The organism is Bacillus cereus group sp. MYBK139-1, from assembly GCF_051916915.1.
Classification (GTDB): domain Bacteria; phylum Bacillota; class Bacilli; order Bacillales; family Bacillaceae_G; genus Bacillus_A; species Bacillus_A pacificus.
In genome coordinates, this window is the sequence record NZ_JBQAHO010000005.1 from 173015 (window position 1) to 217547 (window position 44533).

Genomic DNA, 44533 nt, shown 5'->3' on the forward strand with positions numbered 1-44533 from the left:
GAAATTTTAGTGTTGATAAATGGGATGTATATCAGAATGATCCGAACGTTGTTGGGGTGAAAAAAGGGATAGAAAGTGACACACATAAAAGTCTTATTATTAATGGACATATGGATGTAGCTGAAGTGACAGCAGATGAGGAGTGGGAGACGAATCCGTTTGAGCCATTTATAAAAGATGGTTGGTTAGTTGGACGTGGTGCGGCTGATATGAAAGGGGGATTAGCTGGAGCGCTATTTGCTATTCAGCTTTTACAAGAAGCTGGCATTGAATTACCTGGAGATTTAATCTTTCAATCCGTAATTGGGGAAGAAGTTGGAGAGGCAGGAACACTTCAATGCTGTAAAAGAGGTTATGATGCTGATTTTGCAGTCGTAGTGGATACGAGTGATTTACATATGCAAGGACAGGGCGGCGTAATTACTGGATGGATTACTGTGAAAAGCCCCCAAACGTTTCATGATGCAACACGCAGGCAAATGATTCATGCTGGAGGACGTTTATTCGGAGCGAGTGCGATTGAAAAAATGATGAAAATTGTGCAAAGTTTACAAGAATTAGAGCGTCATTGGGCAGTCATGAAAACATATGAAGGCTATCCATCTGGAACAACAACAATTAATCCAGCTGTTATTGAGGGCGGAAGACATGCAGCGTTTATTGCGGATGAGTGCCGGTTATGGATAACAGTACACTTTTATCCGAATGAAACATATGAACAAATAATAAAAGAAATTGAAGAGTATATTGGGAAAGTAGCAGCTGCCGATCCATGGTTAAGTGAAAATCCACCAAAATTTAAGTGGGGCGGAGAATCAATGATTGTGGATCGTGGTGAAATTTTCCCTTCTTTAGAAATAGATAGTGAACATGCAGCTGTAAAAACGCTTAGCTCAGTACATGAATTAATTTTATCTAAAAATGCAATTTTAGATATGTCTGCAACGGTAACGGATGGTGGTTGGTTTAGTGAATTTCATATTCCAGCTGTTATTTACGGACCAGGTACATTAGAAGAGGCTCATTCAATAAATGAGAAAGTTGAAGTGGAACAGTTAATCGAATTTACAAAAGTAATAACAGCATTTATATATGAATGGTGTCATACGAAAAAATAGATTAGTATGTTGAAATCGTACAGGTATGTATACTTGTACGATTTTTTAGTGAACTATTTCAGAGTTGAATAGAAACAACTGAAATAGTTCTTTATCCCGCTTTAATGGGCAGTAAGACCCCCACCTCAAAATTCAGCGAAAGCAAAGAAGTTAGGTGGGGGGACGGGCTGCCCATTAAAGTCCGATTGGTGAGGGTTAATAATCAGTGGGGGATGAAGAACCCCCTCACTGATTAAAGTTTCACTTTATTTTTCTATGTCTTTCGTTTTAGTTCGATTAATTTCTCTTTTGCTAATTCAACAGCAATTGCATCATCTAAATAGCCAATTGGAAAGAGATAGTCAGGAATAATATCTGTCGATAAAATGAAATACAGTAATGCCCCCCCAAGAACTGCACGCTCTTCTTTTGGAATCGTTTCATTGCAAAATTGTTGATACATATCCGTTAATTGTTCAATGAAAGGACCAGCACTATCAATTTGTTCTAGCTTACTTGCAAAACTGTCATGAATACGTTTTTCTCCTTCTGTTGTTTGAGCATATCGTTCATAGTTCTCAAGTTCTTGTTTCACACGGGTTGTTGTGTAGTCGAAATCGAATAAGTTAGAGGATTGCAGCGTTTGCTGAATGGTATCAAGAGATGTGTACATATCCGTCTTTTCTTTATTAATGTGTGGAGAATCAGGATACATTTCATCAAATAACAATTGGGGTGGAACTTGCAAACATTCTGCAAATTTTTGTAGATGTTTTTGTTTTGGCGGTTGTTTACCATTCATAATTCTTGAGATTGTTGCGGGATCAATATTTGTAAGCATTCCGAGTTGGCGCATAGATAAGGCACGTTCTTTTAAAAGTTTTTTTATTAATGTACTAAGCCGCTCATTTGGATTTTCTTTAGGCATAGCGAAGGCACTCCTTTTTGTTGTTGAAAAAATGTTGAGCATTTATTACATGTATATGAAACAGACAGGCACAGTTGCTCAACATTTTCATAAGATGCATGGAAAAGTGAGAAAAAGGGGTGGCTGTTTATGAGTACGGCAGGTCTATTTTCAATTCTTTTAATTGGGATTGCTTCTAATTTAGATAATGCAGGTGTTGGGATTGCATATGGCATTCGTAAAATTAGAATTTCGTGGTTCAACAATTTTATCATCGCATTTTTTGGGTTTTTATTTACTTTATTAGCTGGCTTTTTTGGGAGTTGGATCGCATTATTTATTTCAGATTTCACGGCAAATTTGATAGGGGCAATTGTTTTAGGAATAATTGGAGTGTTTATTTTATGTCAGCCTTTCTTGAGTAAAAAAGAGACCGTAGACTCTAAAGATGATAGTGTACTTATGGGGATTTTACGTGATCCGGAAAAAGCAGATTTTGATGGTTCTAAAACAATTAGTTTTTCAGAAGCAATTGTTTTGGGCGTTGCATTATCAATTAATAATATTGCAGGTGGATTTGATGCTGGGGTAACAAATTTAAACCTTTGGCTTACAGCGATTATTTCTGGTGTGTTTAGTTTTATTTGTATAAGTGGTTTTTCGTATGTAGGAAAACGATACTTAGCAGAATACTTAGGGAAATGGGCTACGGTTATTGCGGGAGTGTTATTAATTCTTATTGGGATCGATCAGTTGTTGTAAGGAGAACAAAAAACAACGTTCGAGTATTTCCTTGGAAATATGGCAAAGGATTGCATATATCGACGTACTTTTCTCCATACTAATACGGATTTCTTTTAAAGAAAGGGGGATCCGTATGGGACGCGGAAAAGCATTTGATCATAAGAAAAAAGGGCATGACCATCAACCACCTAAAGGAGCATTCATTCATAAAGATGTAAATGAACATACTTTAGAAGAGGAAGAGCTACCAGTAAATATTGAAACGTATAAAAATAGTTTAAAAAAACATTAAAAGCACCTACATAGGTGCTTTTTTAACGTATATCTTCAATTAATTGTTCCGATTCTTCATGCATACTGTACTCACTTAATACTTGGATACAAAGCCACTTTAATTCTTCAATCGTATGCTCAAATTCTTCGGGAAGCACATGATGAATGTCTTCAAGTCCCATTCCGAAATGAATAAGTTCAAGTACTTGATCATCGATGTTCCGATCCATTAATAGTTCAAGTACTTCTAAATTGAATATGTATCGGTGAGCTTCATCGAGTGAAACCACTTTTAACTTTAAGCTTTCTACAATACTCAATATAAAGAGAAGAATTGTTTTTTCAAGAACAGGCTGTTTTTCCATCTGAAATATTAGTTTCATCCTTCACACCTCCACATATAGCGCTAGGTTGTACTATACTATTCAGGTTGGGGGAGCAAATATGCATGATATAGAGAAACTTTCAGTACTGTTTTTGTAGGGGATTGGTAGCTGATAAAGTTAAGGTTTTTATGGAATAAAAAAATCCTGCTAGTATAGCAGGATGGCTCTGAATTAAAAAATGCTCCAACCTTCTTGAGCAGAAAGAAGTTCAAGGATTTTAAAACCAGCGATGCTATTTCCGTTTGCATCTAAAGCTGGTCCGAAAATACCAATTCCCATTTCTCCTTTTACGCAGCCGAAAATGCCACCAGCTACACCACTTTTTGCGGGGATACCAACACGAATCGCAAATTCACCAGACTCGTTATACATACCGCATGTAACCATAAATGTTTTACAAATCTTTGTAATATGCTTAGGGATAATTTGTTTTTTCTTATATGGATCATATCCATCCATCGCAAAAATTAAGCCGATACGTGCTAAATCGATACAGTTTACCTCAACTGCACATTGACGAGTGTATAAATCCATCAGCTCTTCAATGTCACAATCGATAATTCCGTTTTGTTTCATATAGTAACAAAGTGAGCGATTTAAGTAAGCTGTCTCTAATTCTGAATTAGCAACTTTAGAAGAATAATTAATAGTAGGATTATCTGTTATTTCACGTACGAAATGAAGAATGCGCTCCATTTTTTCTTCATTATCTTTACCTGCTAACATGCTTGTAATGGCTAGTGCCCCTGCATTAATCATTGGATTAAGTGGTTTAGAAGGACTTGTCGTTTCTAACTTAATAATAGAATTAAATGGATCACCAGTTGGTTCCATTCCAACTTTAGAAAATACATATTCTTCACCACGATCTAAAAGGGCAAGTGCAAGTGTAATTACTTTTGAAATACTTTGAAGAGTGAATAGTGTTTGTGAGTTGCCAGCATGGATGTATTCTGTTTCTTTATGGAAAATGGCAATCCCTAAATCATCTGGATTGGCATTTCCTAGTTCGGGGATATAAGTAGCAAGCTTTCCTTTTTTCGTATATGGTTTTACTTGTTCTAACAACTGTTGTAAGTTGTTTGTTTCAATGCACTGCATAGTACCAACGCTCCTATTTCGAATTAACTAAGTTTACTTTTCCCGATATGCTCGGAAATAAATAATAACATGAAAAAGTGGAATGATAAAACGAAAGTTGCATGTTCTATAGAGGGTCTTTCGTTTTGAATATTCTGTAGTAAAAAAGGAGAAATTTCCTTTTATATAACAGTTTGGAAATAGGAGATTTATCCATAAAAAATTCAAAAATAAAAACTACACATCTATACAACTATATGTTATTATGGTTATGTAAATAGAAAGCGTTTTCTAAGGCGTACTTATAATGATAACGATTTCATAAATTTGATAGGGGGAATTAAAATGTTGCAGTTTCTACAACGTATTGGTAAAGCGTTAATGCTTCCAATTGCCGTACTACCAGCAGCAGGATTATTGCTTCGTTTAGGACAAGAAGACGTATTTAACATTCCTGTTATGGCACAGGCCGGTGCAGCAATTTTTGATAATTTAGCACTTATTTTTGCAATTGGTGTTGCAATCGGTTTGTCTGTTGACGGTAGTGGAGCAGCTGGACTTGCCGGAGCAATCGGATATCTTGTTTTACAAAATACAACGAATGCTCTAAGTAAGACGTATTCAGCAGCAGAGTTAAATGATAAATTAAAAAGTGTTCAAGATTTAGTCGGTTCAGTAGATCCAACTAAATTAGCAGATACAATGACAAAGGTTTCAAAAGCAGCGGCGTTAACGCCGAAAATCAATATGGCCATACTCGGTGGTATTATTGCAGGGGTTGTTGCGGGATTACTATACAACAAATTCCATAAGATTAAACTGCCAGAATGGTTAGGGTTCTTTGCAGGAAAACGTTTCGTACCAATCATTACTTCAATCGTAATGTTACTTTTAGGATTAGTATTCGGTCAAATTTGGCCAACAATTCAAAGTGGTATTGATGCAGTAGCACATGGTATCGTAAACTTAGGTTCAATTGGTGCTGGTTTATTCGGATTATTAAACCGTTTATTAATTCCAATCGGTTTACACCACGTAATGAACACATACTTCTGGTTCGTACTTGGTGACTTTACAAATGCGGCTGGCGATATCGTTCATGGTGATATTGCACGCTTCTTTGCAAAAGATCCATCAGCAGGTATGTTTATGACTGGTTTCTTCCCGATCATGATGTTCGGTTTACCAGCAGCATGTTTCGCAATGATTGCAGCTGCTAAACCAGAAAAACGTAAAATGGTTACAGGTATGTTAGGTGGTCTAGCATTAACTTCATTCTTAACTGGTATTACAGAGCCAATTGAATTCTCATTCATGTTCTTATCACCAGTATTATATGGTATTCATGCTGTATTAACAGGTCTGTCTCTATTCATTACAACAACACTTGGCATTCACGATGGTTTCTCATTTAGTGCTGGGGCAATCGATTACTTCTTAAACTTCGGTATTGCAACAAAACCAGTATTATTAGCAGGAATTGGTTTAATTTACGCAGCAATTTACTTTGTAGTATTCTACTTCTTAATTAAGAAGTTCGACCTAAAAACTCCTGGTCGTGAAGATGAAGAGGAAGTAGCTGAAGGTGAAGAAGCTCCAGTTGCAGGTTCAATTGGTGAAACTTACGTAGCAGCTTTAGGTGGAAAAGAAAACTTAACAGTTATTGATAACTGTGCAACACGTCTACGCTTACAAGTGAAAGATGCTGGTCAAGTAAACGAGGCAGCATTAAAACGTGCTGGTGCAAAAGGTGTTATGAAATTAAGTAATACGAGTGTCCAAGTTATCGTAGGTACAAATGTTGAATCTGTTGCCGATGATATGAAAAAACACGTATAAATAATTAGATAAGAGGATATCCAAAAAAAATTGATAACATCAGTTTTTTAGAGGGTATCCTCTTTTTTTTATTAAAAATTTAACGGGAATCTTACTTTTGTAAATTTTCTTTTTCTTTTTTGTGCATATAGGTTGGTAATATGTGCAGTGCGTGATAAAGTAGGGATGACGTCGAATGGAATGTCGAAAATCTATGAAAAAGATCCGGAATGAATCTTGTGTAGTGGAATTAAATTATCGGTAAATAAGGGGAAAAAAGCAATCATGGATCACGAAAAAAACAATGCGAATGGGAAATCACGTCGGCCAATTGTATACATAAAAAGAACAATCATTCTCGTCTTACTATTTTCACTTATATATTTCATGTATACAAAAATTGTTGCGCATAGTAAGAAAGAAGAAACTTTAAAAGCTGCAGCAGAAATGAAGAAACAAGAAGAGCTAAAAAAGAAAGAAGAAAAAAAGAAGCAAGAAGCAAAAAAACAAAAAGAGCAGGAAGAACAAGTGAAGCAAGCACAAGCTGTGGAAAAGCCTGCTGAGGGACCACCTCAAGAAATTAATGAAAACGCTCAATTAGATCAATATTTGCAAAAAACAGGATTTAGCGGGACAGCGGTTATTGTGAAGAACGGAAAGGTTCTTTTGAATAAAGGATACGGTATGGCGAACAAAGAAAAACAAGTACCGAATAATTCAGAGACAACTTTTTATATTGGTTCTATTTCAAAGGCTTTTGTAGCGACTGCTATTATGCAATTAAAAGATCAAAATAAGTTAAATGTAGAGGATACGATTGCGAAGTATATTCCAGATTTCCCTCAAGGTAATGGTATTCAGTTAAAACATTTACTAACACATACGTCAGGAATTCCAGAGTATGAGCAGGGAACAGAGGATATCTCTCATGAAGAATTGATAAAACGAATAGGAAAGCAAAAGCGTATTGGAAGTCCAGGAGAGAAATGGAAGTATTCCGATTCTAACTATTCGATACTCGCCTATATTGCTGAAAAGGTAAGCGGACAACCGTTAGAAGAGTATATTAAACAACATATTTTTGCTACTGCTGGTATGAAACATTCTGGTTTTGGTAGAGAGCTAGAACAAACAAGATTTCCATCGACAGGTTATAAAATAGTAAATAACAATATGACAACACCTAATATTCCAAGTATGTCACAACTTTATGGTTGTGGTGATATATATACAAGTGCCCATGATTTATATTTATTTAATGAAGCGCTCTTCTCTGGAAAGTTAATTTCAAAAGAGAGCTATGATCAAATGTTTACGGCCGTGAAAAAGGATTACGGATTTGGTTGGTATGTAGACCCGGGAAGTTATTCGAATCACGGTGTAATGCCAGGCTGGAACTGTTTAAATGGATTTAGTAAAAATGGAAGTGTGTATGTTGTTTTATTATCTAACATTCAAAACAACATTAAATCATTTGGTAAAGTGAATAACGACATTTATACGATGTTGCGAAATATTGAAGTGTAAGAGACTATCCTTTTGGATAGTCTTTTTTATTGAGGAAGTGTATGTGCAATGGGATAATGAAATAAAGTGAAACTTTAATCAGTGGGGGGGCTTCATCCCACACTGATTATTAGTTGAACCAATCGGGCTTTTACGGGCAGTTGATTCCCTACCTAACTTCTTTGCTTTCAACGAATTTTGAGGTGGGGGTCTTACTGCCCGACAAATAGCGGGGTAAATGGAAAAGGGGGAGGGATATGAGTATACATAAGCATCACGCACGTAATGCGAAACGCATTTTTTTTGTATCTGTCATTGTATGGATTATCGTCGCAATTGGATTAGTGATGGAATATAAAAAAGGGATGCTATTCACTTCGGAGAAAGAAAATCTGAAATTAATAAGTGTTGTACTACCGGCATTTGGATTATTAATATATAGCTTTATAGAAAAACGAAGATCAAAAATGCTCAAACAGGAAAATTATAATATAGAGACTTCTGAATTATTGGAGCAACAAAAATTTGTTGTTCGCAAAGAGGTAGGAGTATTTCAAGTGATTACATACTTTGGATTAGATGGCAGTGCAGTAGGATTTTTAAAAGAAGAGTATGATTTTGTGATTCAAAGTATATGGCAAGCTGTACTCTCTTTTCTTTTTAAGGGACTACATAAGCAACAATTTTATTTATATAATGACTCGGGAGAAAGATTATTGCGTGTTCAAAAGAAGATGGGAGTACGCAACTTTTATATTTTTTCTAATGTAGATGGAAAGAAAATTGGAGAGTTGAAACAAGTACTAAGTTTAACAAAGTGGGAATGGATCTTTCTAGGGTTGGATGGTAAAGAATTTGGTAAAGTGACTGGGGATCTTTCAGCAACAATGCAGAAAATAGACTGGCGAGATGGAACACATATTGATGTGAAAGAAGATGGTATTCCGTTAGAAGCTGTTAAGTATTTTTCGGCAAGCGGTGGCTCTCTTGTTACAGCTTCTATAAGTGAACAGGCAGCATTACCGAGAGCGGTTTATTATGGTGTTTCTGCGATAGTTACAATTGAAAATTAAGATATAAAAAAAGATAGATGGGATACCATCTATCTTTTTTTGTGATTAGAACATATTGTTTCGTTGAAAAATGTATGTCTTACCTATCACAAAAAGAGTCTGCTTTGTATACATTAAGATGTATGGATATATTTTTATAATTTAAAAATAATAGGAGGAGAAGTGTATGTGTTTATTCGGTAAGTATTGGAAAAAGTTATCGAGATTGTTTAATAGACAATTAGATTATTTTTTAGATAATAAGTTATTACCTGCTGTGGAACGACTTTTATTTTCACAAAACTTCGCGAGATTTATTCAAAGAAACTCTAAGCAAGCTACGGAAGAATTTATTGAATCAAGTAGATTTCAATCTATTATTTGTAACATTTTAAAAGAATGTAATACATCACCTTTTAAAGAGATTGCAGAGCAGTATTTGGGTAAAAACGTAGAAATTACGGTGACAGTTGGACAGTTAACAGGTGTGATTGTAGCAGTTGGTGATGACTTTTTAACACTGCAAGAAGGAATAGGAACAGAAGTTTTATTACCATTTACAAGTATTATATCAATTAAAGAAGCGTAAGAAAGGAGACTTATATATGTTATTTACTGAAGAATTACGTAACCATGTTGGTGAGTTAGTGCAAGTTGTGACAGCGGCCGAAATTGTTGCAGGTATTCTGTTATCTGTGACAGACGGGGCAGTAAGTGTTCGTACTTCTCCTTCTTATGGACCACCGGAAGATGTAGTTGTACGTATTCCCATCATTTCTTATGTTCGCTTGGAAGGGTAAAAATATGAGGGTATCAGTTATTATTCCAGCGCATAATGAAGCGAGTACTTTATCACAAGTTTTAGTAGAAGTGGAGAAATTGAAACCATATGAAATTATCGTAGTAGATAATGGATCGACAGACGGAACAAAAGAAATAGCCTTACAACATCATTGCCATGTCATTTATTATAAATATTCTCTTGGTAATGATGTTGGACGGGCAATTGGTGCAAGAGAAGCGAAAGGCGACATTGTTTTGTTTTTAGATGGTGATATCGTCATTGATAATAAAGAGCTACAACGTTTTATAAAAGGCATTCAGCAAGGTCACCAAATTGTTGTGAATAATTTAACATGGTCTGTTTATTTAAAGATGAGACCGCATTATACGACAGTTGGAAAATTTATGTTGAATCGTTATTTGAATAAAAAAGAGCTTGTTGTTGGATCTTTAATCGCAATTCCGCATGCAATGAGTAGGGAAGTTATTCAAAAGTTTGGTTGGTGGAATTTAGCGGATCCAGCACTATTTCAAGCGATAGCGATGTCTAGAGGAGTAGATATTGTCGATATGGCTTCTGTGGATGTCATTCATACAAATAAAGTGCGTCCCGTTCATACTGGTACATCACCTGGCTCTCCTTATCCGAAAGCGACTAGTCGTATTATGGGGGATCATTTACGTGCTTTGCAATACGTAATCGAAATATATGGTAAGCGTGGTGGCTTTTCGGAAGGAAATAGGGATAGAGAGTTTATAGGAAAGTATAAACCAGTGTTATTACAAAAGAAAAAAGCGAAATATAGTGCGATTATCCCAGTATCAGAAGAAAAGACGACTATAAGATCTGTTATAAAAGAAGTGAAAAAATCAGGTGTAGATGAAATTATAGTTGTTGCGAATGGGGCGGATGTTGAGACAATTAAACAAGCGAAGCTAGAGAATGTCATTGTTATTGAATTTGAGGAAGCGCTTGGACATAATGTAGCCCGAGCGATAGGAGCTATGCATGCTACGGCCGATATTTGTTTATTTGTCGATGGTGATTTTGTTATTCCAGGAAAAAAACTAATTCCATTTTTACATGCTATTGAAGATGGAAATGATGTGGCATTAAATGATTTACAGTGTTTATTAGATATGTTTCATCCGGCAGACCCAATTAGCATGGGAAAATATTTTGTGAATTTAGTAGCGAAACGACCAGATTTATGGAATAACTCATTAACGGCAGTACCACATGCTATGCATAAAAAAGTAATAGAGAAAATCGGATATGATTCTCTTATCATTCCGCCACTCGCTCAAATGAAAGCTATTTTGGAGGGATTCTCTATTACAGCGGTAGAATTTGTAGATGTTATAAAAACAAATCGAGTACGCCCAGAGCAACATGGATTTGTAAATGGGCGTATTCCAGCATTCGATCGTATTTTCGGTGATCAACTCGAGGCGATTGCATATTTATTGCAATCCACAGACGAGCGCGGGAGTTTTACAGATGGAGAGCGGGATAGAAATATCATTCAACAATTGAGAAAGGAAGAAGAGAATACAGATGAATGTTAGTAGTACAGTTGCCATTATCGGATTAGGATATGTTGGTCTTCCTTTGGCAGTTCATTTTGCAGAGAGAGGACATACAGTACTTGGATTAGATAAAGATACTAGAAAAATAGAATCAATTATACAGGGAGAAAGTTATATTCCAGATGTTTCTTCTAAATTGTTACAAAGTTTATTGACTAGAAAAAAATTAATAGTAAATACACCGGATCAAGGTATTGCTGATTTTCAAAATAGTGATTACGTTATTGTCACTGTCCCAACTCCAATTAATGAACAAAGAGAACCAGACTTAAGTGCCCTCATTTCAGCTTCGCATTATATACAACAAAACCTTCAAAAAGGACAAACCTTCATTTTCGAAAGTTCCACATATCCAGGTACGCTCGAGGAAGTTATTATTCCGATTATTTCTCAAACAGGAAAAAAGGTAGGAGAAGATTTCTATATTGGATATTCTCCTGAGAGAATTGATCCAGCTAATAGTCAATATTCAGTTCAAACGATTCCAAAAGTCATTAGTGGACAAACAGAAATGTGTAAACAAAAAGTACAGGCTTTGTATAGCACTATATTTGATGTAGTTGTTCCAGTTAGCTCCCCAAAAGTAGCAGAAATGTGTAAGCTATTTGAAAATATTCAGCGCTTAGTCAATATTTCATTAGTAAATGAGTTAAATACACTATGTGAAAGTTTAGGAATTGATTTTTATGAGGCACTTGAAGCGGCATCTACAAAACCATTTGGATTTACGCCGTATTGGCCAGGACCAGGGATAGGGGGACACTGTATTCCGGTAGATCCTTTATATTTCCAGTGGAGAATAAAAAAGAATGGAGCAATGAGTCAATTAATTGAGGCGGCACATGTAATTAATGAGGAAATGCCAGAAAAAATGGTCCGGAAAGTAAAAGGTGTGGTGCAATCACCTGCAACGGTTTTAATTGTAGGGATTGCATATAAAAAAGATGTAAATGACTTAAGAGAATCACCGGCGTTACCAATTATTGAGTTGTTAATAAAAGAAGGATATGAGATAGAGTATCACGATCCATATATTTCTTCTGCAAAATTTGGAGATAAGGTGTATCAATCTGTTTCTTTGGATGAACAAGTCGTTAAACAAGCGGATTGTATTTTAATTTTAACAGACCACTCTAATATCGATTGGAAGGTTTTTAAAGGGATAAAGCAAGTCGTAGATACACGTGGAATTATAAAGAAGGTGAGTGTATGAGTAAGAAATGTTTAGTTACAGGTGGAGCAGGATTTATTGGATCACATTTAGCTGAAGAGCTAGTGACAAGAGGTTATGATGTCACTATCGTTGATAACTTCTATAAAGGAAAAAATAAATATCATGATGAGTTAATGAAAGAAATTCGGGTTATTCCAATAAGTGTTTTAGATCAAAATTCTATTTATGAATTAGTGAATCAACATGATGTAGTGTTTCATTTAGCAGCGATTTTAGGTGTGAAAACGACAATGGAAAAGAGTATAGAGCTTATTGAAACGAATTTTGATGGAACGAGAAACATTTTACAAGCAGCGCTAAAAGGAAAGAAGAAAGTTGTTTTTGCGTCTACTTCAGAAGTATATGGTAAGGCAAAGCCACCCTTTTCTGAAGAAGGAGATCGATTATATGGTGCAACTTCTAAAATACGTTGGAGTTATGCAGTTTGTAAAACGTTAGAAGAAACATTATGTTTAGGATACGCTTTAGAAGGCTTACCTGTAACGATTGTTCGTTATTTTAATATTTATGGTCCAAGAGCGAAAGATGGTCCGTATGCAGGGGTAATCCCACGATTTATTCGCGCAGCACTGCAAGGAAACGACATTCTCGTATATGGAGATGGAAAACAGACACGTTGTTTTACGTATGTAAGTGATGCGGTAGAGGCAACGATTCGAGCAATGGATGAGAAGGTAAATGGTGAGATTATTAATATAGGTTCTGAGAATGAAAAGAGTATAAAAGAAGTAGCAGAAGTAATTAAAAAACTAACGAAATCTTCTTCGAAAATTGTTCAAGTTCCTTTTGAAGAGGTGTACCCACATGGCTTTGAAGAAATTCCAAATAGAAGACCAGATGTAACGAAATTAAGAGAACTTGTTCAATTTCAAGCGAAAGTAACGTGGGAACAAGGGTTGAAAGAAACTATTAAATGGTTTCGTGAAGAAAACAATGGCTAAGTCACTATCGATTATTATACCTGTATGTAATGAAGCGGATACGATTTCAGACGTTATTCAATCGGCAAAAGGATTAAATCCAGTAGAAATTATTGTAGTAGCAAACGGTTGTAATGATGGTACAGAAGAGGTTGCTGATCGTTTAGGGTGTAAAGTAATCAAGTATACAGAGCTACTGGGGAATGATGTTGGCCGTGCAGTTGGCGCAAAACACGCGATAGGTGACGTATTACTATTTATAGATGGAGATTTTGCTATTCAAACTTCAAAGTTACAATTATTCCTAAATCCAATTTTACATGATCAGGCCGACATCGTTTTAAATAATTTGGATGCGTTATTTTTAAAGAAACAAAAACCGCACTCAGTGACAGTATGGCGCCAAATATTAAATGCAATGCTAGAGCGTGAAGAGTTAAAGATTGATTCTTTATTATCTGTACCTCACGCGTTGACGAAAGAAGTTGTTCAAAGCATTGGATATGAATGTTTTGTTAATCCTATTGTCGCTCATTTACGCCTTATTCAAAGCAAATGGAGAATTAGTCGACATTGTGCAATTGACGTTATTACACCAAATAAATTTCGGCCGACCGAGCATGCTGCGTATGGCACGGGGCTTTCTCATTCTGAAAAACGGATGATAGGTGACCACATAGAAGCTGTAGCGGAGCGAATAGTAGGTAGCGATGAGCGCGGAGGGTATTATGATGGAAATAGGAAAAGAGGTAGTGTCTATCATACTTTAGATTTTGAAGATTTTTATCAAGGATGGGGCGTTACATCGAATTTGTATAAGGGAAAGCAATTATCGGTCATTATTCCTGTACAAGATGAAGAGAAAACAATTGGAAACGTTATAGAAGAGCTTCGCAAAATTGAACCTTTTGAAATTATCGTTGTTGTAAATGGTTCGTCGGATCAAACAGCAACGATTGCAAAAGAAAAGGGAGCAACGACAATTGTATATAAAGAAGCACTCGGAAATGATGTGGGGCGCTCACTTGGAACGTATTTCGCAAAAGGAGAAATTGTGTTATTTATAGACGGCGATTTTGTTATTCCAGCGAGTGAGCTATATCCTTTTGCGAAAGCTATTGCAGATGGAACAGATGTTGCATTAAATGATCTAAATCATTATTTAGATTTAAGAGTACCGCTTCATCTTGTAACTGCATTTAAATACGCATTAAATTTAGCTTGTGATAGAAAAGATCTAGGCGTAGGCTCTCTTATCGCTGTACCGAATGCGTTTAGTCGTAAGTGTTTGGAGGGAATTGGATATAGATCTTTACTGGCACCGTGTGTAGCCCAAGCGAAAGCTATTCTTTCAGGATTTGAAGTTGCATGTGTAAGTCGTGTTGAAGTCGATAAGATGAACCGTATTCGACCCAGTGAACATTTTGCTAAAATAGGTCATCCACCAGCTGTACTTCGAATTATTGGTGATCATATAGAAGGGTTAGAGCAATTAATTGTATTAACAGGCAGTCGTGGTGGATTCCATGATGGAAATAGAAAAAGAGATATTTTATCCGACTTTAATGGGCAGTAAGACCCCCACTGATTAAAGTTTCATTTTATAGGTAACAAAAAAGTGTACAACATATGTACACTTTTTTGTTCTGCTATAAAAACTATAACAGATTAGGAGATAAGAGTATTACAGCTCTACAATGGGTATTGTTCTTATATTACAAAATAGGACTCGTATATAAGGATACCAAAAAAATACAATTAAGGAAAGGGTTAATTTTAAAGACTTTCAAATGAAGTTAACACTATGTATATAGTAGTTTGCTCAATATTTCACAAACATGTCACAACTATTTCGTTCACTTTCGTAAAAAAGTAGTATTCTAAGTGTGTAAGCTGTTATATAAAAAATCTTAGTCCTGTACTAATCAAAAATGGAGGAGATTAGGATGACTCAAGTATTAGAAAATGTTAAAAACGCATGGGAAAACTTTAAAGGTGAAAAATGGAAAGCAGAAATTGATGTTCGCGATTTCATTTTAAATAATGTAAACGTTTACGAGGGAGATGAATCTTTCTTAGAGGGAGCAACTGAAGCAACGAAACAACTTTGGGATCAAGTAATGGATTTAACAACGAAAGAACGTGAAAACGGTGGCGTTCTTGATATGGATACAAAAATTGTTTCTTCTATTACATCACATGAACCAGGATATTTAAATAAAGAGACTGAAAAAGTAGTCGGTTTCCAAACTGATAAACCATTTAAACGTTCTTTACAACCATATGGTGGTATTCGTATGGCGGAACAAGCTTGTGAATCTTATGGATACGAAATGGATAAAGAGCTTAGTCGTATTTTCAGAGATTGGAGAAAAACTCATAACCAAGGTGTATTTGATGCTTATACACCAGAAATGAGAGCTGCTCGTAAATCAGGTGTTATTACTGGTCTTCCGGATGCATACGGACGGGGACGTATTATCGGTGACTACCGCCGCGTAGCATTATATGGAGTAGATCATTTAATTGAAGCGAAGAAAGTAGATTTAAATTTAACTGGCGGTGTAATGAGTGAAGATACAATGCGTTTACGCGAAGAGTTATCTGAGCAAATACGTGCACTTCAAGAGTTAAAACAAATGGCTGCTTCTCATGGCTTTGATATTTCTAAGCCAGCAACAACTGCTCAAGAAGCATTCCAATGGTTATACTTCGCATATCTTGCAGCAATTAAAGAGCAAAACGGAGCTGCAATGAGTCTTGGACGTACTTCTACATTCTTAGATATTTATATTGAAAGAGATTTAGCAAATGGTACTTTAACAGAAGAAGACGTACAAGAAATTGTGGATCACTTCATTATGAAATTACGTCTTGTGAAATTTGCAAGAACACCTGATTATAATGAATTATTCTCTGGTGACCCAACTTGGGTAACTGAGTCTATCGGCGGTATGGCATTAGATGGCCGTCCATTAGTAACAAAGAACTCATTCCGTTTCTTGCATACACTAGATAATTTAGGACCAGCTCCAGAACCAAACTTAACAGTTCTTTGGTCTAAACAATTGCCACAGAACTTTAAAAACTACTGTGCGAAAATGTCTATTAAAACATCAGCAATTCAATATGAAAATGATGATATTATGCGTGCTGACTACGGCGATGATTACGGAATTGCTTGTTGTGTATCTGCAATGAGAATTGGTAAACAAATGCAGTTCTTCGGCGCACGTGCAAACTTAGCAAAAGCATTACTATATGCGATTAACGGTGGTAAAGATGAAAAATCTAAAGCACAAGTTGGTCCTGAGTACGCACCGATTACTTCTGAAGTATTAGATTATGAAGAAGTTATGCATAAGTTTGATATGACAATGGAATGGTTAGCGGGTCTATATTTAAACACATTAAATGTTATTCACTACATGCACGATAAATATAGCTACGAACGTATTGAAATGGCACTTCATGATACAAATGTTCTTCGTACAATGGCAACAGGTATCGCGGGTCTATCTGTAGTAGCAGACTCTTTAAGTGCAATTAAACATGCAAAAGTAAAACCAATTCGCGATGAAAACGGAATTGCAGTTGACTTTGAAATTGAAGGAGATTTCCCTAAATACGGTAACAATGATGACCGTGTAGATGAAATTGCTGTAAATCTTGTGAAAACATTTATGAATAAACTTCGTAAACACAAAACATATAGAAATTCTGTTCATACAATGTCAATCTTAACAATCACATCTAACGTTGTATACGGTAAGAAAACTGGTAACACTCCAGATGGTCGCCGTACTGGAGAACCATTTGCACCAGGTGCGAACCCAATGCATGGACGTGATACAAAAGGTGCGTTAGCTTCATTATTATCTGTAGCTAAATTACCATATGAAGATGCACAAGATGGCATTTCTAATACATTCTCTATTATTCCAAAAGCACTTGGTAAAGAGGATGAAGTACAAGTACGTAACTTAGTATCAATGCTTGATGGTTATGCAGTAAAAGAAGGCCATCACTTAAATATTAACGTATTTAACCGTGAAACATTAATGGATGCAATGGAACATCCTGAGAAATATCCACAATTAACAATTCGCGTATCTGGTTACGCTGTAAACTTTATTAAATTAACTCGTGAACAACAAATCGATGTAATTAACCGTACAATGCATGAAAGCATGTAAATGAAAAAAATGTCCCTCTGCATTTTATAAATAGCAGAGGGAGGCTGTTTCAATAAAGGAGGAAGTAACATGGTAAAAGGAAGAATTCATTCTGTAGAGTCTTGTGGTACTGTTGATGGCCCAGGAATTCGTTATGTCATATTTACACAAGGGTGTTTATTACGTTGTCAATATTGTCATAATGCTGATACGTGGGAGATCGGTAAAGGAAAAGAAATAACAGTCGAAGAAGTAATGCAGGATGTGACATGTTACCTTCCTTTTATTGAAGCTTCTGGAGGCGGTATAACAGTTAGTGGTGGGGAACCATTATTACAGTTAGATTTCTTAATTGAATTATTTAAGAAATGTAAGGAAATTGGAATTCATACAACAATTGATTCTTCAGGTGGTTGTTATTCTGAAGAACCAGAATTCCAAAATAAGCTAGATATTTTAATGGAGTACACAGATTTAGTTTTATTGGATTTGAAACATATTGATTCAAAGAAACATCGTAAGTTAACAGGAAAACCAAATGAACATATTTTACAATTTGCTCGTTATTTATCGGATAAAAATAAACCGATTTGGGTGCGACACGTATTAGTTCCTGGTATTACTGATAATGAAGAGGATCTACAAAAACTATCTAGTTTTATTCAAAGTCTGTCTAATGTTCAGAAAGTTGAAGTGCTACCATACCATAAGCTTGGTGTATATAAATGGGAGGCACTTGGGCATAAGTATCCACTCGCAAATGTAGAACCGCCTACTGAAAAAAATGTAGAAGAAGCAAGACATATTTTACAAGCAGTCTAATCCAAATATTGGGTTAGGCTTTTTGCTTTCTTTACAATAAAACCTAGAGTATATATGGAGAAAAGAGTATACTGAAAATAGAATATCCATATTTTTGTAAGGAATAAGTGGAGAAATTTACATAATTGTAAAGGGAAATCAAAATAGTAAAAAGAATTAAGAAGTAAAAGAGTGAGTATCATGGAATAGAGAACATTTGTAAGTTATTGCGAAAGCTCTTATAGGAAAGTATAATGTAAAGATATGAGCACAGATAGGATTAAGGGGTCAATCTTATATGCTTTGCATATCCACGACAGGTACATAGCTGAAAGAGAAATATTAGAGTCTGTTTATGTAATTTTTAAGGAAAATGTTTTTCCTATTGTCGTATATGCAATATGGAGAAACAATAAGCTAGGAGTGGATTTGTTTGATAAAAAACCCCAAGGTTTTAATATTAACTGCACATTACGGAAACGGTCATGTGCAAGTAGCGAAAACATTAGAACAAACATTTCGCCAAAAAGGAATTAAAGATGTAATTGTATGCGATTTGTTCGGAGAATCACATCCGGTTATAACCGATATTACAAAATATTTATATTTAAAAAGTTATACAATAGGAAAAGAATTGTACCGCTTGTTTTATTATGGCGTGGAAAAAATTTATGATAAAAAAATAGCATCTTGGTATGCGAATTTTGGAAGAAAACGTTTGAAATTACTTTTACAAGCGGAGAAACCGGATATTGTTATTAATACCTTTCCGATTATAGCTGTACCAGAATTAAAAAAGCAAACAGGTATTTCAATTCCTGTGTATAACGTATTAACGGATTTTTGTGTGCACAAAATATGGATTCATCGGGAAGTAGATCGTTATTTTGTAGCAACTGATCACGTAAAAAAAGTTATGGTTGATATTGGTGTACCTGCGGAGCAAATTGTTGAAACTGGAATTCCGATTCGTAGTAGTTTTGAGTTAAAGATTAATCCAGACATTATATATAATAAATATCAGTTATGTAAGAATAAAAAGATTTTACTAATTGTAGCAGGTGCTCATGGGGTATTAGGAAGTGTAAAAGAACTATGCCAATCATTTATGTCAGTACCTGATTTACAAGTAGTTGTCGTTTGTGGGAAAAATGAAGCGTTAAAACAGGATTTATTAGGGTTACAGGAAAAAAATCCTGATGCATTAAAAGTATTTGGTTATGTAGAAAATATTGATGAACTATTCCGTGTTACTTCTTGTATGATTACAAAGCCAGGCGGTATTACGTTAAGTGAAGCGGCAGCATTGCAAGTACCTGTCATTTTATATAAGCCTGTTCCAGGACAAGAAAATGAAAATGCGATGTACTTTGAAAGAAAAGGGGCTGCAGTTGTCATTCGTGATGATAGTGAGGTTTTTGCAAAAACAGAGGCGTTATTACAAGATGATATGAAGCTTCTTCAAATGAAAGAAGCGATGAAAAGCATTTATCGTCCAGAGCCAGCTGATCATATTGTGGATACAATTTTGGCAGAAAATCATGTAGAACCGAATCATATACCTATTAAATCACCTGCTCTTGCACAATCATTTACTTAATATGAAACCCTCTTTTGTATGTTTAAAGAGGGTTTTTTATTGTTTTCCAAGATAAAGACTTATCCACATGAAGATTACGCTTTCATTAAACAGTAAAATCGGAATATTAACAACTATATCCACATCATCCACAATTTTTAGAAAAATATCCACAATTCTAACATTTGATGTGCGTTACAACATACAAACTTGTGAAGGGTTTTTGTAATTCATTCACAATTCTATTAATTCTGTGGATAACGTTATCCACAGAAAAAAGGTTCCTTATTTATAAGGAACCTTTTTTCTACTCTACTCTATCACGTAGAAAAAATATGTAATGAGAATGAATAATTAGGGGGGAGAACTTCTAATTATTCATTCTCACTTTAAATACTTTTTGAGCGATAACCCGCTGCGCGATCTGCTTTACGAAATTCTCGTTGGTAGAGAACTTCTTGTGTACTAGATAATGCGTTTTTTGTTTTGTCACGTTTCTTTTTATCCATTACAAATCACCTCGTGTCCTAAAGTCACTATATATCGTTTCCAAAGACATGGGGTGATATACGTATATATCAAAATGTTAATGGTTAATTATTATTTCTGAAAATTTAGATTATGCTTCTTTTAAGTGATGAGAATCTTGGAACGTTGTATCTCGCATTGTAGCAAGTGTATATTGATCTTTTGGAATTTCATATAAGTTATATACTTCTTCATTCGCGTTAATTTCATCATAAACGGCTTTTCTTGTTTCGTTTGCTAGATTTACATATTGTAATTTTTCTGCAGCTTTAATAGAACGAATATTTATTTTGCGAATACGCATAAAGATCGTTTCAATATCTAACTCGTAGAAAAGTTCGCTAAAAAATGAATCTTTTGCCAATTTATTGTAGCCTTTTCCGTGATAAGGTTTGCCAAGCCATGTTCCAAGAAATCCGGCTTTTTCTTGCACATCAAATAAAGTAATTGTTCCGATAGGGTTACCCCATTCATCTAAAATTGTGCGTGAAATTAATTCCCCACGCTCTTCAGCTTCAATCGTTTGTTTCGTTAAAAATAAATATTCCTCATAAGAATAAGCCTTTTGACGCACAAAAGGGAAGACAGCTGGATCCACCATTAACTCGTATAGAACGTGGCTGTCGTGTAAGTCGCGTTTTTTCAACATACTAACTCCTCCTCACACGAGGGTAGCATGACGAAAAAACACCCCACCCTCGAAATTTTTATATCAATCTTTAAAAAATTTCGGGGTGGGAATCGAACCCACTAGAACCAGTTTCTAACGCTGGTGGCGCACCATTTGCCTTCCCCATTCATCAATTTGAAAATGATAATCACGACACAAATTGATTATGGTTTCATTCAGTTTATAATCGTATAATACTTTATCTAGTCAAAAAAATAAACTAGTTTTTTTTATTTTTTTTGTAAATTATTTTTCCATCAATCATAGTTAGTACAGGCTTGGCTAAATAATGGAAAGGATGATGGGTCCAGAGCACAAGATCAGCGTCTTTTCCAGCCTCAATACTTCCAATTCTATCCTCTAAACGTAAATTTCGCGCTGGAAATATAGTGATTCCTTCTAGTGCAGTTTTTTCGTCTAATCCTTCCCTTACTGCGACAGCAGCACAAACATTTAAATATTGAATGGGTGTATAGGGGTGATCTGTTGTGATGGAAACTTCCACTCCATTTTTTGATAATATATGGTAAGTATCCCATGTTTTATTTTTTAGTTCGATTTTAGAACGGCGTGTAAGCGTGGGGCCAACTGAAACCTTCAAATTGTGTTTCGAAAGTTCTTCAACAATAAAGTGTCCTTCTGTACAATGTTCAATACGTAAATCAAGATTGAACTCTGTTGCAAAGCGTAGAGCAGAAATAATATCATCTGCTCTGTGAGCGTGGATACGTACGGGTATTTCACGGCGTAATGCTTTTAAGATAGGAAGCATTCGAAAATCAGCTTCATGCCCGTAGTGCTGTGCTTCATAGAATGATTCCCGAAGTAATCCCATAATTCCCATACGCGTAATGGACTCTTTTGTGCCATTACTATGGACCTTTTTAGGATTTTCTCCAAAGGCAATCTTTAGACCAGCAGGTTCTTGAATAATCATATGATCAATACAAGTTCCAGCTGTTTTTATTACACAAGTAGTACCACCGATAATATTTTGACTTCCTGGCATAACGTGAACAGTTGTGATTCCATTTTGTACCGCATCTTGAAATGCAATATCAAAAGGGTGAATTCCGTCCAAAGAACGGATATGTGGTGTTGAAACTTCAGATGTTTCATTTGCATCATTGCCAGCCCAACCAGTACCTTCATCATAGAGACCAAGATGGGTATGGACATCAATAAATCCAGGTAAGAGATGAAGAGCACGTGCGTCTATAACTGTCATATCTTGAGTAGGTTGAATGGAAGGCTTGACCTCAGCAATTTTTTCTCCTATAACGAGTACATCCCCTTGAAATTTTTGGGATGTAATAGGATAGACAATGGCTTGTTTGAGCAATATTTTCATAGGTACCTCATTTCTGTTACTTTATAATGTTAATGGAATGTAAGGGAAAGTAACTGAAAGATTATTTGTGTAATAATGCTCCGGATGCTAGAAAATAAAAGTTTTGAAAGGGCCCTCTGTAAAACTGTGTTTTAGAAGTACTACATTGTATGCGAAAGTATATTTTGTAATGCATGGTCTATTGACGGAAATGTGTATTGATACCCATACTCAATTGCTTTACTAGGTAATACATGTTGCCCTTCTAGTACAAGTATGCTCATCTCGCCTAATAAAGCATGAAGCATAAATGAAGGGACAGGTAACCAATGAGGTTTTTTTATTATAGTTGCAATGATTTCTCCAAATTCCTTCATTCTTATAGGATCAGGAGCTGTAATGTTAAGAGGTCCATCAATTTCTTCTTTGTGTATGATGAAATCAATCATGCGAACGACATCGTCTATATGAATCCATGATAACCATTGATTTCCAGATCCAACTGTACCTCCGATATAGAATTGATAGGGAAGTAGCATTTTTGGAAGGGCTCCTCCGTCTGGACCTAATACGACTCCGAATCTTGCGTAGATTGTCCGTATTCCGAGAGCACGTGCTTTAGATGCTTCTTGTTCCCATGAATATACTGTATTTGCTAAAAAGTCATTTCCAGGAGTCACATGCTGTTCTGTAAAAGACTCGGTTTCAGACGTTCCATAGTATCCAATTGCACTTGCGTTAATAAATGTGTGTGGTTTTGTAGGGAGTGTCTGCAATTGTTTAATGAGTCCTTTTGTTGTTTGAATTCTACTGTTTAAAATGACTTTCTTTTGTTTCTTTGTCCATCTACTATTAATAGACTCTCCAGCTAGATTAATAACTACATCAATAGAAGAGAGGGGGAAGGTTTGTAAATCTGGTGTCCATTGTACATACTGAAGGTTAGGATCGGAAGTTTCAGTAGTTTTTTTTCGCGCGAGAATGTAAACAGTATATCCTTTTTGAATAAAAAAAGTAGAAAGGTATTTACCGATAAAGCCGGTACCACCAGAAATTGCGATTTTCATAATTATTTCCTCCTCATTATATATATTCTTGAAAAGCAAAAACGTTCCTTGACTATGGTAAAATAATAGAGAGGTGAGAGTATGGCTGTCATTACAAAAATAGAAGTGCAAAAACGATCGAAAGAACGGTTTAATATTTATATCGATAAAGGTCAAGGTGAAGAATACGGATTTAGTGTGAACGAAGTAATCTTAATAAAACACGGATTACAAAAGGGCTTAGAAATTGATGAAATAGCGTTAGGAAATATTTTGTACAATGAAGAGGTACAAAAAGCATATTTACAAGCAATCTCCTATTTATCCTATCAAATGAGAACGAAACTAGAAATAGAAGATTTTTTACGAAAAAAAGAAGTGGGACAAGCCATCATCTCTGAAGTCGTTTCGAAATTATTACATGACCGATATATTAATGATAAAGAGTATGCTATTTTATATACGAGAACGCAAAGTAATGTGAATCGAAAAGGTCCAACGGTTATTAAAAGAGAGTTGTTAAATAAAGGTGTTCAGGATCTAATTATTACGCATAGTTTACAAGAATATCCGAAGGAAAAGCAAATTGAGAATGCTTTAATTCTTATAGAAAAGAAAAAGAAATCTTATCAAAAGCATTCCTTTTTACAAATGAAGCTAAAGTTAGACGAAATGCTTGTTCGTAAAGGATATTCTAGAGATGTGATTCAAATTTGTTTGGAAGAATTGAAAGACGAAAAAGATGACGAAAAGCAACAAGAAGCGTTACACTATCATGGGAATAAATATTATGAGAAATATAAGAAGTATGATGGATGGACATTTGAAAATAAGATGAAACAAGCGTTATATCGTAAAGGATTCTCTATTGATGAGATAGAGATATTTTTACAAATGAAACGCGAAGAGGGATGAGGGAATAAAAATGAATACGCCAAAACGCTACAGTGAAATGACATCATATGAGCTAAGGGAAGAAATTGGGGTTTTGAAAGAGCAAGCAATAAAAGCTGAGCAACTTGGAATTGTAAATGAGTTCGATGTATTAATGCGAAAGATAGCAATGGCTCGCGCTTATATGACTGACATAAACAAATTCCATATCGGTGAGACATATGAATTAGTAGAAGAACCTGGTATATTATTTGAAATTACGTATTTCAATGGGGTATTTGCTTGGGGACATAAGCAAAATGATAATGAAGAGATTGGAATACCGATTTCTTTATTGCAAGAAAAATAAAAACCAGAGAGCGAATATCTCTCTGGTTTTCATCTTTGGTAGGCGTTACAGGAGATAGGAGATTCTAAAATTGGCGTTTTTTACATTCATTCGCCAATATAATGAGAGACTGGGTTTGTTGCGTCTGTCCGTTAACTTGCGCTTTTGCATGTTTCGGACGAGTCCACGTATGGTTAAATAATTCAGAACGACTATCTAAGCGATCACGGTAGCTCATCTTTATCACCTCGTGTAGGAAGTTAAGTTACTTTGTTACTACTCTTCCTGCTGATTTGCAGCACGCATACGTTCTTGTGGGTGCGTGTTAATTGTGCCGTTAGGTCGTTTCGAAGCGAAGCGTGATTTCGCTTTCGGTTGACCGTCGATTTTGCTGTTGTTTTTTGACTCAGACCAAAATTCGGCTTGTTTACCCATTGCGAACGCCCTCCTCATCATCAGTTGATACCTCTTGAAGAAGTATCAATTATAGAATGTGCAAAATAGAAGAAACTATCCTTTAGAAATGAAGGGATAATTAGGTAAAGGAGACTAGAACATGAATGATATTTATGAAGCATTAACGAAAGAACTATTAGACAAAAATGACAAGCTTTCTTACGCACAAGCGCGTGCTTGGGTTGAATTACTGTGGGAAGATTTTCAAACGACTTATGCGAAATCAGGTCGTTATCAAGGAGAAGAAATGACTGAACAAGTGGTACGATCATGGATTAATAATCATGGAGTACGCCTTCATGAAATGCGTACAAATAATCCGAAATATAGCCATCTAATCAATCAAGAAGATCATTTGAAACATTAAAAAAAGCGACTGAAGTCGCTTTTTTTAATGTGGAAGTAACTCCAGTTTTTTTCGAAGTTTTTCTTCACTAAAAATCCATCCTGTATAGGAACTAATAATATTTAAATTATGATCGAGTTGAACGATTGCAACGAATGGATAATAGTCTTTACTACGATATCGCAAATCAATGAATCGAACTTCATAATAATGATCATAATCGAAAATGTCCCAGCGATATACAGGGGAGAAAGATAAAAATGCTGAGATGTTTTCATCTTGTTTAGCTGCGCGCATAATAGCATTATCTGGGAACGGTACCCGATCGAACTTATCATAGATCATGATGTTACCACGATGCCATCTAGCAACGTAGTAATAATCGGTTGTAACGACTGCTAAATGATAATGATAAAATCGATAAGAAGGAGAAATGATTATCTTCTCAACATGTTTGAAACGTTTTTGTACAACGCTTCTTATATTTCTATGCATCATAATCCGTCCCATGTAGTAAACAATCATTAATATATACGCTGCTAAGGCAGTATATCCTTTATGGGAACCTACGAGCATACAAGCAATTGCGAGTATATGGATAAAGAAAATGACGGTATCAAATGTATTAATGATGCCGAGCGCTACCCATTTTTTGGTGAAGGGCCGTAATGCTTGTGTACCGTAGGCATTAAAAATATCTACAAAGACATGAAGAAAGACGGCAATAAAGGACCAAAGTAGTAGATGCAAATATGGAGCGTCTGAAAAGAAGGCGAAAGAGATGCCACTTATAAGGAAAGACCAAAGAATCACTGCAGGAATGGAATGAGTAATCCCACGATGATTTCTTATATATTTAGCGTTATTACGCAATTTTAAAACTGTATCGATGTCAGGAATATTGGAGCCGGCAATTGTAGCAAGCATAACTGCTTGTGGCCCAATATCACTTTGTGCTATGGCTGGATCTAACGTGGCCAAACTGCCTAGAGTAACGCCCATAACAAGGTGAGTGGCTGTGTCCATAGAAATCCACCTCCGTTTTTTATTAATGTAACTCTTTTTATTCGATACCTCAAGTCCTTTGCCTTCTATTTCCTATGTCATCTTACTTAAATTTTTTCCTAAAATCTTTATAATAGTACTTATATGCAAAAAAATGAGGGGGATCAAGTTTGACACTTGAAATATTAAATAATTTTAACATAGAGCAGTTTCAAAATGATTTAATTGGTTGGTTTGAAAAAGAGCAACGCGACTTACCGTGGCGTAAAAATAAAGATCCATACCGTGTTTGGGTTTCGGAAATTATGTTGCAGCAAACTAGGGTAGAAGCTGTAAAACCATATTACGCAAATTTCATGGGGAAGTTTCCTACTCTAGAAGCTTTGGCAAATGCTGATGATGAAGAAGTGTTAAAAGCATGGGAAGGTTTAGGGTATTATTCTAGAGCGCGAAATTTACATGCAGCCGTAAAAGAAGTAAAAGAAGTATATGGCGGGATTGTGCCAAGTGATGTAAAGAAGATTGAGAAATTAAAGGGAGTCGGTCCCTATACAAAAGGTGCTATTTTAAGTATCGCATATGGTATACCAGAGCCGGCAGTTGACGGAAATGTTATGCGTGTATTATCTCGCATTTTATCAGTATGGGATGACATTGCAAAACCGAAAACGAGAAAAGTGTTTGAAGAGATTGTGCGTGAAATTATTTCGGCTGAAAATCCATCTTATTTTAATCAAGGTTTGATGGAATTAGGAGCACTGATTTGTATTCCTAAAAATCCAGCATGCTTACTTTGTCCTGTACGTGAGCATTGCAGGGGATATGCTGAAGGTGTTCAAAAGGAATTACCAGTAAAAAGTAAAGCGAAAGCCCCTAAGATGGTACCGATTGTTGCGGGAGTACTTCAAACAGAAGATGGCCGTTACGTCATTAATAAACGTCCAAGTACTGGTTTATTAGCTAATATGTGGGAGTTTCCGAATATTGAACTTGGCGAAGGGATTCGTAATCAGAAGGAACAGCTTATAGATTATATGAAAGAAAAATTTGAGCTTTCGATTTCTATTGAAGAATACGCAATGAATGTACAACATACCTTTACACATCGCACTTGGGATATATTCGTATTTTACGGAAAAGTAACTGGTGACATTGTTGAAACAGATACATTGAAAATTGTATCGAAAGAAGCATTTGAGCAATTACCTTTCTCTAAATCGCATCGTACGATTTATGAGAGTTGTGTTGAGAAAATTACAATGCAATAAAGTGAAACTTTAATCAGTGGGGGGGTTCTTCATCTCTCACTGATTATTAGCCCTCACCAATCGGACTTTTATGGGCAGTAAGACCCCCACCTAACTTCTTTGCTTTCGCTGCATTTTGAGGTGGGGGTCTTACTGCCCATTAAAGCGGGATAAACAAAAAAGTGTTCCCTAGATTGGGAACACTTTTTTAATCGTAAGAAATTTTTGTCCCATGAGTCCAACTAGCATCACCTTCTTGTAAGCCGCCTCTTGATTCAATTTCTATTACAATTTCTTTGTAGATACTTTGACCTTCTGTATTTAAATACGGCAAAATCTGTTGTAATGAATGATGAAAATAAGCCAATTCATCTTCTTTCCACTCATTTTTTGAAATCATCGTTAGTTCAGTCATATCGCGTCCTATATACATATTTCCACCTCCATTTTCTATAGTTTGAATGAGTGACAAGAGATATATACGGAGATTAAAAAAAGAAAATCACGGATAGCTTCTAAGAGAATTGGTTACATTATTGGTTGTGGAGGTGAGAAAGATGAGTAAAAAACAACAAGGTTATAACAAGGCAACTTCTGGTGCTAGCATTCAAAGTACAAATGCTAGTTATGGTACAGAGTTTTCAACTGAAACAGATGTGCAAGCAGTAAAACAAGCAAACGCACAATCAGAAGCAAAGAAAGCACAAGCTTCTGGTGCACAAAGTGCAAACGCTAGTTATGGTACTGAATTTGCAACTGAAACAGACGTGCATGCTGTGAAAAAACAAAATGCACAATCAGCTGCAAAACAATCACAATCTTCTAGTTCAAATCAGTAATGAAAGAAAAACACTTCTCTAATTCGGGAGAAGTGTTTTCTTTGTGCTTTGGTCATGGTAATGAAAATAAAACGAACGACATAACTTCTAATAAGTCAACAAATGTAGTCAAAGGAGAAGGAAGTTAAAGATTAGAAATATGTAATGAGGAAATAATAACTGATAAATAAATCCAAAAGGGGGTAAGTAATGAACGATTTTGATAAGTTGGTAGGAGAGCAATTGGAAACGATGGATGAGTTGTTGAAGTTACAAGCTCACCTAGAGAAGTATCAGCAAATTGAAATAAGCGAAAAGGATACGTGCGATAAAAAGGAATTACATTTTATTCGCCAAGAAATATATAGAACAGAATTAGCACTTAAGTTATTACATGAGAAATTTGAAGAGCAAACAAATAGTGTGATTCAATCTTTTGAAACTGAAAAAATGATTTCAAATTTAGGATAAGATATATTGTTGCCTTTAGGTGAAAGGTCCTTCTGTACATGGAAATGAGGAAGGACTTTTTTTATCCCACTTTAATGGGCAGTAAGACCCCCACCTCAAAATGCAGCGAAAGCAAAGAAGTTAGGTGGGGGGCGGGCTGACCATAAAAGTCCGATTGGTGAGGGCTGATTAAAGTTTCACTTTATTCTCCTTTCCTCGTTTGGCCCCGTTCCCTAAGAAAGACTATGGATATGGTATTCATTGTGAAACATAGAGTCTTATCGCTTTAGTTTTAAAATTTCGACAAAAAAGTTATAATAGAAAAAAAGTGAATGCAGTTCAAAGGGCATTTGCAGTTGAAGGAAGGGAGCATATATGGGATTTCCCAAAGAAGGAGAAAAAGTACAAATACATAGTTATAAACATAATGGCTCCATTCATAGAATGTGGGAAGAGACAACGATTTTAAAAGGGACACAAAGTCTTGTGATCGGAGCAAATGATCGTACAGTAGTGACAGAATCAGATGGCCGAACATGGATTACTCGTGAACCAGCAATTTGTTATTTTCATGCAAACTACTGGTTTAATGTGATTGGAATGTTAAGGGAAGAGGGCGTATATTATTATTGTAATTTAAGCTCACCTTTTGCATATGATTCTGAAGCGTTAAAGTATATTGATTATGATTTAGATATTAAAGTGTATCCAGATATGACATATACGCTTTTAGATGAAGATGAATATGAAAAACATAGTCAAATTATGCAATATCCACCTGTGATTGATACGATTTTAAAACGAAATGTAGCACAATTAACACAATGGATTCATCAAAGAAAAGGGCCATTCGCACCAGACTTTGTAGATATGTGGTATGAGAGATATTTAATGTACAGAAATTAAAACAAACCTGCAGGGGATTCCCCCGCAGGTTTGTCCTATTAGAGGGGGGATTATGTGCAAGGTATAAAAAGATATTTGCAATTTGTTAAACCATATCGATGGCTTATTGCTATTACGATTATGATTGGTCTAGTTAAATTCGGCATCCCGCTCATTATGCCGTGGTTATTAAAGTATATTATTGATGATGTCATTCAGGGCGGAGGGTCACTTCAAGATAAGACGTCCCAACTAGTAACAGCGATTGGGATTGCTTTTTTTATTTTTGCAGTGTTAAGACCGCCGATTGAATATTATCGTCAATATTTTGCGCAGCGTATCGCAAATACAATACTATATGATTTGCGAAAACATATTTTTGGTCATTTACAAAATTTGAGTTTACGTTATTATTCGAATACAAAAACAGGGGAGATTATTTCACGTGTCATTCATGATGTAGAACAAACGAAGGATTTTGTAATTACTGGTTTGATGAATGTTTGGTTAGATACAGCAACAATTGCTATCGCTATTATTGTTATGTTTTCTATGAATATAAAATTGACATTTGTTGCGCTATTAATTTTACCTATTTATGTAGTGGCAGTGAAATATTTTTTCGGGCGTCTTCGAAAATTGACGAAAGAGCGTTCACAAGCGTTAGCAACGATGCAAGGGTATTTACATGAACGTATTCAAGGGATGCAAGTGACACGTAGCTTTGCATTAGAAGAGTATGAAGGGAAGCAATTTGAAAAAAGAAATAATGAATTTTTGACGAAAGCGTTAACGCATACGAGTTGGACGGCGAGAACATTTTCAGCAGTAAATACGTTAACAGATTTAGGGCCGTTACTCGTGATCGGTTTTGCAGCGTATGAAGTGATTCAGGGGCAGTTAACATTAGGAACTATGGTTGCCTTTGTTGGATATATGGATAGTTTGTATAGTCCACTTCGCCGCCTTGTTAATTCCTCTACGACATTAACACAGTCTTTCGCATCGATGGATCGGGTGTTTGAACTGTTAGACGAAAAATATGATATTGTGAATGTACCAGGTGCGGTACAAACGAAAAAATTAAATGGTGAAGTGATATTTGATAATGTATCTTTTCGTTACAATTCGGATGAAAAAGAGGTATTACATAACCTTTCGTTAACTATGTTGCCAGGAGAGAAGGTAGCACTTGTAGGAGCAAGTGGGGGAGGGAAGTCATCTCTTGCTAGTTTAATCCCGCGTTTCTATGATGTCTCTTCAGGCGCAGTTTATGTAGATGGGATAGATGTTAGAAAGTATGATATGAGAAATTTACGTAGTCATATTGGAATTGTACTGCAAGATAATTTGTTATTTAGCGATACAATCGGGGCAAATATTTTATATGGGAATCCGAAAGCGACAGAGGAAGAAGTAATTGCAGCTGCCAAAGCTGCGCAAATTCATGATTTTATTATTGAGTTACCTGATGGTTATAATACTGTCGTCGGGGAACGCGGTGTGAAGTTATCTGGTGGGCAAAGGCAACGTGTAGCGATTGCACGCGTGTTTTTAAAGAATCCATCGTTACTTATATTAGATGAAGCGACTTCCGCTTTGGATTTAGAAAATGAAAGATATATTCAAGAGGCGCTTCAGACGTTAGCTGCTGATCGAACGACGATCATAATTGCACATCGATTGGCGACGATTACGCATGTGGATACGATTATTTACATTGAAGATGGTGAAATTAAAGAAACAGGATCTCATGAAGAATTAATGAAAAAAAGAGGATATTACCACAATTTATATCAACTTCAACATATAACAGAAACAGCTCCTTTAGCGTAAAAGGAGCTGTTTTTTATTCGTCTTCTTTTTTATCATCGATTTTGAGTTCTGCTTCTGGTTTATGGTATGTGTAGAAGCTATCCACAAGTAAATCTAAATGCTCTACTTCTTCACTATAGTTAATAATAGCGGAAATAAGAGGGAAGAGATGTAGCCATGTTTTATATGCTTCTTCATCATCCTTGTTTTGATATTCCATAAAGATATCAATTAATTCCTGTTTACCTGTTTCAACTTCATCAAGCATTTCAACAGATTGTTGTTTTTTTGCTTTACCAATAAATTTTAATAAAACTTGTTCATGATAATGTGTTAATGAATCAAGTTCGTTCTGAATAGATTCCTGGAATTCTTCTGGCATATAGCGCAGTTCGTTTTCAGTACGATGTAATGATTTTAACGTACTTAAAGCACGACTTGTCGTCGCTAACATTTGTCTGAATAAAACAAGCTTACGAATTTTTGCGAACTTTACTTTTTTCGTATAGCTTCTTTCTTCTTTATACAGCAAATAGTAATGGTTTAGTTTGATCATTTTTTCTTTCATACGATCAATATCAGTTTTTAATGTTGTAAAATCAGAAGCTTGCCTGCTATTCATTCGAATCCATTTTACAATTTCTTCTGTATTATCAACGATGCGATGATATAACTTTGTTTCGTATTTTGGAGGCATAAACACTAAATTTACAAGTGAAGCCGCAATAATCCCAACCATAATCGTCGCAAATCGAAGTAAGGCAAAACTAAAGAAATCTTCACCTTGATACTCCATAATAGCGATAACTGTTACTAAAGCAATTGATATTGTGTTTTCTAATCGTAATTGCAATGTAAGAGCAATTACTAATATACATGTTAATCCAATAATAAAAGGATTATGTCCAAAAGCAGTAGCGAATGCGATAGCGAATACCGCACCAATGACGTTTGCTTGAATTTGTTCAAGTGCAGTTAAATACGAACGGTATACAGACGGTTGAACAGCGAAGATAGCTGAAATTCCCGCAAATACTGGACTCGGTAAGTTAAGTAAAATACAAGCAAATAAAGCTAATGTGATGGCAATACCCGTTTTTAAAATGCGAGCACCAAGTTTCATACCCTTAATAAGATCCTTTCTCTTGTCATAATGAATGTACAACATGATACTATACATTCATTACAATATGTTAGCAAGTGATATTTTAGTGACGTTAATAAGAAATTAAGATTCATTTTATACTTTTTCCTAATTCTTTTTAAACATCAATTTTTAGTAAAAAAACCTGCTGAATTTCAGCAGGTTTCAAATTGTTACTATAGATTACTATGAGAAGTGTACTTCGTCAATTTTTTTCTTGAAGATGAAAATTAGGCATATCACTCTGTTGAGATAGATGGATCAGCCTGCTCTTTTTTCGGGATGATTTCAAAAAACTGTTGCTGCATATCATCGAATAACGGTGTCAATAAAGCAACTTCCTCGTATTGCTCATGTTCATTTAATACACGGATATAATCTAGTAATAACTCGGTCACATCTTGCACACCATTTTTACTAATTGGTTGTAATGTAACATTTGCTCCTTTTGCGATTCTTCTTTTTAATGCCTGTTCTGTTAAACCTAAGCTTGAATCATGGCGTAAATAAACAACCCCGCCAGTCATACCAGCGCAAATCCATGGACCAGGATCCCCTAAAACAAGAGCGCGCCCATTTGTCATATATTCAAAAGCGAAACCTTTAATATTAGAGTATGCTCCTATATTCCCTTGCTCTTTTTCACGGAGTGGCTTTGTCATGCGTCCGCCAATTATCATGTCTGCTCCAGAGAGGCGAATGCCAGCGCGAGCATCAGCGTTACCTTGAACGTATAGCGCCCCTTTTTGTGCACCGTATCCAAAACCTTTTCCGACAGAACCGTTATAATATAGACCGTCTTTTCCTTTTGCTTTCGTTATATAAATACCACCACCAAAGGAGGTTTTACCAATACCATCTTGTGCGCCGCCATTTACGTGTATAAATAAGTTCTCACTATTGTAAGCACCTAATCCATTTCCAGGAATCGAGCCATTCGTATACTTTAATGTAAGTGGTTCAAGCTTCGTGTCTTCATATAATTTACTACGAACGCGATAACAAGATTCTAGACCACCCATAACACGTTGCTCTACGCCAACGCCTACTAATTCTTTTGAATGAGGAGAATGAATTGTTTCAAATTGTTTTTCTAGTACGTGTTCTGTTTTTGTACTAGATGGATGTTCTATCGTTTGTAGTAAATTACATAAGTTTAATAAATTTTTGCCTCGAACTTGTTCTAATAAATCGGAACGCCCGACAATTTCTTGTAAATTTGTATAGCCGAGATCTCCTGTTAATCGTTTTAGTTCTTCGCCAAAAGTAGTGAATAAATGTAATAATCCAGCCACGGCGCTTTCTAATTCACGCGGGACGAAGCGGCGTAATCCGTGTTCTTTCGCTTGAGCTTCAGATTCAATCTGTGTTGCGATTCCAACGTGGCAAGTATCTAGATGACATCCACGGCAAGTTGTACAGCCAATTGCAATCATGGATAATGTACCAAATCCAATGCGATTTGCTCCAAGGAGCATAATTTTCAAGGCATCATTCACACTTCGAATACCACCATCAGCCCAAATTTCTACCTTATGTCTCATATTTGCTTCTAATAAAGCATTGTGAGCGGCTTTCACACCAATTTCTACAGGAAGCCCTACATGTTGCAATGCGTGAATACGTGCAGCTCCTGTACCACCATCAAATCCGCTAATGTTAATAAAATCAGCACCAGCTTTTGCGATACCAACAGCAATTGTTCCAATGTTAGGGACGACAGGGACTTTTACAGCTACTTTCGCAAGTTGATTAGCCGTTTTAATTTCTGTAATCATTTGAGCTAAATCTTCAATGGAATAAATATCATGGTTGTTAGAAGGTGAAATTAAATCTGATCCAATTGTCGCATTACGCGCTTCAGCGATTTTGGCTGTTACTTTTGAACCTGGCAAATGTCCACCTTCACCAGGCTTTGCGCCTTGCCCAATTTTTATTTCAATTAAGTTTGATGAATTGAGTAGTTCGGCGTTTACGCCAAATCGTCCGGACGCAATTTGTTGTCCACGTGTATGTGGATATTTTCCAATCATATCTTTAATTTCGCCGCCTTCACCGTTCAAACTAATCATATTTAGCTGATCGGCTGCTTCTGCATATGCACGAAAGGCAATTTCATTTTGAGAACCGAATGACATGGAACTAATAATAAATGGTAAATCATGATTTTGAATACTGATGGACACTTCTTCAGCCGGAATGATATGTTTTGTTTCTTTCGTTTGAACAAGGTGTCTAATTGCGATGGGGTTATTTTCTTCTAATTCACTTAATTTTTCACGGTAATCATCATAAGAGTTTCCTTTTGCAACATCGCCAATTGCTTTCCAAATTCGCGGGAATATATGAAAAGATTTTCGCATTCTAACTTTAGGATTGTTATAATCGTTCGCTCGCATTTGTGCATCTTCAGCAAGTGATTCAAGAGAAAAAGCTAAATCATTTGAACCTAAGAAATTTGTAATTTGCAATATATTTGCGATTTCTTCATGTAACCCGATAGAAGAATAGAGGCGACCGTAACCACGCAATTCATGAATTCCAATTGTTGAAATGACTTTTTCCAGTCCTTTATTAAGTGCATGATATAAATTCGTAATTGGTGTTTTTGTCCCATCATTTACGGTTGCAAATAATAAATATGGATTGATACTATCTGCTCCTAATCCATACATTGTGACGATATCGTGTAAGGAGCGAAGGGCACCCGAACGTATAACGAGAGAACAGTTTCGGCGTAATTTATTTTCGCTTAATACTTGATGTACTTTCGCAGTAACTAAATGCGGATCAATCCATAACTGTTCATTGAGATGAGCGTTGGCATCGTCTATTAATAGTAGGGAAGCCCCATCGTTTACAGCTGTTATCGCTTCAGAACTAATTCGACTTAAGGCACATTGTAAAGTTTCTGCCTGACTGAATGTAGCAGAGATTGTAGCGATAGAGCTATGAGTATTGAATAGTTGTATAAGTTGCTCGTACGTAACTGTGTGTAATTCTTCTGCAATAGATTGTGCTACACTTCCTTCTAAAATGATTGGGGAAAGCATCTCAACTACAAATGGCTGTTTAGCACCAGCCAATAAACTTGGACGTTCGCCAAGTATCGTTCGTGTGGAGAAGTGTTCAACTTCTCGATCGCGATCGATTGCTGGATTTGTAACAACAGCTACACTTTCCTTAATGAAGTCAGCGATATTTCGTCTACCAGTATCGAGTGCAGCGAGTGGTGAGTCATGCCCAAGTGAGCGAATTGGCTCAACGCCTTTTGTTGCCATCTGTTCAAGAAGTTGAATATGTTCACGATCCCATCCGAAAGCAACGTATTGTTTTGTTTCAACTTGCATAGAATCACATAATCCTTGGATTTCTTTCGTTTCAGGGGTAGATAAGTTTAAATGATAATCTTTAGTATCCACTCGTTTTTTAAAACGGTCATATACTTGAGCTTGGTATTTGTCATATTCATAAAGAACAAGCTCATCTTGTTCATTCCACTTTAGTCCGACTTTTTCCCCTGGAGCGAGTGGTTTTGGTTCTGCTACATATTCAGTTGGTGATACAACTCCAGGTTCAGAAGAGAAAATATAAGAGCTTTCTGTCTCTACTTTCCATACTGGTCGTAGCCCAAGGGAATCCACGCTGAAAACAGCTTCATCTTTATAACGTGAAATAATGCCAGCTGGACCTTGTGCAAAATGGCCCCATGCTTCACGTATATACGTATATAAATCTTGTAAATGTGGTTCATAAAGTTTAATTTCATTAATAATTGGCGGGAATAGTATATCCATTGCTTCAAATAAACTGTAGTTGTATTGAACAAGTAGAGTTTCTAAGGTGCGGTTTAAATCTTGGGAGTCACTGCCCCCAGCAGTAAGTGGAACGTGAATCATTTTGGCTTGATCGCGTAATTTTGCAATTGTGTTAATTTCACCATTATGTCCGAGGATACTAAATGGTTGTACACGAAAAAAGTTAGATAATGTATTAGTAGAATAGCGATTGTGTCCTAGTGTCATAGTTGAAGCAATAAGTGGGTGTTGTAAATCATTGTAATAGGCAACAAGTGTATCCCCAGCACCGAGAACTTTATATACAACGTGATCACGACTTAAGGAAGCAACATGAATCGCTTCATTTTCTTCTATTTTTATCGTTACTGTAAATAATGTTTGCTCAATATTTGCAACTTCATTTTCTGCGATAAGAGCAACTTGCCAAAATAAAGGTTCTTCTTGTTTACCAAGTGGACCGAGTGCATCGGAGTTTATTACATCATCACTTTCGAAAAGAATTGCAAAGTTTTCGTTGTTTAGTTGTGTACGAATATGATTTTTTAAATTAACTATATTTTCGTTTTTGTTTAGAAAAAAATGTCCAACGATAAAGTGGGGATGATCCACGATCGTTGGATTATATCCGCTACTTTTTAATTTTTCATTCCAAAGTGCTTTTGGTACATCAATGTGAATACCGATTCCATCGCCTTCGCCATTAATGAAACCAGCTCTATGATTCATTTTGACGAGCGATTGTATGCAAAGATTAATATTTTCTTTTGTAGGAATTTTTCGTTTCTCCATAACGGAAACGATTCCACACGCATCGTGTTCTGCATTTTTGTAATCTCGAAATAAAGACGGTGTCCATGTGTTTGTTTTATTGAGCATCCGTCAATCCCCCCTCTTATGAAAGTTTGAATAATCTTACTATTTAAGGCGTGAGCAGCCTTGTATACAAAGATAGTAAGGATATAAAAGAAAAATTAAACAGATAATTATGAATAATTATACTATTAATAAGGGATTTATGAAATAGAAAAAAGGAAAAAAGAAAGGTGTGCTTTCTTTTTTCCTTTGAATGACGGGATTATTTATTGTTTGCTAAAGCAGCAAATGCTCTACCTACAGCTTCAATTGTATATTCAATATCTTCTTTTGTATGTTCTGTCGTTAAGAACCATGCCTCGTATTTAGAAGGTGCTAAGTTAATTCCTTCTTGCAGCATAAGCTTGAAGAATTTACCGAACATTTCTCCGTCTGTATCTTGTGCTGCATCGTAATCTTCAATTGTATTTGTTGTGAAGTATACAGTTAAAGCGCCTTTTAGGCGGTTTAATGTAATATCGATATTATGTTTTTCAGCCTGCTCTAAAATTCCTTTTTCAAGCATTGCACCAAGTTCATCTAATTTTTCATAAAGCCCTTCTTGTTGAAGAACTTCTAGACAAGCAATACCAGATGCCATAGAAGCAGGATTTCCCGCCATTGTACCAGCTTGATATGCAGGTCCAAGAGGGGCAACTTGTTCCATAATTTCTTTCTTACCACCGTAAGCACCGATTGGAAGTCCGCCGCCAATAACTTTACCAAGCGCTGTTAAGTCTGGTGTTACGCCAAGTAAGTCTTGAGCACCACCGTACATGAAGCGGAAAGCAGTAATAACTTCATCATAAATTACTAGTGCACCAGCTTCGTGAACAAGTTCATTCACTTTCTCAAGGAAGCCAGGTTTTGGCTCTACAATACCGAAGTTTCCAACGATTGGTTCTACAAGAATAGCTGCTACTTCATGTCCCCATTTATCTAATGCTTCTTTTAAAGTTTCTACATTATTAAATGGAACGGTAATAACTTCTTGAGCGATACTTTGTGGTACACCGGCTGAGTCAGGAGTTCCTAGTGTAGAAGGACCAGATCCAGCTGCTACAAGTACTAAATCAGAATGACCGTGGTAACAACCAGCGAATTTCATAATTTTTGTGCGGCCTGTGTAAGCGCGAGCGACACGAATTGTTGTCATTACAGCTTCAGTACCAGAGTTTACGAAGCGGACTTTATCTAATGCAGGCATTGCTTCTTTTAACATTTTTGCAAATTTTACTTCTAGCGCTGTTGGAGTTCCGTAAAGTACACCATTTTCAGCAGCTGTTGTAATTGCTTTTGTAATGTGCGGGTGAGCATGTCCAGTAATAATAGGACCGTATGCTGCTAAATAATCGATATATTTATTTCCGTCTACATCCCAGAAATAAGCACCTTTTCCACGTTCCATAGCAACAGGAGCGCCGCCACCAACTGCTTTAAAAGAACGAGAAGGACTATTAACACCGCCAACGATATGTTCTAAAGCTTCTTTATGTAATGCTTCTGATTTTGTGAATTTCACTACCATTCATCTCCTTACAAAAATCTATGTATTATTCTAACATGTTTTTCGAAAAGACGTATTGTTTGTGATAGAGAAGGCAGTTGGGTAAACTATTCGTTGTGACATTTAGGAAGGGGGTCCGGTTATGAAATCGGTAATTGAGGTACAAGGGTTACGTAAAGAATTTACAGCCTATTCAAGTCGTCCAGGTTTAAAGGGTGCATTTCGCGATTTATTAAATCGTAATTATAAAATAGTACCAGCAGTAAATGATGTATCTTTTACTGTGAAACAAGGTGAAATGGTTGGATATATCGGTGAGAATGGTGCTGGTAAATCAACGACAATTAAAATGCTTACGGGGATTTTGACTCCGACATCAGGAGACATTTTAGTAAATGGGATGAACCCGCATAAGCAGAGGGAAGAATTTGTAAGAACGATTGGTGTTGTTTTCGGTCAACGCTCACAGCTTTGGTGGGATATTGCCGTACAAGAATCGTTTCGTTTATTAAAAAAAGTGTACGGTGTATCAGACGCTCAGTATAAAGAACATATGGAGCACGTAATCGAAACGTTAGATATTGGTCCTTTATTAGATAAGCCAGTTCGAAAGCTATCTTTAGGTCAAAGAATGCGTTGTGAATTAGCGGCAGCATTAATTCATAATCCGCCGTTATTATTTTTAGATGAACCAACAATTGGGTTAGATGTACTTGTGAAATTGAAAATACGTGAATTTTTAAAAGAAATGAATGAACGTTATAAAACAACGATTTTATTAACAACTCATGATATTACTGATATTGAAGCTTTATGTGAGCGCGTTATCATGCTGGATGAAGGCAATATTATGTATGACGGTTCTTTAAATAATCTTCGTACGCAGTGGGGAGCAGAGAAAGAAATACATTTTCAGTTTGTCGCACCAGTTTCTTATCAGGATTTATCAATGGTTATGCCAGATAGTCATGTCGTTTGGTCGAAAGCGAAAGAGGAAAACGCGTGGATTGCCAAAATACCGAATGAAGAAGTTATTATTTCAATGCTTATTTCTAAAGTGGTACAAGCCTTTCAAATTAAAGATTTAAAAATTAATGAAGTGTCTACAGAGGAAATTATTCGTAACATTTATGAAGAAGGTATTAAACATGGGTAAGTACATTGAAATGATTCGAATTCGCTTTTTAATGATGCTTGCGTATCGTACAAACTACTATAGCGGGATTTTAATTTATACAATTAATATCGGCGCATATTATTTTTTGTGGCAAGCAATTTATAGCGGGAAAGAGAATATTGAAAGTTTATCTATTTCGCAAATGACTACGTATATCGCAATTGCATGGATGGCACGTGCTTTTTATTTTAATAATATAGACAGGGAAATTGCGATGGAGATTCAAGAAGGACGTGTAGCGGTAGAACTGATACGCCCATATAACTATTTAGGGATGAAAGTGATGCAAGGTCTTGGTGAAGGAATATTTCGCTTTGCCTTCTTTTCAATTCCGGGTATGGTCATCGTTACCTTATTATTTTCATTGCAAATTACAACGAACTTTCAAACGTGGTTATATTTCTTCTTATCTTTAATATTTAGTTTTATTATTAATACACAAATTAATTTAATGACGGGAATGCTCACATTCTTCTTATTTAATAATAGCGGAATTATGTATGCAAAACGTGTTGTTATTGATTTGTTTTCAGGTCTATTATTACCAATTAGTTTTTATCCGTTATGGGCCCAAAAGGCAATGATGTTTTTACCGTTTCAGGCTATTAGTTATATTCCGAGTATGATTTTCTCAGAAGGTATACAAGGAAGTAAATTGTATGAGGCATTATTATTCCAAGTAATTTGGGCCATTGTACTTATTATTCCGATTGTACTCATGTGGAGAACGGCGAGAAAACGTCTAATTGTACAAGGGGGATGATGAGATGATATATATAAAACTATTTTTGCAATATGCAAGTCAATATATAAAAACAAAATTGGAGTATCGGGGCGATTTTATCGTTGGGTTACTTTCTGATTTATCACTACAGGCTGTTAATTTAATCTTTATTCTTGTTGTGTTTGGACATACGCAAGCATTAAAAGGTTGGAGTAGAGAAGAAGTCATCTTTATTTATGGATTCTTTTTAGTGCCGTTTGCCATTTTCTCAGCTTTCTTTAACATATGGGACTTTAATGATCGTTACATTATTAAAGGAGAAATGGATCGCATATTAACGAGACCGATTCATAGTTTATTTCAAATTATATTAGAGAGAATGGAGCTTGAATCTTTAATTGGAGCGATTACGGGAATGATTGTAATGGGCTACGCAGCAGTGGAGTTGCAATTATCTTTTTACTGGTACGATATCTTCTTATTCTTGTTGATGGTAGGAGGGGGCGCACTTGTATACGGAGGGATATTTGTTACGCTTGCAAGTCTTGGTTTTTGGTCGGACGCGAAAAGTTCGATTATGCCGCTAATGTATAACATAGGGAATTATGGCCGCTATCCTGTTAATATTTATAACCGTGTGATTCGCTTCATTTTAACGTTTGTCCTACCATTTGCGTTTGTCGGAGTGTATCCAGCAGCGTACTTTTTAAGAAAAACAGAGTGGAATAGCTATGCATTTGCAACACCGCTCGTTGGTGTTATCTGTTTTACGATTGCAATTACTCTTTGGAATCAGGGGGTAAAAAGGTACCGTGGTGCAGGGAATTAATTATAAAAGCTTGTTTGTTTCTAAGGGATAAATCTAATGGCTGTCTCATACATATAAAATGAGGTGGAGGACATGTTATGGGGATTTATTCTATTAATTGCAGCAATTGCTATTTTGAGGAGTGTCCAATTATTATGGAGTTCCTATTCGGATTCAACGCGTTTTTTTTCGCTGTATAATTTAGCTACATTATTTTTGATTTATACAACAGTATTGATTGCATTTGGATTAAGTTACGTTGTATTAGAGGAAATGGGTTTTGCAGTTTTGAAAGAGGATGGAGAAAGCTTAAACGCTCACTCTTTTCAACTGGTTGAAATTTGTTTATATTTTAGCGCAGTTACTTTATTGTCTGTTGGATATGGTGACATATCTCCGATTGGAATTGGGCGATGGATTGCGATTGGAGAAGCGCTAATTGGATATACATTACCGTTTGCTTTTGTAATGAGGTCCGTAATAGACAATGAAAAATAAGGAAGCATTTGTTATAGTAAAAGAAAAGAGTAGGAGTGATAATAATGATTACAGTAGGAGAAATGGCTCCAGAATTTACATTAGAGGGAAGTAACGGGGAACAAGTTCGCTTAGCTGATTTTCGTGGTAAAAATGTAGTTCTATATTTTTATCCGAAAGATATGACTCCAGGGTGTACAACTGAAGCGTGTGATTTTCGAGATGCATATGGATTATTTCAAGAGAAGGATACAGTTATTCTTGGTGTAAGCCCTGATTCAGCGAACGGACATCTGAAGTTCATTGAGAAGCATGAACTTCCATTTGTACTTTTAGTAGATGAAGATCATAAGGTAGCGGAATTGTATGATGTTTGGAAGTTGAAAAAGAACTTTGGGAAAGAGTACATGGGAATTGAGCGCTCTACATTCCTTATTAATAAAGACGGTGAGCTTGTAAAAGAGTGGCGTAAAGTGAAAGTGAAGGGACATATTGAAGATGTTCTTTCTTATATAAAGTAAATCCATTGTGGAGATAAAATATATAGAAGTAAGGCGAGTGTCTATACATATTTTATTGTCTTACATAAAGTGAAGTGTAGGGCATACCTCCTCAGATGATAGTATTCCAAGTGCGATTATGTCGCACTTTTTTTCTATTGTAAATGCATAAAAAATAGGGAAAGATACATAAGAATAAGGCTATATGCAAAAATAAACCACATACTTATAGTAGAAATATTGACGATTTATAAGAAAAGGAGTACACTCTTTATAAGAATTATAAAATAATAATCCGTATAGAATCGGGGTGCATGACGGTGGTCAAAGAAGAATTAAAAGAAGCGCTAGAAATGCTGAAAAATACGGGTGTACGCATTACTCCACAGCGTCATGCTATTTTAGAGTACCTTGTGGAATCTATGACGCACCCAACAGCGGATGAAATTTATAAAGCATTAGAAGGTAAGTTTCCAAATATGAGTGTTGCAACTGTCTATAATAACTTGCGTGTATTTAAAGAGGTTGGACTTGTAAAGGAATTAACTTATGGAGACGCTTCAAGTAGATTTGATTATGTTACAAGTCAACATTATCATGTGATTTGTGAAAAATGTGGTAAGATTGTTGATTTTCCTTATGGAGGTTTGGAACAGCTTGAAGAGGAAGCTGCGAAAACGACAGGCTTCGTTATTAATAGTCATCGCTTAGAAATTTATGGCGTTTGTCCAGAGTGTCATAAGGCGTAATATATAATAAAGAAAGAGGCTGACGGCTTTACGTCAACCTCTTTCTTTATTATATATAGGAAGTACGTTAGGTTCAGGGGGAGTTAAAATGTTCGGTACACAACCTCATTTAATTAAAGAAAAATACAAAAGGTGATTTCTTGATTAAGAAATCACCTTTTCATGTTTAGTTTTGTAAGGATGCATTGTCTCCGTATATACTTATGACTTATAGCTCTTCTTATTATATTTTTCATCAAATTCTTTTCCTTCTAGATTTCGATCCATTGTTAAAGGTTGGTTGCAATGCATACATGCGTCGACACGACCGAGCATTTTTGTAGGTTTATCGCAGCTTGGACAAATAATTTGTACAGTTTTAGTAGATAACATACCAATCCAAAAGTAAACGACAGTACTAGCGATAACAGCTAAAAAGCCAACCATCATAAATGTTGTCATAATAATAATGTTCTCACGAAAAAAGACTCCTAAGTATGCAATAAAGAGACCGATAAATACTAAACTTAATGCAAAGGTCCGGATTTTATTGATTTTGTTCGAATATTTAATGCCCATTCTCACCACGCTCCTATAACAATAATATAACATAAAATTTAGAATTTTCACTCGTATAAAAATGTGATAGAGTGATAAGATATGAAATTTGGAGTAGGATGAAGGGAAGCTATAATGGCTTTTGGAACATGATTTTAAAGTTTTAACGGGATGTGAAATTTTTTTATGAAAAGTATTGACTCTTTATGTACCGCATGATATATTAATAACCGTCGCTGATGCAGCAGCGCAGAAAACGACAAAAAAGAAATTAAAAAACTTAGTTGACATCAAAAAACGAAAATGTTAACATAAGGAAGTCGCAAATGAGCGACTAAGTAGTTCTTTGAAAACTGAACGAAACAAACAACGTGAAACGTCAATTTTTTATTTTAGATGCTAGACAAACTAACTTTATTGGAGAGTTTGATCCTGGCTCAGGATGAACGCTGGCGGCGTGCCTAATACATGCAAGTCGAGCGAATGGATTAAGAG

Annotated in this window: 44 protein-coding genes and 1 rRNA gene (1 of these 45 only partly in view); 30 read left to right on the top strand and 15 right to left on the bottom strand. The window is 35.8% G+C overall.

What is annotated here, in order from left to right; all coding sequences use genetic code 11:
* Positions 1 to 1118: the 3' portion of an acetylornithine deacetylase gene (locus ACTFRS_RS23505; RefSeq protein WP_318160938.1), read on the top strand. 157 nt of this gene lie to the left of the window's left edge; 1118 of the gene's 1275 nt are visible here — the last part of the coding sequence; its start codon lies off the left edge, out of view; it ends in the stop codon at positions 1116 to 1118.
* A 253-nt stretch (positions 1119 to 1371) separates the two neighbouring features.
* Here ACTFRS_RS23505 and ACTFRS_RS23510 read toward each other — a convergent pair whose 3' ends face one another.
* Positions 1372 to 2025, bottom strand: a complete 654-nt coding sequence (locus ACTFRS_RS23510) for a helix-turn-helix domain-containing protein (protein ID WP_001123724.1) — start codon at positions 2023 to 2025, stop codon at positions 1372 to 1374.
* 129 nt (positions 2026 to 2154) lie between these two features.
* On the opposite strand from ACTFRS_RS23510, the gene ytaF reads away from it, so the two are divergent.
* Positions 2155 to 2766, top strand: coding sequence for a sporulation membrane protein YtaF (gene ytaF, locus ACTFRS_RS23515; RefSeq protein WP_139869509.1), 612 nt, complete (start codon positions 2155 to 2157; stop codon positions 2764 to 2766).
* A gap of 115 nt (positions 2767 to 2881) precedes the next feature.
* Positions 2882 to 3040 carry a hypothetical protein gene (locus ACTFRS_RS23520; protein WP_000532411.1) on the top strand — a complete coding sequence of 53 codons (159 nt, stop codon included), beginning with the start codon at positions 2882 to 2884 and terminating at the stop codon, positions 3038 to 3040.
* A 22-nt stretch (positions 3041 to 3062) separates the two neighbouring features.
* Here the strand turns inward: ACTFRS_RS23520 and ACTFRS_RS23525 are convergent, their stop codons facing one another.
* Positions 3063 to 3404: a DUF3969 family protein gene (locus ACTFRS_RS23525; protein WP_139869510.1), complete on the bottom strand. Its 342-nt coding sequence runs from the start codon at positions 3402 to 3404 to the stop codon at positions 3063 to 3065.
* A gap of 174 nt (positions 3405 to 3578) precedes the next feature.
* The gene (gene glsA / locus ACTFRS_RS23530) at positions 3579 to 4508 is read right to left on the bottom strand and encodes a glutaminase A (protein WP_001149853.1); all 930 of its coding nucleotides are present in this window, start codon (positions 4506 to 4508) and stop codon (positions 3579 to 3581) included.
* Positions 4509 to 4832: 324 nt separating this feature from the next.
* On the opposite strand from glsA, the gene nagE reads away from it, so the two are divergent.
* The 12 genes from nagE (at position 4833) to ACTFRS_RS23590 (ending at position 19966) form a co-directional block, all read left to right on the top strand.
* Entirely contained in the window at positions 4833 to 6326 is a 1494-nt protein-coding gene (gene nagE / locus ACTFRS_RS23535) for an N-acetylglucosamine-specific PTS transporter subunit IIBC (protein WP_000938882.1), read from the top strand.
* A gap of 264 nt (positions 6327 to 6590) precedes the next feature.
* Positions 6591 to 7832: a serine hydrolase domain-containing protein gene (locus tag ACTFRS_RS23540; RefSeq protein WP_440025150.1), complete on the top strand. Its 1242-nt coding sequence runs from the start codon at positions 6591 to 6593 to the stop codon at positions 7830 to 7832.
* Positions 7833 to 8068: 236 nt separating this feature from the next.
* Positions 8069 to 8884: a sugar ABC transporter ATP-binding protein gene (locus ACTFRS_RS23545; RefSeq protein WP_440025148.1), complete on the top strand. Its 816-nt coding sequence runs from the start codon at positions 8069 to 8071 to the stop codon at positions 8882 to 8884.
* Positions 8885 to 9050: 166 nt separating this feature from the next.
* Positions 9051 to 9452: a hypothetical protein gene (locus ACTFRS_RS23550; RefSeq protein ID WP_000335520.1), complete on the top strand. Its 402-nt coding sequence runs from the start codon at positions 9051 to 9053 to the stop codon at positions 9450 to 9452.
* Between the two features lie 16 nt (positions 9453 to 9468).
* Complete coding sequence (locus tag ACTFRS_RS23555) at positions 9469 to 9663, top strand: hypothetical protein (protein ID WP_000899480.1); 195 nt, start codon at positions 9469 to 9471, stop codon at positions 9661 to 9663.
* Positions 9644 to 11215: a glycosyltransferase family 2 protein gene (locus ACTFRS_RS23560; RefSeq protein ID WP_431085140.1), complete on the top strand. Its 1572-nt coding sequence runs from the start codon at positions 9644 to 9646 to the stop codon at positions 11213 to 11215. The genes ACTFRS_RS23555 and ACTFRS_RS23560 overlap by 20 nt, the downstream gene beginning before the upstream one ends.
* Complete coding sequence (locus tag ACTFRS_RS23565) at positions 11205 to 12449, top strand: nucleotide sugar dehydrogenase (RefSeq protein WP_139869516.1); 1245 nt, start codon at positions 11205 to 11207, stop codon at positions 12447 to 12449. The genes ACTFRS_RS23560 and ACTFRS_RS23565 overlap by 11 nt, the downstream gene beginning before the upstream one ends.
* Entirely contained in the window at positions 12446 to 13411 is a 966-nt protein-coding gene (locus tag ACTFRS_RS23570; RefSeq protein WP_440025145.1) for an NAD-dependent epimerase/dehydratase family protein, read from the top strand. Before ACTFRS_RS23565 ends, ACTFRS_RS23570 begins: the two co-directional genes overlap by 4 nt.
* Entirely contained in the window at positions 13404 to 14966 is a 1563-nt protein-coding gene (locus tag ACTFRS_RS23575; RefSeq protein ID WP_440025143.1) for a glycosyltransferase family 2 protein, read from the top strand. Before ACTFRS_RS23570 ends, ACTFRS_RS23575 begins: the two co-directional genes overlap by 8 nt.
* 370 nt (positions 14967 to 15336) lie before the next feature.
* Positions 15337 to 17586 (top strand): formate C-acetyltransferase, encoded by a 2250-nt coding sequence (gene pflB / locus ACTFRS_RS23580; RefSeq protein ID WP_440025141.1) that lies wholly within the window; start codon positions 15337 to 15339, stop codon positions 17584 to 17586.
* A 69-nt stretch (positions 17587 to 17655) separates the two neighbouring features.
* Positions 17656 to 18387 carry a pyruvate formate-lyase-activating protein gene (pflA, locus tag ACTFRS_RS23585; protein WP_000238472.1) on the top strand — a complete coding sequence of 244 codons (732 nt, stop codon included), beginning with the start codon at positions 17656 to 17658 and terminating at the stop codon, positions 18385 to 18387.
* Between the two features lie 412 nt (positions 18388 to 18799).
* Positions 18800 to 19966: a diglucosyl diacylglycerol synthase gene (locus tag ACTFRS_RS23590; protein ID WP_000594706.1), complete on the top strand. Its 1167-nt coding sequence runs from the start codon at positions 18800 to 18802 to the stop codon at positions 19964 to 19966.
* 368 nt (positions 19967 to 20334) lie between these two features.
* Here the strand turns inward: ACTFRS_RS23590 and ACTFRS_RS23595 are convergent, their stop codons facing one another.
* From ACTFRS_RS23595 to ACTFRS_RS23610, 4 genes are all read right to left on the bottom strand, one after another.
* Positions 20335 to 20454 carry a YfhE family protein gene (locus ACTFRS_RS23595; RefSeq protein ID WP_000358485.1) on the bottom strand — a complete coding sequence of 40 codons (120 nt, stop codon included), beginning with the start codon at positions 20452 to 20454 and terminating at the stop codon, positions 20335 to 20337.
* A gap of 110 nt (positions 20455 to 20564) precedes the next feature.
* Positions 20565 to 21122: a GNAT family N-acetyltransferase gene (locus tag ACTFRS_RS23600; protein ID WP_000914738.1), complete on the bottom strand. Its 558-nt coding sequence runs from the start codon at positions 21120 to 21122 to the stop codon at positions 20565 to 20567.
* Positions 21123 to 21363: 241 nt separating this feature from the next.
* Positions 21364 to 22494 (bottom strand): amidohydrolase, encoded by a 1131-nt coding sequence (locus ACTFRS_RS23605; RefSeq protein ID WP_139869520.1) that lies wholly within the window; start codon positions 22492 to 22494, stop codon positions 21364 to 21366.
* Positions 22495 to 22634: 140 nt separating this feature from the next.
* Positions 22635 to 23540 (bottom strand): TIGR01777 family oxidoreductase, encoded by a 906-nt coding sequence (locus tag ACTFRS_RS23610; RefSeq protein ID WP_139869521.1) that lies wholly within the window; start codon positions 23538 to 23540, stop codon positions 22635 to 22637.
* Between the two features lie 81 nt (positions 23541 to 23621).
* On the opposite strand from ACTFRS_RS23610, the gene recX reads away from it, so the two are divergent.
* A complete protein-coding gene (gene recX, locus ACTFRS_RS23615; protein ID WP_000268520.1) occupies positions 23622 to 24434 on the top strand; it encodes a recombination regulator RecX in 813 nt (270 codons plus the stop codon).
* 10 nt (positions 24435 to 24444) lie between these two features.
* Positions 24445 to 24762 (top strand): YfhH family protein, encoded by a 318-nt coding sequence (locus ACTFRS_RS23620; protein WP_139869522.1) that lies wholly within the window; start codon positions 24445 to 24447, stop codon positions 24760 to 24762.
* A gap of 64 nt (positions 24763 to 24826) precedes the next feature.
* Here the strand turns inward: ACTFRS_RS23620 and ACTFRS_RS23625 are convergent, their stop codons facing one another.
* Complete coding sequence (locus ACTFRS_RS23625) at positions 24827 to 24979, bottom strand: YpzG family protein (protein ID WP_000122093.1); 153 nt, start codon at positions 24977 to 24979, stop codon at positions 24827 to 24829.
* A 38-nt stretch (positions 24980 to 25017) separates the two neighbouring features.
* Positions 25018 to 25176 carry a small, acid-soluble spore protein K gene (locus ACTFRS_RS23630; protein WP_000517891.1) on the bottom strand — a complete coding sequence of 53 codons (159 nt, stop codon included), beginning with the start codon at positions 25174 to 25176 and terminating at the stop codon, positions 25018 to 25020.
* Positions 25177 to 25297: 121 nt separating this feature from the next.
* Between ACTFRS_RS23630 and ACTFRS_RS23635 the strand changes: the two genes are divergently transcribed.
* Positions 25298 to 25564 (top strand): YfhJ family protein, encoded by a 267-nt coding sequence (locus tag ACTFRS_RS23635; RefSeq protein ID WP_000998158.1) that lies wholly within the window; start codon positions 25298 to 25300, stop codon positions 25562 to 25564.
* 24 nt (positions 25565 to 25588) lie between these two features.
* Here the strand turns inward: ACTFRS_RS23635 and ACTFRS_RS23640 are convergent, their stop codons facing one another.
* On the bottom strand, positions 25589 to 26569 hold the full coding sequence (locus ACTFRS_RS23640) for a metal-dependent hydrolase (protein WP_139869523.1): 981 nt from the start codon (positions 26567 to 26569) through the stop codon (positions 25589 to 25591).
* A gap of 149 nt (positions 26570 to 26718) precedes the next feature.
* Between ACTFRS_RS23640 and mutY the strand changes: the two genes are divergently transcribed.
* Positions 26719 to 27816 carry an A/G-specific adenine glycosylase gene (gene mutY / locus ACTFRS_RS23645; protein ID WP_139869524.1) on the top strand — a complete coding sequence of 366 codons (1098 nt, stop codon included), beginning with the start codon at positions 26719 to 26721 and terminating at the stop codon, positions 27814 to 27816.
* 187 nt (positions 27817 to 28003) lie between these two features.
* Here mutY and ACTFRS_RS23650 read toward each other — a convergent pair whose 3' ends face one another.
* Entirely contained in the window at positions 28004 to 28228 is a 225-nt protein-coding gene (locus ACTFRS_RS23650) for a hypothetical protein (protein ID WP_000275435.1), read from the bottom strand.
* 124 nt (positions 28229 to 28352) lie between these two features.
* Between ACTFRS_RS23650 and ACTFRS_RS23655 the strand changes: the two genes are divergently transcribed.
* The 4 genes from ACTFRS_RS23655 to ACTFRS_RS23670 all read left to right on the top strand — a co-directional run bounded on the left by ACTFRS_RS23655 (position 28353) and on the right by ACTFRS_RS23670 (position 31784).
* Complete coding sequence (locus tag ACTFRS_RS23655) at positions 28353 to 28634, top strand: gamma-type small acid-soluble spore protein (RefSeq protein WP_000039045.1); 282 nt, start codon at positions 28353 to 28355, stop codon at positions 28632 to 28634.
* Between the two features lie 189 nt (positions 28635 to 28823).
* A complete protein-coding gene (locus tag ACTFRS_RS23660; protein WP_000997573.1) occupies positions 28824 to 29084 on the top strand; it encodes a YgaB family protein in 261 nt (86 codons plus the stop codon).
* 354 nt (positions 29085 to 29438) lie between these two features.
* Positions 29439 to 29969, top strand: a complete 531-nt coding sequence (gene ntdP / locus ACTFRS_RS23665; protein ID WP_000506628.1) for a nucleoside tri-diphosphate phosphatase — start codon at positions 29439 to 29441, stop codon at positions 29967 to 29969.
* Between the two features lie 54 nt (positions 29970 to 30023).
* Positions 30024 to 31784, top strand: coding sequence for an ABC transporter ATP-binding protein (locus tag ACTFRS_RS23670; protein WP_139869526.1), 1761 nt, complete (start codon positions 30024 to 30026; stop codon positions 31782 to 31784).
* Between the two features lie 13 nt (positions 31785 to 31797).
* Here ACTFRS_RS23670 and ACTFRS_RS23675 read toward each other — a convergent pair whose 3' ends face one another.
* From ACTFRS_RS23675 to hemL, 3 genes are all read right to left on the bottom strand, one after another.
* Positions 31798 to 32886 carry an aromatic acid exporter family protein gene (locus tag ACTFRS_RS23675; RefSeq protein ID WP_000765784.1) on the bottom strand — a complete coding sequence of 363 codons (1089 nt, stop codon included), beginning with the start codon at positions 32884 to 32886 and terminating at the stop codon, positions 31798 to 31800.
* A 260-nt stretch (positions 32887 to 33146) separates the two neighbouring features.
* Positions 33147 to 37583 carry a glutamate synthase-related protein gene (locus ACTFRS_RS23680; RefSeq protein ID WP_440025136.1) on the bottom strand — a complete coding sequence of 1479 codons (4437 nt, stop codon included), beginning with the start codon at positions 37581 to 37583 and terminating at the stop codon, positions 33147 to 33149.
* 199 nt (positions 37584 to 37782) lie between these two features.
* Positions 37783 to 39087 carry a glutamate-1-semialdehyde-2,1-aminomutase gene (hemL, locus tag ACTFRS_RS23685; protein ID WP_000260535.1) on the bottom strand — a complete coding sequence of 435 codons (1305 nt, stop codon included), beginning with the start codon at positions 39085 to 39087 and terminating at the stop codon, positions 37783 to 37785.
* A gap of 121 nt (positions 39088 to 39208) precedes the next feature.
* Between hemL and ACTFRS_RS23690 the strand changes: the two genes are divergently transcribed.
* The 6 genes from ACTFRS_RS23690 (at position 39209) to perR (ending at position 43501) form a co-directional block, all read left to right on the top strand.
* A complete protein-coding gene (locus ACTFRS_RS23690; RefSeq protein ID WP_000843646.1) occupies positions 39209 to 40222 on the top strand; it encodes an ABC transporter ATP-binding protein in 1014 nt (337 codons plus the stop codon).
* Positions 40215 to 41006, top strand: a complete 792-nt coding sequence (locus tag ACTFRS_RS23695) for an ABC transporter permease (RefSeq protein WP_000521517.1) — start codon at positions 40215 to 40217, stop codon at positions 41004 to 41006. The genes ACTFRS_RS23690 and ACTFRS_RS23695 overlap by 8 nt, the downstream gene beginning before the upstream one ends.
* A gap of 4 nt (positions 41007 to 41010) precedes the next feature.
* Complete coding sequence (locus ACTFRS_RS23700) at positions 41011 to 41796, top strand: ABC transporter permease (protein WP_000639354.1); 786 nt, start codon at positions 41011 to 41013, stop codon at positions 41794 to 41796.
* Positions 41797 to 41868: 72 nt separating this feature from the next.
* Positions 41869 to 42273: a potassium channel family protein gene (locus tag ACTFRS_RS23705; RefSeq protein WP_000964350.1), complete on the top strand. Its 405-nt coding sequence runs from the start codon at positions 41869 to 41871 to the stop codon at positions 42271 to 42273.
* A gap of 44 nt (positions 42274 to 42317) precedes the next feature.
* Positions 42318 to 42773 carry a thioredoxin-dependent thiol peroxidase gene (gene bcp, locus ACTFRS_RS23710; protein ID WP_440025134.1) on the top strand — a complete coding sequence of 152 codons (456 nt, stop codon included), beginning with the start codon at positions 42318 to 42320 and terminating at the stop codon, positions 42771 to 42773.
* A gap of 299 nt (positions 42774 to 43072) precedes the next feature.
* A complete protein-coding gene (gene perR / locus ACTFRS_RS23715; RefSeq protein WP_000237834.1) occupies positions 43073 to 43501 on the top strand; it encodes a peroxide-responsive transcriptional repressor PerR in 429 nt (142 codons plus the stop codon).
* A gap of 201 nt (positions 43502 to 43702) precedes the next feature.
* On the opposite strand, the gene ACTFRS_RS23720 is transcribed toward perR, so the two are convergent.
* The gene (locus ACTFRS_RS23720) at positions 43703 to 44059 is read right to left on the bottom strand and encodes a YgzB family protein (protein ID WP_000511742.1); all 357 of its coding nucleotides are present in this window, start codon (positions 44057 to 44059) and stop codon (positions 43703 to 43705) included.
* 393 nt (positions 44060 to 44452) lie between these two features.
* Here ACTFRS_RS23720 and ACTFRS_RS23725 point away from each other — a divergent pair.
* A 16S ribosomal RNA gene (locus ACTFRS_RS23725) occupies positions 44453 to 44533 on the top strand; the annotation flags it as partial.

What these genes read in the sequence shown, in the direction of transcription:
- ACTFRS_RS23555 (WP_000899480.1), top strand. Translation starts at nt 9,469, where the DNA reads ATGTTATTTACTGAAGAATTACGTAACCATGTTGGTGAGTTAGTGCAA.
- ACTFRS_RS23625 (WP_000122093.1), bottom strand. Translation starts at nt 24,979, where the DNA reads ATGAGCTACCGTGATCGCTTAGATAGTCGTTCTGAATTATTTAACCAT.
- ACTFRS_RS23620 (WP_139869522.1), top strand. Translation starts at nt 24,445, where the DNA reads ATGAATACGCCAAAACGCTACAGTGAAATGACATCATATGAGCTAAGG.
- ACTFRS_RS23695 (WP_000521517.1), top strand. Translation starts at nt 40,215, where the DNA reads ATGGGTAAGTACATTGAAATGATTCGAATTCGCTTTTTAATGATGCTT.
- ACTFRS_RS23680 (WP_440025136.1), bottom strand. Translation starts at nt 37,583, where the DNA reads ATGCTCAATAAAACAAACACATGGACACCGTCTTTATTTCGAGATTAC.
- ACTFRS_RS23595 (WP_000358485.1), bottom strand. Translation starts at nt 20,454, where the DNA reads ATGGATAAAAAGAAACGTGACAAAACAAAAAACGCATTATCTAGTACA.
- ACTFRS_RS23570 (WP_440025145.1), top strand. Translation starts at nt 12,446, where the DNA reads ATGAGTAAGAAATGTTTAGTTACAGGTGGAGCAGGATTTATTGGATCA.
- hemL (WP_000260535.1), bottom strand. Translation starts at nt 39,087, where the DNA reads ATGGTAGTGAAATTCACAAAATCAGAAGCATTACATAAAGAAGCTTTA.
- ACTFRS_RS23525 (WP_139869510.1), bottom strand. Translation starts at nt 3,404, where the DNA reads ATGAAACTAATATTTCAGATGGAAAAACAGCCTGTTCTTGAAAAAACA.
- ACTFRS_RS23700 (WP_000639354.1), top strand. Translation starts at nt 41,011, where the DNA reads ATGATATATATAAAACTATTTTTGCAATATGCAAGTCAATATATAAAA.
- ACTFRS_RS23640 (WP_139869523.1), bottom strand. Translation starts at nt 26,569, where the DNA reads ATGGACACAGCCACTCACCTTGTTATGGGCGTTACTCTAGGCAGTTTG.
- glsA (WP_001149853.1), bottom strand. Translation starts at nt 4,508, where the DNA reads ATGCAGTGCATTGAAACAAACAACTTACAACAGTTGTTAGAACAAGTA.
- nagE (WP_000938882.1), top strand. Translation starts at nt 4,833, where the DNA reads ATGTTGCAGTTTCTACAACGTATTGGTAAAGCGTTAATGCTTCCAATT.
- ntdP (WP_000506628.1), top strand. Translation starts at nt 29,439, where the DNA reads ATGGGATTTCCCAAAGAAGGAGAAAAAGTACAAATACATAGTTATAAA.
- ACTFRS_RS23655 (WP_000039045.1), top strand. Translation starts at nt 28,353, where the DNA reads ATGAGTAAAAAACAACAAGGTTATAACAAGGCAACTTCTGGTGCTAGC.
- recX (WP_000268520.1), top strand. Translation starts at nt 23,622, where the DNA reads ATGGCTGTCATTACAAAAATAGAAGTGCAAAAACGATCGAAAGAACGG.
- ACTFRS_RS23510 (WP_001123724.1), bottom strand. Translation starts at nt 2,025, where the DNA reads ATGCCTAAAGAAAATCCAAATGAGCGGCTTAGTACATTAATAAAAAAA.
- ACTFRS_RS23565 (WP_139869516.1), top strand. Translation starts at nt 11,205, where the DNA reads ATGAATGTTAGTAGTACAGTTGCCATTATCGGATTAGGATATGTTGGT.
- ACTFRS_RS23575 (WP_440025143.1), top strand. Translation starts at nt 13,404, where the DNA reads ATGGCTAAGTCACTATCGATTATTATACCTGTATGTAATGAAGCGGAT.
- ACTFRS_RS23600 (WP_000914738.1), bottom strand. Translation starts at nt 21,122, where the DNA reads ATGTTGAAAAAACGCGACTTACACGACAGCCACGTTCTATACGAGTTA.
- ACTFRS_RS23560 (WP_431085140.1), top strand. Translation starts at nt 9,644, where the DNA reads ATGTTCGCTTGGAAGGGTAAAAATATGAGGGTATCAGTTATTATTCCA.
- ACTFRS_RS23605 (WP_139869520.1), bottom strand. Translation starts at nt 22,494, where the DNA reads ATGAAAATATTGCTCAAACAAGCCATTGTCTATCCTATTACATCCCAA.
- ACTFRS_RS23650 (WP_000275435.1), bottom strand. Translation starts at nt 28,228, where the DNA reads ATGTATATAGGACGCGATATGACTGAACTAACGATGATTTCAAAAAAT.
- ACTFRS_RS23635 (WP_000998158.1), top strand. Translation starts at nt 25,298, where the DNA reads ATGAATGATATTTATGAAGCATTAACGAAAGAACTATTAGACAAAAAT.
- pflB (WP_440025141.1), top strand. Translation starts at nt 15,337, where the DNA reads ATGACTCAAGTATTAGAAAATGTTAAAAACGCATGGGAAAACTTTAAA.
- ytaF (WP_139869509.1), top strand. Translation starts at nt 2,155, where the DNA reads ATGAGTACGGCAGGTCTATTTTCAATTCTTTTAATTGGGATTGCTTCT.
- ACTFRS_RS23550 (WP_000335520.1), top strand. Translation starts at nt 9,051, where the DNA reads ATGTGTTTATTCGGTAAGTATTGGAAAAAGTTATCGAGATTGTTTAAT.
- ACTFRS_RS23520 (WP_000532411.1), top strand. Translation starts at nt 2,882, where the DNA reads ATGGGACGCGGAAAAGCATTTGATCATAAGAAAAAAGGGCATGACCAT.
- ACTFRS_RS23610 (WP_139869521.1), bottom strand. Translation starts at nt 23,540, where the DNA reads ATGAAAATCGCAATTTCTGGTGGTACCGGCTTTATCGGTAAATACCTT.
- ACTFRS_RS23690 (WP_000843646.1), top strand. Translation starts at nt 39,209, where the DNA reads ATGAAATCGGTAATTGAGGTACAAGGGTTACGTAAAGAATTTACAGCC.
- ACTFRS_RS23545 (WP_440025148.1), top strand. Translation starts at nt 8,069, where the DNA reads ATGAGTATACATAAGCATCACGCACGTAATGCGAAACGCATTTTTTTT.
- ACTFRS_RS23720 (WP_000511742.1), bottom strand. Translation starts at nt 44,059, where the DNA reads ATGGGCATTAAATATTCGAACAAAATCAATAAAATCCGGACCTTTGCA.
- pflA (WP_000238472.1), top strand. Translation starts at nt 17,656, where the DNA reads ATGGTAAAAGGAAGAATTCATTCTGTAGAGTCTTGTGGTACTGTTGAT.
- ACTFRS_RS23705 (WP_000964350.1), top strand. Translation starts at nt 41,869, where the DNA reads ATGTTATGGGGATTTATTCTATTAATTGCAGCAATTGCTATTTTGAGG.
- ACTFRS_RS23540 (WP_440025150.1), top strand. Translation starts at nt 6,591, where the DNA reads ATGGATCACGAAAAAAACAATGCGAATGGGAAATCACGTCGGCCAATT.
- ACTFRS_RS23675 (WP_000765784.1), bottom strand. Translation starts at nt 32,886, where the DNA reads ATGAAACTTGGTGCTCGCATTTTAAAAACGGGTATTGCCATCACATTA.
- ACTFRS_RS23630 (WP_000517891.1), bottom strand. Translation starts at nt 25,176, where the DNA reads ATGGGTAAACAAGCCGAATTTTGGTCTGAGTCAAAAAACAACAGCAAA.
- ACTFRS_RS23660 (WP_000997573.1), top strand. Translation starts at nt 28,824, where the DNA reads ATGAACGATTTTGATAAGTTGGTAGGAGAGCAATTGGAAACGATGGAT.
- bcp (WP_440025134.1), top strand. Translation starts at nt 42,318, where the DNA reads ATGATTACAGTAGGAGAAATGGCTCCAGAATTTACATTAGAGGGAAGT.